50 protein-coding genes and 3 tRNA genes (1 of these 53 running past the window's edge) are annotated in these 57,671 nt (G+C 56.4%); 13 read left to right on the top strand and 40 right to left on the bottom strand.

Going from position 1 to position 57,671, the window contains the following annotated elements; translation table 11 throughout:
* The 3 genes from guaA to INT33_RS01135 form a co-directional block, all read right to left on the bottom strand.
* Positions 1–1,190 carry the 5' portion of a glutamine-hydrolyzing GMP synthase gene (gene guaA / locus INT33_RS01145; protein WP_192537357.1) on the bottom strand. The gene continues 388 nt to the left of window position 1, outside the view, so 1,190 of the gene's 1,578 nt are visible here — the first part of the coding sequence; its start codon is at positions 1,188–1,190; the stop codon falls past the left edge of the window.
* Between the two features lie 94 nt (positions 1,191–1,284).
* Positions 1,285–2,754, bottom strand: a complete 1,470-nt coding sequence (guaB, locus tag INT33_RS01140; protein ID WP_192537359.1) for an IMP dehydrogenase — start codon at positions 2,752–2,754, stop codon at positions 1,285–1,287.
* A 204-nt stretch (positions 2,755–2,958) separates the two neighbouring features.
* Positions 2,959–3,468, bottom strand: a complete 510-nt coding sequence (locus INT33_RS01135) for an opioid growth factor receptor-related protein (protein ID WP_192537360.1) — start codon at positions 3,466–3,468, stop codon at positions 2,959–2,961.
* Between the two features lie 108 nt (positions 3,469–3,576).
* Here INT33_RS01135 and xseA point away from each other — a divergent pair, with 108 nt between their 5' ends.
* Entirely contained in the window at positions 3,577–4,917 is a 1,341-nt protein-coding gene (gene xseA / locus INT33_RS01130) for an exodeoxyribonuclease VII large subunit (protein WP_192537361.1), read from the top strand.
* Between the two features lie 21 nt (positions 4,918–4,938).
* On the opposite strand, the gene INT33_RS01125 is transcribed toward xseA, so the two are convergent.
* A complete protein-coding gene (locus INT33_RS01125; RefSeq protein ID WP_192537362.1) occupies positions 4,939–5,511 on the bottom strand; it encodes a carboxymuconolactone decarboxylase family protein in 573 nt (190 codons plus the stop codon).
* Between the two features lie 40 nt (positions 5,512–5,551).
* The gene (locus INT33_RS01120) at positions 5,552–6,877 is read right to left on the bottom strand and encodes an aspartate aminotransferase family protein (protein WP_192537363.1); all 1,326 of its coding nucleotides are present in this window, start codon (positions 6,875–6,877) and stop codon (positions 5,552–5,554) included.
* Between the two features lie 183 nt (positions 6,878–7,060).
* On the opposite strand from INT33_RS01120, the gene INT33_RS01115 reads away from it, so the two are divergent.
* Positions 7,061–7,963 (top strand): MurR/RpiR family transcriptional regulator, encoded by a 903-nt coding sequence (locus INT33_RS01115; protein ID WP_192537364.1) that lies wholly within the window; start codon positions 7,061–7,063, stop codon positions 7,961–7,963.
* A gap of 128 nt (positions 7,964–8,091) precedes the next feature.
* Here INT33_RS01115 and INT33_RS01110 read toward each other — a convergent pair whose 3' ends face one another.
* The 3 genes from INT33_RS01110 to INT33_RS01100 form a co-directional block, all read right to left on the bottom strand.
* A complete protein-coding gene (locus INT33_RS01110; RefSeq protein ID WP_192537365.1) occupies positions 8,092–9,285 on the bottom strand; it encodes a DUF3618 domain-containing protein in 1,194 nt (397 codons plus the stop codon).
* Positions 9,282–9,719 (bottom strand): phage holin family protein, encoded by a 438-nt coding sequence (locus INT33_RS01105; protein ID WP_192537366.1) that lies wholly within the window; start codon positions 9,717–9,719, stop codon positions 9,282–9,284. The genes INT33_RS01110 and INT33_RS01105 overlap by 4 nt, the downstream gene beginning before the upstream one ends.
* Positions 9,720–9,873: 154 nt before the next feature.
* On the bottom strand, positions 9,874–10,662 hold the full coding sequence (locus INT33_RS01100; protein WP_192537367.1) for a hypothetical protein: 789 nt from the start codon (positions 10,660–10,662) through the stop codon (positions 9,874–9,876).
* 720 nt (positions 10,663–11,382) lie between these two features.
* On the opposite strand from INT33_RS01100, the gene INT33_RS01095 reads away from it, so the two are divergent.
* Positions 11,383–12,237: an SDR family oxidoreductase gene (locus INT33_RS01095; protein ID WP_192537368.1), complete on the top strand. Its 855-nt coding sequence runs from the start codon at positions 11,383–11,385 to the stop codon at positions 12,235–12,237.
* Between the two features lie 94 nt (positions 12,238–12,331).
* Here the strand turns inward: INT33_RS01095 and argA are convergent, their stop codons facing one another.
* The 3 genes from argA to INT33_RS01080 form a co-directional block, all read right to left on the bottom strand.
* A complete protein-coding gene (argA, locus tag INT33_RS01090) occupies positions 12,332–13,648 on the bottom strand; it encodes an amino-acid N-acetyltransferase (protein ID WP_192537369.1) in 1,317 nt (438 codons plus the stop codon).
* Between the two features lie 150 nt (positions 13,649–13,798).
* Positions 13,799–15,064 carry an inorganic phosphate transporter gene (locus tag INT33_RS01085; protein WP_192537370.1) on the bottom strand — a complete coding sequence of 422 codons (1,266 nt, stop codon included), beginning with the start codon at positions 15,062–15,064 and terminating at the stop codon, positions 13,799–13,801.
* Positions 15,065–15,073: 9 nt separating this feature from the next.
* A complete protein-coding gene (locus INT33_RS01080) occupies positions 15,074–15,754 on the bottom strand; it encodes a TIGR00153 family protein (protein ID WP_018918008.1) in 681 nt (226 codons plus the stop codon).
* 136 nt (positions 15,755–15,890) lie between these two features.
* On the opposite strand from INT33_RS01080, the gene INT33_RS01075 reads away from it, so the two are divergent.
* Positions 15,891–16,778, top strand: a complete 888-nt coding sequence (locus INT33_RS01075; RefSeq protein ID WP_192537371.1) for a CYTH domain-containing protein — start codon at positions 15,891–15,893, stop codon at positions 16,776–16,778.
* 126 nt (positions 16,779–16,904) lie between these two features.
* Entirely contained in the window at positions 16,905–17,780 is an 876-nt protein-coding gene (locus tag INT33_RS01070; protein WP_192537372.1) for an ion transporter, read from the top strand.
* A gap of 116 nt (positions 17,781–17,896) precedes the next feature.
* On the opposite strand, the gene INT33_RS01065 is transcribed toward INT33_RS01070, so the two are convergent.
* Positions 17,897–18,520 (bottom strand): L-threonylcarbamoyladenylate synthase, encoded by a 624-nt coding sequence (locus INT33_RS01065; protein ID WP_192537373.1) that lies wholly within the window; start codon positions 18,518–18,520, stop codon positions 17,897–17,899.
* A 67-nt stretch (positions 18,521–18,587) separates the two neighbouring features.
* The gene (locus INT33_RS01060) at positions 18,588–19,526 is read right to left on the bottom strand and encodes a PHP domain-containing protein (protein ID WP_192537429.1); all 939 of its coding nucleotides are present in this window, start codon (positions 19,524–19,526) and stop codon (positions 18,588–18,590) included.
* Between the two features lie 183 nt (positions 19,527–19,709).
* On the opposite strand from INT33_RS01060, the gene INT33_RS01055 reads away from it, so the two are divergent.
* Together INT33_RS01055 and mnmC are read left to right on the top strand one after the other, a co-directional pair.
* The gene (locus INT33_RS01055; RefSeq protein ID WP_018918013.1) at positions 19,710–20,009 is read left to right on the top strand and encodes a YciI family protein; all 300 of its coding nucleotides are present in this window, start codon (positions 19,710–19,712) and stop codon (positions 20,007–20,009) included.
* A 156-nt stretch (positions 20,010–20,165) separates the two neighbouring features.
* The gene (gene mnmC, locus INT33_RS01050) at positions 20,166–22,178 is read left to right on the top strand and encodes a bifunctional tRNA (5-methylaminomethyl-2-thiouridine)(34)-methyltransferase MnmD/FAD-dependent 5-carboxymethylaminomethyl-2-thiouridine(34) oxidoreductase MnmC (protein WP_192537374.1); all 2,013 of its coding nucleotides are present in this window, start codon (positions 20,166–20,168) and stop codon (positions 22,176–22,178) included.
* Here the strand turns inward: mnmC and INT33_RS01045 are convergent.
* The 4 genes from INT33_RS01045 to INT33_RS01030 form a co-directional block, all read right to left on the bottom strand.
* A complete protein-coding gene (locus INT33_RS01045; protein ID WP_192537375.1) occupies positions 22,172–22,444 on the bottom strand; it encodes a YheU family protein in 273 nt (90 codons plus the stop codon). The two genes, mnmC and INT33_RS01045, sit on opposite strands and share 7 nt — an antisense overlap.
* Positions 22,441–24,477 (bottom strand): NAD-dependent DNA ligase LigA, encoded by a 2,037-nt coding sequence (gene ligA, locus INT33_RS01040; protein ID WP_192537376.1) that lies wholly within the window; start codon positions 24,475–24,477, stop codon positions 22,441–22,443. The genes INT33_RS01045 and ligA overlap by 4 nt, the downstream gene beginning before the upstream one ends.
* 109 nt (positions 24,478–24,586) lie before the next feature.
* Positions 24,587–26,434 carry a cell division protein ZipA gene (gene zipA / locus INT33_RS01035; protein ID WP_192537377.1) on the bottom strand — a complete coding sequence of 616 codons (1,848 nt, stop codon included), beginning with the start codon at positions 26,432–26,434 and terminating at the stop codon, positions 24,587–24,589.
* A 495-nt stretch (positions 26,435–26,929) separates the two neighbouring features.
* On the bottom strand, positions 26,930–27,808 hold the full coding sequence (locus INT33_RS01030; protein ID WP_192537378.1) for a LysR family transcriptional regulator: 879 nt from the start codon (positions 27,806–27,808) through the stop codon (positions 26,930–26,932).
* Positions 27,809–27,908: 100 nt separating this feature from the next.
* Here INT33_RS01030 and INT33_RS01025 point away from each other — a divergent pair, with 100 nt between their 5' ends.
* The gene (locus tag INT33_RS01025; protein ID WP_192537379.1) at positions 27,909–29,078 is read left to right on the top strand and encodes a mandelate racemase/muconate lactonizing enzyme family protein; all 1,170 of its coding nucleotides are present in this window, start codon (positions 27,909–27,911) and stop codon (positions 29,076–29,078) included.
* 18 nt (positions 29,079–29,096) lie between these two features.
* On the opposite strand, the gene smc is transcribed toward INT33_RS01025, so the two are convergent.
* The 10 genes from smc to ccmA all read right to left on the bottom strand — a co-directional run bounded on the left by smc (position 29,097) and on the right by ccmA (position 39,479).
* The gene (gene smc, locus INT33_RS01020) at positions 29,097–32,591 is read right to left on the bottom strand and encodes a chromosome segregation protein SMC (protein ID WP_192537380.1); all 3,495 of its coding nucleotides are present in this window, start codon (positions 32,589–32,591) and stop codon (positions 29,097–29,099) included.
* 97 nt (positions 32,592–32,688) lie between these two features.
* Complete coding sequence (ccmI, locus tag INT33_RS01015) at positions 32,689–33,576, bottom strand: c-type cytochrome biogenesis protein CcmI (protein WP_192537381.1); 888 nt, start codon at positions 33,574–33,576, stop codon at positions 32,689–32,691.
* Positions 33,573–34,043, bottom strand: coding sequence for a cytochrome c-type biogenesis protein (locus tag INT33_RS01010; RefSeq protein ID WP_192537382.1), 471 nt, complete (start codon positions 34,041–34,043; stop codon positions 33,573–33,575). Before INT33_RS01010 ends, ccmI begins: the two co-directional genes overlap by 4 nt.
* A complete protein-coding gene (locus INT33_RS01005; RefSeq protein ID WP_192537383.1) occupies positions 34,034–34,561 on the bottom strand; it encodes a DsbE family thiol:disulfide interchange protein in 528 nt (175 codons plus the stop codon). The genes INT33_RS01010 and INT33_RS01005 overlap by 10 nt, the downstream gene beginning before the upstream one ends.
* Positions 34,558–36,567, bottom strand: a complete 2,010-nt coding sequence (locus INT33_RS01000; RefSeq protein WP_193090937.1) for a heme lyase CcmF/NrfE family subunit — start codon at positions 36,565–36,567, stop codon at positions 34,558–34,560. Before INT33_RS01000 ends, INT33_RS01005 begins: the two co-directional genes overlap by 4 nt.
* 76 nt (positions 36,568–36,643) lie before the next feature.
* On the bottom strand, positions 36,644–37,138 hold the full coding sequence (gene ccmE / locus INT33_RS00995; RefSeq protein WP_192537385.1) for a cytochrome c maturation protein CcmE: 495 nt from the start codon (positions 37,136–37,138) through the stop codon (positions 36,644–36,646).
* On the bottom strand, positions 37,128–37,364 hold the full coding sequence (gene ccmD / locus INT33_RS00990) for a heme exporter protein CcmD (protein ID WP_192537386.1): 237 nt from the start codon (positions 37,362–37,364) through the stop codon (positions 37,128–37,130). The genes ccmE and ccmD overlap by 11 nt, the downstream gene beginning before the upstream one ends.
* Entirely contained in the window at positions 37,364–38,104 is a 741-nt protein-coding gene (locus tag INT33_RS00985; RefSeq protein WP_192537387.1) for a heme ABC transporter permease, read from the bottom strand. Before INT33_RS00985 ends, ccmD begins: the two co-directional genes overlap by 1 nt.
* 13 nt (positions 38,105–38,117) lie before the next feature.
* The gene (gene ccmB / locus INT33_RS00980; protein WP_192537388.1) at positions 38,118–38,855 is read right to left on the bottom strand and encodes a heme exporter protein CcmB; all 738 of its coding nucleotides are present in this window, start codon (positions 38,853–38,855) and stop codon (positions 38,118–38,120) included.
* A 3-nt stretch (positions 38,856–38,858) separates the two neighbouring features.
* Positions 38,859–39,479 carry a cytochrome c biogenesis heme-transporting ATPase CcmA gene (gene ccmA / locus INT33_RS00975; RefSeq protein WP_192537389.1) on the bottom strand — a complete coding sequence of 207 codons (621 nt, stop codon included), beginning with the start codon at positions 39,477–39,479 and terminating at the stop codon, positions 38,859–38,861.
* Between the two features lie 268 nt (positions 39,480–39,747).
* On the opposite strand from ccmA, the gene INT33_RS00970 reads away from it, so the two are divergent.
* Together INT33_RS00970 and INT33_RS00965 are read left to right on the top strand one after the other, a co-directional pair.
* Positions 39,748–40,185 (top strand): LexA family protein, encoded by a 438-nt coding sequence (locus INT33_RS00970; RefSeq protein WP_018918031.1) that lies wholly within the window; start codon positions 39,748–39,750, stop codon positions 40,183–40,185.
* Positions 40,186–40,818 (top strand): IMPACT family protein, encoded by a 633-nt coding sequence (locus tag INT33_RS00965; protein WP_192537390.1) that lies wholly within the window; start codon positions 40,186–40,188, stop codon positions 40,816–40,818.
* Between the two features lie 135 nt (positions 40,819–40,953).
* Here the strand turns inward: INT33_RS00965 and INT33_RS00960 are convergent, their stop codons facing one another.
* From INT33_RS00960 to INT33_RS00950, 3 genes are all read right to left on the bottom strand, one after another.
* Complete coding sequence (locus INT33_RS00960) at positions 40,954–42,276, bottom strand: sodium ion-translocating decarboxylase subunit beta (RefSeq protein WP_192537391.1); 1,323 nt, start codon at positions 42,274–42,276, stop codon at positions 40,954–40,956.
* 13 nt (positions 42,277–42,289) lie between these two features.
* Complete coding sequence (gene oadA / locus INT33_RS00955; RefSeq protein WP_192537392.1) at positions 42,290–44,104, bottom strand: sodium-extruding oxaloacetate decarboxylase subunit alpha; 1,815 nt, start codon at positions 44,102–44,104, stop codon at positions 42,290–42,292.
* 91 nt (positions 44,105–44,195) lie between these two features.
* Positions 44,196–44,453 carry an OadG family protein gene (locus INT33_RS00950; RefSeq protein WP_192537393.1) on the bottom strand — a complete coding sequence of 86 codons (258 nt, stop codon included), beginning with the start codon at positions 44,451–44,453 and terminating at the stop codon, positions 44,196–44,198.
* A 126-nt stretch (positions 44,454–44,579) separates the two neighbouring features.
* Here INT33_RS00950 and INT33_RS00945 point away from each other — a divergent pair, with 126 nt between their 5' ends.
* On the top strand, positions 44,580–45,587 hold the full coding sequence (locus INT33_RS00945) for a tRNA dihydrouridine synthase (protein WP_225736080.1): 1,008 nt from the start codon (positions 44,580–44,582) through the stop codon (positions 45,585–45,587).
* 131 nt (positions 45,588–45,718) lie between these two features.
* Here INT33_RS00945 and INT33_RS00940 read toward each other — a convergent pair.
* From INT33_RS00940 to INT33_RS00900, 9 genes are all read right to left on the bottom strand, one after another.
* Positions 45,719–45,795: transfer RNA gene (locus INT33_RS00940), tRNA-Arg, on the bottom strand.
* A 63-nt stretch (positions 45,796–45,858) separates the two neighbouring features.
* Positions 45,859–45,935, bottom strand: a tRNA-Arg gene (locus INT33_RS00935).
* A gap of 17 nt (positions 45,936–45,952) precedes the next feature.
* Positions 45,953–46,045 (bottom strand) — tRNA-Ser (locus tag INT33_RS00930).
* Between the two features lie 125 nt (positions 46,046–46,170).
* Positions 46,171–46,359, bottom strand: coding sequence for a carbon storage regulator CsrA (gene csrA, locus INT33_RS00925; RefSeq protein ID WP_018918037.1), 189 nt, complete (start codon positions 46,357–46,359; stop codon positions 46,171–46,173).
* A gap of 192 nt (positions 46,360–46,551) precedes the next feature.
* Complete coding sequence (locus INT33_RS00920) at positions 46,552–47,802, bottom strand: aspartate kinase (protein WP_018918038.1); 1,251 nt, start codon at positions 47,800–47,802, stop codon at positions 46,552–46,554.
* Between the two features lie 91 nt (positions 47,803–47,893).
* Entirely contained in the window at positions 47,894–50,503 is a 2,610-nt protein-coding gene (gene alaS / locus INT33_RS00915; protein WP_192537394.1) for an alanine--tRNA ligase, read from the bottom strand.
* Between the two features lie 170 nt (positions 50,504–50,673).
* The gene (locus tag INT33_RS00910) at positions 50,674–51,135 is read right to left on the bottom strand and encodes a regulatory protein RecX (protein WP_192537395.1); all 462 of its coding nucleotides are present in this window, start codon (positions 51,133–51,135) and stop codon (positions 50,674–50,676) included.
* Positions 51,136–51,140: 5 nt separating this feature from the next.
* Positions 51,141–52,202: a recombinase RecA gene (recA, locus tag INT33_RS00905; RefSeq protein ID WP_192537396.1), complete on the bottom strand. Its 1,062-nt coding sequence runs from the start codon at positions 52,200–52,202 to the stop codon at positions 51,141–51,143.
* 88 nt (positions 52,203–52,290) lie between these two features.
* Entirely contained in the window at positions 52,291–52,824 is a 534-nt protein-coding gene (locus tag INT33_RS00900; protein ID WP_192537397.1) for a CinA family protein, read from the bottom strand.
* 201 nt (positions 52,825–53,025) lie between these two features.
* On the opposite strand from INT33_RS00900, the gene mutS reads away from it, so the two are divergent.
* Positions 53,026–55,617, top strand: coding sequence for a DNA mismatch repair protein MutS (mutS, locus tag INT33_RS00895; protein WP_192537398.1), 2,592 nt, complete (start codon positions 53,026–53,028; stop codon positions 55,615–55,617).
* Positions 55,618–55,773: 156 nt separating this feature from the next.
* Positions 55,774–56,097: a ferredoxin FdxA gene (gene fdxA / locus INT33_RS00890; protein ID WP_192537399.1), complete on the top strand. Its 324-nt coding sequence runs from the start codon at positions 55,774–55,776 to the stop codon at positions 56,095–56,097.
* Positions 56,098–56,241: 144 nt separating this feature from the next.
* Here the strand turns inward: fdxA and INT33_RS00885 are convergent, their stop codons facing one another.
* Positions 56,242–57,633 (bottom strand): L-cystine transporter, encoded by a 1,392-nt coding sequence (locus tag INT33_RS00885; RefSeq protein WP_192537400.1) that lies wholly within the window; start codon positions 57,631–57,633, stop codon positions 56,242–56,244.
* Positions 57,634–57,671: the final 38 nt, after the last annotated feature.

Genomic DNA, 57,671 nt, shown 5'->3' with positions numbered 1-57,671 from the left:
ATGTCGTAGGGCAGGCCGAGTTCCAGGCCGAGTTTGCGCACTTCATCCTTGAACAGCTCGCGCAGCGGCTCGACCAGCTTAAGTTTCATGGTTTCCGGCAGGCCACCCACGTTGTGGTGGGATTTGATCACATGCGCCTTGCCGGTTTTGGAGGCAGCGGATTCGATCACGTCCGGGTAGATGGTGCCCTGGGCCAGGAACTCGACGCCTTCAATCTTGCTGGCTTCTTCATCGAACACATCGATGAACGTGTTGCCAATGATCTTGCGCTTGGCTTCCGGGTCTTTCTCGCCTTTTAGCTTGCCCAGGAACAGGTCTTCAGCGTCTACACGGATGACCTTCACGCCCATGTGCTTGGCGAAGGTTTCCATTACCTGGTCGCCCTCTTGCTTACGCAGCAGGCCGTTATCGACGAATACGCAGGTCAGCTGGTCGCCAATCGCTTTGTGTAGAAGTGCTGCTACTACAGAAGAGTCCACGCCGCCGGAGAGGCCGAGCAGTACGTGACGGTCGCCTACCTGCTCGCGTACGCGCTGTACCTGATCTTCGATGATCTGGGCAGGCGTCCACAGCTTTTCGGCTTTACAGATATCCAGCACGAAGTGCTCAAGAATCCGCTGGCCTTGCAGCGTGTGAGTCACTTCCGGGTGGAACTGTACGCCGTAGAACTGCTTCTCTTCCCAGACCATCGCCGCAATCGGGCAGCTGGGTGTGGAGGCAGTGATGGTGAACTCGGCAGGCGCCTTGGCTACCTTGTCGCCGTGGCTCATCCATACGTCCAGCAGGGCTTTGCCGGTGGCGGCGTCTACGTGGTCTTTGATGTCTTTGAACAGCACGTTTTCAGCGTCAATGCTGATTTGCGCGTAGCCAAACTCGCTCTTGTTGGAGCCTTCCACCTTACCGCCCAACTGCTCGGCCATGGTCTGCATGCCGTAGCAAACGCCAAACACGGGCAGGCCCATTTCGAACACGCACTGCGGCGCACGCGGGGAATCCAGCTCGGTCACGGACTCGGGGCCACCGGCCAGGATGATGCCGTTGGGGTTGTACTCGCGGATCTCTTCTTCGGTAATATCGAAGGCGCGAACCTCAGAAAATACGCCGATTTCGCGTACCCGGCGGGCGATCAGCTGGGTGTACTGTGAGCCGAAGTCGAGAATCAGGATCTTGTGAGCGTGGATATCATTCATGGCGGTGTCTCGAGTAAGCAGTGGAGGTGCTGCTGGTAAGGCTAAAAAGCAAGCGGCGGGGCAAAGCCCGCCGCCATTCAACTAAAAGCGCTGGTTAGCTCACCCGGTAGTTGGGAGCTTCTTTAGTGATCTGCACGTCGTGAACGTGGGATTCGTTAAAGCCAGCACCGGTAATCTGGACAAATTCCGGCTTGGTGCGCATTTCCTGAATATCGCGGCAGCCGGTGTAGCCCATGGAGGCGCGCAGCCCGCCCATCATCTGGTGAACGATGGCGCTCATCATGCCTTTATAAGGTACGCGGCCTTCGATGCCTTCGGGCACCAGCTTCTCGGCACCGGCATCCTTATCCTGGAAGTAGCGGTCGGCGCTGCCCTGGTTCTGCGCCATGGCGCCCATGGAACCCATGCCACGGTAGGCTTTATAAGTACGCCCCTGGAACAGCTCGACTTCGCCCGGCGCTTCTTCGGTACCGGCCAGCAGGCCGCCGACCATTACGGCACTGGCGCCAGCGGCAATTGCCTTGGCCAAGTCGCCAGAGAAGCGTACGCCACCGTCGGCAATCAACGGAATGTCGTACTCTTTAAGCGCAGCGGCCACGTTGGAAACCGCGGTGATCTGCGGCACGCCCACACCTGCCACAATACGCGTGGTGCAGATGGAACCCGGGCCGATGCCTACTTTCACGCCGTCAGCACCGGCTTCGGCCAGTGCTTTAGCAGCGGCGGCGGTAGCGATGTTGCCACCGATCACCTGAATGTCCGGAAAGTGTTCTTTGATCCAGCTAACGCGGTCGATAACGCCTTGGGAATGGCCGTGAGCGGTATCGACGATGATGACGTCAACGCCAGCTTCGGCAAGCGCAGCAACGCGGTCCGGGGTTTCCGGGCCGGTACCTACGGCAGCGCCTACTAATAGGCGGCCATCGCTGTCTTTAGCGGCCATCGGGTAGGTGCGGGCTTTTTCGATATCCTGGAAAGTCACCAGGCCACGCAGATGGAAGGCGTCATCGACAATCAGCATTTTCTCAATGCGGTGTTCGCGCATTTTGGCTTTGCTGGTTTCAAGGTCGGTGCCTTCCTTAACGGTAATCAGCCGCTCACGCGGGGTCATGATATCGGCCACGCTGTCGCCGACGTTCGGCTGAAAGCGCATATCACGCTCGGTCACGATACCCACCAGCGTTTCGCCTTCCACCACCGGGAAGCCTGAGAAGCCGTACTCTTTCGCCATCGCGAGAAGGTCTTCAAGCTTGGCCTTGGGGCTAACGGTGACCGGGTCTTTAACAATGACGCTTTCGTGCTTTTTGACCTTGCGGACTTCGGTAGCCTGCTGGGTCATGGTCATGTTCTTGTGGATGATGCCGATGCCGCCTTCCTGAGCCATCGCAATCGCCAGACGCGCTTCGGTCACGGTGTCCATTGCAGCAGAAACGAGCGGGATATTAAGCGAGAGATTGCGGGTCAGGCGGGTTTTGAGACTGACATCCTTGGGGAGGATATCGGAGAAGCCAGGAACGAGAAGTACGTCATCGAACGTAAGCGCTTCTTGGGCCATACGTAGCATAGCGGCAACACCCAATGTGATGTGGGAAGAAGGGGCGTGAAAAGTTAATCCCCCATTATAGCGTTTTGAGGGGCGCCCCAGCAATGTCGTCACGCTGCTGAATTTATACCTATGGCTAATAAGCCATGTGCGTTTGCTGTTAAGTCACTGCCTTACGCCTGACGGGAAAACGCGTGATGATCCGTGTTTTATGTCATGCGCCGACTACTGATGCGCGCTAAGCCAGTATTGAATAGACGCATCCGAGACGATGCCTTGCTCAGAACCAATGCGCACTACGGCTTCCTGCAGGGCAAGTGCTAGCGCCTGTTGATGGCAATGTGCCAAAGAGCGAATCATGCGCGAAATACGCAGGTGATTATGCCCTCCCGCCTTGAGCCAAATATGTTCGCGCATATTAAGTCCCGGCTGGGCGGTGATCGTAAACCCATCTCGCGCCAGGCCTAAAAAGCTCAGCATCACATCCAGCGACGTTCGCTGGCGTTCACGTAACGCGCTATCGTCTTTAAAGGCATCCCTTTCAATAACCGTTAGCGGGGGCGCAAAACCATTAAAACGGCCAACCTCGGGAATCGGAAAAAGCCACTGAATATAGTCGTGGGTATGCTCCAGCCAGAAAGGCGATAAGGCCCAGATAGCATCGATGTAGCGCCCCTGATGATCCGTTGCCTCGCCACGGTAAAAATCGATAAGCGGTGTGGTGTGGTGGCTCATGGCATTTCCTCGTGCTCGCCTTGGGTAATACAATGATATTGTGTAATAACATCGCCATGTTACGCGGTTAGCCGCAAAGATACCTGAACCCCAGTGCAAGGGACGACCATGAACCCAGCAACATCCACCGCCCTTTCTGTCAGCGAGCTAAACAAGCAGGCCCGCCAGGCGCTTGAGCGCGATGTGGGCGAGGTGTGGGTGGAAGGCGAGCTTTCTAACGTTTCGCGCCCGGCCTCGGGGCATATCTACTTCACGCTTAAAGATGACCGCGCCCAGGTGCGCTGCGCGCTGTTTCGTCAGCGGGCGCGCTTTGTGTCGGCGCCCATGCGCGATGGTGACCAGGTAAAACTGCGCGGGCGGGTGTCGCTGTTTGAGCCACGCGGTGACTACCAACTGATTGCCGAAGCCGTGCAGGCGGCAGGGCTTGGCGAGCTGCTGGCCGCGTTTGAGCGCCTCAAAGCCCAGCTGGACGGTGAAGGCGTGTTTGCCAATACGCGCACCCTGCCCTTTCCGCCGCGCAAGATTCTGATTTTAAGCTCGGCCACCGGCGCGGCCATTCGCGATGTGCTGGCCGTTTTGGCGGCTCGTTGGCCCTTGGCGGATGTCACACTAATCCCGGTGCCAGTGCAGGGTGTGGAAGCGGCACCGGCAATGATCGCAGCACTTGGGCTACTCAACCGCCAGGCACGGCTGGACCCTGAGCGCGATGTGGTACTCATCACCCGGGGCGGCGGCAGCCTGGAAGATTTATGGGCGTTTAATAACGAACATTTGGCCCGGGCGATTTTTCATTCACGCCTGCCAGTGATGTCGGCGGTAGGCCACGAGGTGGATGTCACGCTCGCGGATTTTGCCGCCGATGTTCGCGCCCCAACCCCTTCGGCCGCCGCCGAGCGCCTGGTGCCGGATCAACACGCTTTGAAGCGCCAGTTGGCTGACCAGCAAAGCCGCCTGCACCGCGCCATGCAGCGCCGCTTGGAGCGCGATAGCCAACAGCTGGATAGCCTGCGTGCCCGGCTCAGGCACCCCGGCGAGCAGTTAAACCGCCAGCGCCAGCACGTGGCAACGCTTGCTCAGCGTTTAACTCGCGCCATGCAGCAAACCCTTGCCCAGCAGCAGGCACGGGTAACGCAACTGGGCAAGCGCTTGGCGAGCCAGGACATGGCGCGCCTGCACCGCGCCGAAAGCGAACGGGTGAGTCAACTGAACCGCCGTCTGGAAAACGCCATGCAGCGCCAGCTTCAACGCCAGCAGGCGCGTTTAACCAGTGCGGCGCGGGAGCTTAATGCCATCAGCCCGCTGGCGGTGCTGGGCCGGGGCTATGCGATTGCTCAGGATGACAAGGGCCAGGTCGTGCGCCGTGCCGAGGAGACCCAGCCAGGTCAGAAGCTCTCGCTACGCTTGGGTGAAGGCAGGCTGAGTGTTGAGGTAAAGCGGCGGTTTAAGTAAGCAGCCCGAGACCTTAGCTTGCTATACAGGCGGCGGTGTTAGTGAAAACAGCCCTGGATTCGACCGGGCCTCGGCTTGAATAGCCTCATCAATCGGCGTGTCGTAGGTCTTGAGTAGATATCCCAGCACCGAGTAGAAGCCGACCATGGCCATCAGGTCGATCACGGCCTTACGCCCTATCGCCTCAGCCAACGCTTCTTCCTGGTGGCTTGCCAGCATACGCTCGTCGAGTAGCGCATCCACTGCGTTAACAATCAGGCCATCAACGCCATCAATCGCTTCCGGCACGCCACGAATAGCGTCAATCCGCGCCTCGGAAAACCCTAGCGCCAGCGCACGGCTGATATGGTGCGCCCACTCATAGGCAGACCCCAGGCGAAAGCCTGCACGCAGAATCACCACCTCGGTTAACTCGGGGCCCAGGGCATTGTCCTTCACCACGTGCTGCCGCAACGGCGCCCAGGCATTTAGCAGGGCCGGATGGTGCGCCATGGTGCGGTAAACGTTCAAGCGCCCGGCAAAACCTTCGCGTAATTCCGCAGACTCTTCTGGCCAGTCGGCATCGGTCATCGGCGGGCAGGGTGACTGCTTCATCGTGGTATTTCCTCTTGGATTATTTGGCTATCGCGCCAGGTTATTCGGCTATTGCGGCGTCAACCGCTTGAGTGATCCGCTCAATGAGTAGATCGATCTCGTCCGCCTGGATGGTATATGGGGGTGCAAGCAGCACATGATCGCCATACACGCCATCAATGGTGCCGCCCATGGGATAGCTGATCAGGCCGCGTGCCATGGCCTGGCGTTTAATTTTGGCGTGAATCTTTCGAGCGGGGTCAAACGGGGTCTTTAGCTCGCGGTCGGCCACCAGCTCAATGCCCCGAAACAATCCCCTACCCCGAATATCGCCTACGTAAGGTGATGCACCCAGCGCCGCTTCAAGACCGCTTTGCAAGCGCGCGCCCATGGCGTTTACATTCGCCAGCGTTTCAGGCCGCGCGATGATCTCGACAACCTTATTCGCCGCAGCCGCCGCGACCGGGTGGCCAAGGTACGTATGCCCATGCTGGAAAAGGCCGGAGCCGTTGGCGAAGCTATCATAAATAGCGGAGGACAATAGCACAGCCCCAATCGGCTGGTAGCCGCCGCCCAGGCCTTTGGCCACGGTGAGAATATCGGGCGTGATGCCGTCCTGCTCGCAGGCGAACATGGTGCCCGTGCGCCCCATTCCGCACATGACTTCATCGAGAATCAGCAACACGCCGTACTGATCGCAGATTTTCCGCACCCGCTTGAAGTAATCCGCCTCAGAGGCCACGGCGCCAAGCGTAGCCCCCACCACGGGTTCGGCCACAAACGCCATCACGCTTTCAGGGCCCAGCTCGAGAATCCTGGCTTCAAGCTCATCGGCAAGCCTTGCGGCATACGCCTCAAAAGATTCGTCGCTTGCCTTGTCACGATAGGCATAACAGGGCGAGACATGATGGGTTTGGGGCAAAAGCGGCTGGAACTGCTGCCTACGCATGGCGTTGCCGCCGGTGGCAAGCGCGCCCAGGGTATTGCCGTGATAGCTCTGGCGCCGGGCGATAATATGCCGCCGCTCTGGCCTGCCGGTTTCAACGAAATACTGGCGGGCCATTTTTAACGCGGCCTCTACCGCTTCTGAACCGCCGGAGACTAGGTAAACGTAATCCAGGCCATCTGGGGCCAGGTTCACCAGCTTCTCGGCCAGTTCCTCGGCGGCGTCCGTAGTGAAAAATCCGGTATGGGCGTAGCAGAGGTTATCAATCTGGGCGCGCATGGCCGCCAGCACTTCCGGGTGGCCGTGCCCCACACTCGTCACCGCCGCCCCGCCCGAACCATCCAGGTAGCGGCGCCCTTGGGTATCAGTGATATAGACGCCTTGCGCTGACGCCGCGTGCGGCAACGCCTGGCCAATACTGCGATGAAGAATACGCGCCATTATTATCGTTCCTTTTCAAACGCTACGTTCAGCGCAAGAGTGGCACGTTCCAACCCATTAATGCAACAATACAATCATTATATAATTTATTAAAACAAACGGATCATTGTTTTCGTTGAAAAGCCGCGTTTACACTCGTGCGCAATCATCTCAAGCCCTAGGCGTGTTAAGAGGCACCTTCCTATGCCACAAAGCCCTGTTTCACAGAGCGATCCGCTAAGAGAGCAGATCATTGCTCAGTTCGATGGTATGTCAGCCCAGCTGCAACAGGCAGCGCGCTACGTGCTTGAGCATCCGGAAGAAGTGGCCTTGGTGTCCATGCGCGAATTGGCGCGTTTGGCGGCGGTTCAGCCAGCCACCATGACGCGGCTTGCCAAAGTGCTGGGCTTTCAGGGCTATAACGAAATTCGCGCCCACTACGCACAAACGGTGCGTCAGCGAAACGATGGCTTTGCGGCGAAGGTACGCCAACGCGATGCTCAGGCGGCGAGCCCCCCAGGCAGTGATATCGCCTATCACATGTTGCACGGGTTAAGCGCCCAGATGGCAGCGCTCTGCGAGCCCGAGCAGCTCAAGCGCTTAACCGCCATGGCCGAAAGGCTCGCGGCGGCCAAAAAAGTCTATGTGTTGGGGTTACGCTCAAGTCATGTGGTGGCCTGGCATTTTCATTACGTGATGTCACTCTTAGGCGAGCGCTCGGTTCATCTTGATGGCCCTGCCGGAACGGGCGGCGACGCCTTGATTCGTGCAAAACCGGATGAGGTGGTGCTGGTCGTATCCATAAAACCCTACGCGCTGGATACGCTGACGCTTGCGCAGCTGGCAAAAGAGAAAGGCCTGTCTATTCTCTCGATTACCGATAGTGAGGTATCACCGCTGGCGGGAATTTCCGAGCATACGATTTACTGCGCCACGGAGAGCTACAGTTTCTTTCACACACTGGCCCCTGCCCTGGCCGTATCGGAAGTGCTCTGTACGCTGCTGGCCGAGCTCGATCGCCCTTCGGCATTGAAAGCCCTGCAGGACGCTGATGATCACCTGGCTCGTTTTAATACCTACTCAAATACGCTCCCTAGGCGGGAATGAGCAGTATCGCTTTAGCCAGCGTTGGCGCTGCGAAAGTACCTGCGAAAGTACCTGCGAAAGTACCGCACATAAAAAAGTGCCCGGCCTGGGCCGGGCACTACTTTTCATAAGAGGATAACGCTTACCGCTTACGGGGCTTTATTGGTACCTGAGCCCTGGGTGTTGCCGGAAGGCGTGTTCGAGCCCGCCAAGCCTGGTTCTCTAACGCCCTTTGAGGTGTCCGGCGTGGTGCCGGTAGTGCTTGAGCTAATGCCTGAGGCCGAGTTATGGCCTGGAGCCTGGCTGCTGGACGAAGGGCTTCCCGGCGTGGTGGAGCGAGACATTGACTGATCGTTATCGCTGGACGATGAATGCTGATTACCATGCGTATCGTCTTTCATATGCTCCGCCTTTTCATGGATCTTATCCTGGGCTCTATCTACCTGCTCCTGCCCCGCTTCCGCCGCTCTGTGCAGGGCGCGATCACGGTATTCGCCCATGTATTCATCCTCTTTGCGCGTGGTCGGAAACAGGCTTGCCAAGGCAGCGCCCAGAGCAACGCCTAAGGCGCCTACCACTAGCGGATGCTCCTGAACAAAATCAGATGAACTACTGCCCATGTGGCGGGCGCGTTCAGACATGTTGTGAAGATGATCCCGCGTACCGTGCTGAAGGTGGGATGTAGAATCGCGCATACTGCCTCCCATATGCTGTGCCTTTTCGCCAAGATGATGCGCTTTATCACCTATCTGATGCGCAACGTCTTTGGCTTTTTCACTGAAATGATGGGCTTTATCTTTGGCGCCCTCTTTCACGCTGCTCATCCGGCCTTTGCTATCGCCATGGGGCTCAGGGTTACCGGCGACGTAGCCTGGCGTACTGGTATAGTTCTGCGTACCGCCATGCGTATGCGTGCCTTCATGAACGGGAACACCCGGCGAGCCGTGAGAGCCGCTATATCCGGTAGACGCATGCTCATCCATATAGTGATGCGACGGTCCACGCTGATAGCGATGCCCCTGGTTCGGATTACGCTGGGCCATCATCAGCCAGCCAAGACCCGCAGTAGTCACTAAAAAAGGCACTGGGTTTTGCTTGATGGTATTACCCAGGTTGGACACAAACTCGTTGGCGCCACCTTGCCGGATATACTCATAGGACGTATTGAAAAGCTGCTGAGGAGAGAAGCGTTCCTCGATTTCGTGCAGAGTGGAGTCAAGGCGTTCACGCGAACGATGGATATCCTTTTCGATCTCTTCCGTACTTCGATGATCGGGGCGATGATCATGGCGCTCATCGTGAGTATGGTCACTGCGCTTATGATCGTGATCGTGGTCACTCATTTTAGCTCCTCCTTGACGTTGCGCTGATGCTCCTTGGCGAATTCCTTATCGTGACGCAAGCTACTGATCGTGCGATTAGGCATTAGATTGCGCGCCTGAAGCTGTTTCATACCGCCTTTAAGCATAATGAAGCCGATCAGTGTCACGACGACACCCACGATGATCGCGGATAGCCATGGCGTCATATCGGGTGGCAGCACTTCGTTTAGCACAAATACCAGCGCGGCAAGCAGCGTAAGAAAGCCGCCCAGCAGCACTGCGCCAGCAATTGCAATGGTCGCAATGCTCGCCATTACCTGATGCGTTTTTTCCGACACCTCGGCCTTGGCAAGCTCAGCTTCATTGCGCACTAGAGACGTTATTTCCTGCATGACCGTCGATAAAAGCGACCCGACAGACGATCCCTGCGATGAAGTTTTATGATCTGAATCCATTCGTAACCTCCTTTGCCCGGTAGTCAGGGCGCTTAGCTAGATGTTTAGACGCTCAACGGTTCTAAACCTGGCCTGGGTTAAGCAGTAGCTCATAAGGGGTTAATCAAAGCGCCTTAGAGCTACTATCACATTGCATAGAGGCTGTTTTAAACCGTCAGATACTTCCACCGGGACCGCTGGGTTTGTTCACTGAACCTGCACCACCCAAGGGGTCATTGGCCAAGCCTTGTGATGAGCCTGGCGACGTACTGGGAGAAGTACTGGACGAAGCCCCGGGATTTACTGTTGGACCGCGTGAAGTCCCCTGCAGCGACGAGCTTTGCTGGGTTGGGTCATGCGCCACCCCGGTAGAAGCGCCGTGCATAATGCCTGCCGAGGGATTGTCAGGCGTTGGCGACGAATGGCTGGAATATGCGCCCGAAGGCTGGTTGGAGTAACCGCTGGACGGGTGAGAATGATCATTTGATGAATGCGAATGCTGACCAGAACTGCGTAAAAAGCGTGTTAGCAAAAAGCCTGCAGCAATCGCGCCACCAAAGAAAAGAGCTGGCTCGCGACGGCTGTAGCTTTGCGCTTCCTGGCAAATACTTTTTAAGTCCTTGTCACGCAGTTTATTTGAGAGACGATCAGCGGTATCAGCAAGCTTTCTAACCTGTTGGGAGAAATAGGGCTGCTGCTGATTGTCGAACTCATCGGCCATTTTATAAAAGACGCTGGTAAATTTTTGCGTCTGCTCGGCAGCGGTATCACGCTGTTGGTTATAAAAGTGTTCAGCCTGATGCTGGGCTGCATCACTTACATCATGAACGGCATCCCGACCTTGCTGCTTTAGATGGTCGCTATTGGGAGAATGCGCTGTACCGTTATTCGATTGAGGCGAACCGGTAGCCGTATTCGGCGTAGATGAAGAACCTGGGTCAGCCTGTTTTCCATGATCAATCATTAGTCACTTCCTCCTTGTCGCTTCACTCATTAGCGACTGTATCGAACAAGTACGCTAGGTGAAACAAAACGAACTGGACCACTGCTACATTAATAAGCGCTTTATAAAGCATTCCGTTAGATATTTAATGGAACTCTTAATTTAAGCGTCTTTTCAATATAGTGCGCCTCCTTACCCTGTCAATTTATACCCCCACCCTCCTCCTAATAGCGAATAACTTTAATCATTATCAAAACAAATTTATTAACCTATATTAAAAACCTTACAACGCGCCATTTATTTTAATTTTACTTATAAATTACAAACACTTAAATAAATCCAGGCACAAGATTTAATATATGATCGATAACTTTATAAATTATTTTTCAACGCCAATGAATTCCCTTGCCCACAAGACACTGATTACTCTTTTATTGCGCCCCTACTTTATTAAGGCATCTTTATTAATAGCTTAACCGTCTCTCCGTGTAATCTTGATTTCAAGCTTGGCTAAATACCAACAACGCCATTTAGAGCCCCAGCATTAAAAAATCGATTATTTAATGCCACCACTATTAGAGTAGCGTTAACCACTAACATTAATAAAAAAGCCAGCTTAGTAAGCTTTCAATTTGGCTCTCTTTACAGGGGTGCGCTAGGGTAAATATTGACGTAACGGCCCCTGGGCGTCATCGCCTGCGGTGTTGGAAAGATTACTGTGCCAACAAGGAGTAATTGCACATGAGCGAGCAAAAACTACCGCCTCAGCATCAGGACGAACAGCCAGGCGATGAGCATGAAATGCGCCCCGAACCTGAGTTCATTCGCGATAGCTATCAAGGAACTCAAAAGCTTAAAGATAAGGTCGCTCTTATTACCGGCGGCGATAGCGGTATTGGACGTGCCGTTGCGGTGCACTACGCTCGCGAAGGCGCCGATAGCGTTATTGTTCATCTGGAGGAGGATAAAGATGCTGAGGATACTAAAGCGCTGGTAGAGGCCGAAGGCCGCAGCTGCCTGGTGCTAAAGGGCGATGTCGGTGACCCTGAGTTTTGCCGTGAGATAGTCAAGAAGACGTTGGATCACTTCGGCAAGCTCAATATTGTGGTCAATAATGCCGCCGAGCAGTACGACTGGAACGATCTGACCGAGGTGCCAGATGAGCAGATAATGCGCACCTTCCAGACCAATATCTTCAGCCACTTCTATGTGACGAAAGCCGCGCTGCCGCATCTGCAAAAAGGCGACACCATCATCGAGACCTCCTCTATCAACGCCTTTAAAGGCAACGATACGCTGATTGACTACAGTGCCACCAAAGGGGCGATTCAAGGGTTTATGCGCTCGATGGCCATGTCGTTGATGGATCGCGGCATTCGCGTTAACGCCGTGGCGCCAGGCCCAGTGTGGACCCCGCTGATTCCAGCAAGCTTCGATGATGAGAAAGTGGCCTCGTTTGGCGGCCAAGTGCCAATGAATCGCGCGGGCCAGCCCAGCGAAATGGGCCCCGCTTATGTGTATCTGGCAAGCGAAGATTCTTCGTATATGACCGGGCAGACCTTGCACCTTAACGGCGGGGTTATTCTAAACACCTGATGACCAACCGGGCGGGGCCAGCCAAAGGCCGCCCCGCCCCTAACAGCCCCCGATTTCACAACTCACTATTCCCAACTCATCATTCACCATCCCCCTATCCCGCCAACTTCTTCACCAACACTTTCGATTTACGTGCGTGGTTATAGGCTTCGCGCTTCAAGGGCGGCAAATCATCCAGGCTGGCCGTTTGAAAGCCGTGTTCCACAAACCAGTGGGCCGTGTGGGTGGTTAACACAAATATGGCGGTTAGCCCACGCTGGCGGGCGCGGCGCTCCAGGGCTTCCATCAAACGCTCTCCGCGCTCGCCCCCTCGGTAGCTGCCGTGTACCGCTACACAGGCCAGTTCGGCAATCGTGGTTTCGGGGAACAGGTGCAGCGCGGCGCAGCCAATCACCATGCCGTCACGCTCGATGACCATATAGTCATCAATTTCGTGCTCCAGGCGCTCGCGCGAGCGGGCCACCAGCATGCCGCGGCGCTCCAGAGGCTCAAGCAGCTCAAGCAGCCCGGCAATATCGTTTAGCTTGGCCGGGCGTAGCTGCTCGTAGCGGTGCTGGGTGATCATGGTGCCCACGCCGTCCCGGGTGAATAGCTCCCCCAGCAGCGCGTCGTGGTTGCGCCACGACAACAAGTGCGTGCGGGCCACACCCTCAAGTGCGGCGTTACACGCTGCCTGAAGGTGACGGGCAAGCTCGCTGCCGGGCAGCGCGCTCTCAAGTCTGGGTTCGGCATCGGCAGGGGTTAGCTGGCGCAGCAAGGCACCTTCTTCATCCTGCAGGCCTTCCGAGTCGCCCAGCAGTATCAGCTTATCGGCCTTGAGCGCCACGGCGGCGTGCTGGGCAACTTCTGCGGCATCCAGGTCAAATACTTCCCCCGTGCTTGAAAAGCCCAGCGGCGGCAGAAGCACTAACGAGCCTTTATCCAGCAGCCCTTCAATCGCGCTTGCGCGCACGCGGCGTACTTCGCCGCTATGGTCAAAATCGACCCCTTCACGCACGCCCAAGGGCTTGGCGGTGACCAGATTGCCGGAAATCACGCTGAGTTCAACGCCGTGAAGCGGCGTACTGGGTAGGCCGAGTGACAGGCGTGCTTCAAGCCAGAGCCGCTGGTGCGCGGCGACCTGCTCTACGTGAGTCATCACCGCACGGTCGGCCACCCAGCGGCCGTTAATGCGCGTAGGCTCAACGTTTGCCTGGGTAAGCGCTTCCTGTACCTGGGGGCGCGTGCCGAATACCACGACCAATCGCACGCCCAGCGTATGCAGCAGGGCTAAATCCTGAATGAGCTGTTCCCCGCGGCCAGACGCCATGGCTTCGCCTTCAATCAAGATGACAAAGGTTCGCCCCCGGTGCGCATTAATGTAGGGGGAAGCGTTACGAAACCAATCAACAAAGGGGAAGTGCTTATCCAAGGCCGCTCTCCGGCAGCAAGTGAAAGAAAAACTCTGCGTTTAAAATCTACTCGCTACTTTACCAGAGCACAAAAAACAGCGGCACCTTCTATTGCAAATTGGCTAACGCAAATCTGCATGAAGGTGCCGCTGAGAGTCAGGCGTTTACTGCTAGCCGAACATGCCTTTAAACATGAAGAAGAACACGATGGCCAGACCCGCGCCAGCCGGCAGCGTAATCAGCCACGAAATAACGATCGTGCCGATAACGCGCAGGTTAAGTGCCGCCATACCGCGTGCCAAGCCGACACCGAGTACCGCGCCGACCAAAGTGTGAGTCGTCGAAATTGGCAGGCCCGTGCCGGAGGCAACCACCACGGTGCTGGCAGCGGCAAGCGTTGCTGCAAAGCCACGGCTCGGGGTTAGCTCAGTAATCCCGGTGCCTACGGTCGCGATGACTTTATGCCCGTAAGTCACCAGGCCAAACACAATACCGCCACCGCCCAGCACTAGCACCCACCAGGGCACCAGCGCGGCGCTATCGATCATGCCTTCGCTGCGCACCACGCTAATGACGGCGGCCAGCGGGCCAACCGCGTTGGCCACATCGTTAGAACCGTGGGCGAACGCCATGGCACACGCGGTAAAGATCATCAACACACCAAACACGCGCTCTACATTGGCATAGCCAAAATGATCGTTGGCATTCTGGGTGTACTTGATACGCCGCTGCATGATGATGCCAAGGCCCATAATCAACACGCCAATCAAGATCGACAGCAACAGGCTCTGGCTAAAGGTAAGGTGTAAGCCAACATGGGAAAGCCCTTTGGTGAGCGTCACCATAGACACGATAAAGCCGACTAAAAACACATAGCCCGGCACATAGCGCTTGGCCGCCGCAAACGGGTCTGAGCTTTCAAATATCAGGTGGTGCACCGACTTAAACAGCATATAGCCGATGGTACCGGCGATCAGCGGCGAGACGACCCAGCTGGAAGCGATCTGGCCCACTTTGCCCCAGGCAACTGCATCCACGCCCAGGCCGACTGCGGCAAAACCCACGATAGCGCCGACAATCGAGTGCGTGGTGGAAACCGGCCAACCGCGGGCGGAAGCCACCATTAACCAGATACCGGCAGCCAAGAGCGCAGACAGCATGCCGTAAACCAGAAACTGTGGGTTCGCTTCAAGCAGGTTGGCGTCGATGATTCCGCCACGGATGGTGGCCGTTACCTCACCACCGGCAAGCCAGGCACCTAAAAATTCAAAAACAACCGCAATGATAATAGCTTGTTTGATGGTGATCGCTTTCGACCCCACCGAGGTTCCCATGGCGTTGGCGACATCGTTTGCACCGACCCCCCAAGCCATAAAAAAGCCAAACAAACAGGCCAGGATGATAAAAATATCACCGTGCTGGGCAATAATATGCATGAAATCCCCTTAGCGAGCGGTCAAAATCTGCAAGCGACTGCCCACACGCTCAGCGCGGTCGGACACTTCACCTACCCATTCGATGATCTTGTAAAGAAAGATCACATCGACGGGTGGCAGCTGGCTTTCAAGTTGAAAAAGCTGCCGACGAATGGCGACCTGCTGAGCGTCCGCCTGGTGTTCAAAGTTATGCAGTTCGCGAATCATGTTGTGCATAACATCGGAAACATTCCGCCCAAAGCCGGACTCAAGGAGTTCCATCAGCTCTTCAAGTGCTTGGCGCGCTTGAGCAACACATGCCACGCTAGTGATCATATAATCGCGCATCGGCTCGGCGAGCTCGTCAGGCACGCGCATTTTACGCCCCAGCATAATGCCGGTAATGTCGCGCACCTTGTTGGCGATTTTGTCCTGCACACTAATCAAATCCAGCAGATCGGACCGGGAAACCGGCAAAAACATGGTGCTGGGCAGGTTAAGCCGCAGGTCCGTTTTCAGCACATCGGCTTCGTGCTCTAAGCGGGTCACGTTTTCACGCAGCTCAGCAGCTTTATCCCAGTCGCCAGCAAGGGATGCTTCAAAAAATGGCAACAACTGATCGGCGCATTCATTGGCCTTGACGATGTGGGCCAGCAACGGCTGGAATGGCGAGCGGCCAAACATCGCAGAAAAAGGATTGGAGGTAACCATAGTGCCTTTTAGCCTGTTTTCGGGGAGCCTGGAAATGGCGACGCCAGTATAAAGAGTGCGCTCGCCGCCGTCATGAAAAGTTCATATTGGTAGCAAAAATTTCATCAGCATTTCACGTTTAAGAGTGGCTATTGTCATGAAAAATGCAACTCCTATTGAAGTAGAATTAAAGCTTGCCCTTGCGCCTGCAAGCATTGGGGCCTTGTTAAGCCACCCGTTACTCGCGTCTCAACCACCGCTCACCCAAACCCTCGCCAATACCTATTTCGATACCCCAACCAACGACTTAGCCAACGCCCGCGTGGCCGTTCGTCTGCGCCAGATAGATGAGCGCGTACTGCAAACCGTGAAAACGGCAGGCAAAGGTGGGGGCGGGTTATCCAGTCGCCAAGAGTGGGAATGGCCTGTCACTGGCAACCAGTTGGATCAGGAAGGCTTGGCCGCACTACCGCCCTTTCAAGGCGAGCTGGCCGAGCGGCTGGCAAGCCTTGCCCCCAAGCTGCGCACCGATTTTATCCGGCGTAGCTGGCAGTTGACCTGGCAAGGCAGTCATATTGAGTTGGTAATGGATGAAGGCGAGATCGAGAGCGGCGCTTATCGCACGCCTATTTGTGAGCTAGAGCTGGAGTTAAAAGCCGGTGATCCGGAAACCCTGTGGTCGTTAGCCATCGCGCTTGCCGAAAAGATCCCGCTTCGCCCGTCTGACAGCAGTAAAGCATCCCGCGGCAACGCCTTGGCTGCCCAGCAGTGGCCACTACCCGAGGCTACCACTCCCGCGCAATGGCTTCACCGGGCAACGCTTGCTCTGGATGCCTATCACGATAGCCAGCAAGGCCACTACCTTAACGTGGCCCAGGACGCGTTAGCCCAGTTGGCCGAACATCCAGGTTTGTCTGCCGACATGCAGATGCAGGCTAAAGCCTTACCGGCAGCGCTTCTGGGCGATGGCCAGCCCAGCATTGCCTATGGCGTTAATCTATTGACGCTTTCACATCGTTTAGCGCTGCAAAGCGCGCTAAGCTGACATTCATACTGTTTTAAGCGACATCGGTTCAGACCATGCGGGCTTGAAACACGTACTGTATATCAAGAATGTTTACCAATAGGCTAAATCACCAGATAAGTGATTGTTTATTTCACTGGGATTGCTATGAGCTTCAACCTGACACCTGCAGCTGAGGGCCTACGCACCCAGCTTTTTCATATTATCTTTGAATCCGATACCCCGGCTGCCAAAGGATTCGATATTGCGCTGATCGTAATGATCATGGCCAGTGTTGGGGTGATTTTGCTGGGTAGCGTTCAAGATGTCTCCCAGGAGTACGGCTGGCTGTTTTATTACCTGGAGTGGGCGTTCACGATACTGTTTACGCTGGAACTTGCCGTGCGTATTTACTGCCTTGAGCGTCCGTCTATTTACTTGAAAAGCTTTTACGGCGTGGTGGATATGATCTCTATTCTGCCCGCCTGGCTGGTATTACTAATGCCGGGTTTTCATGCGCTGGTGATTATTCGCATCCTACGGGTGCTGCGAATTTTTCGTATTCTGCGCCTGATGGAGTTTGTGGGTGAAGGACGCCTGCTGATCGATGCCTTAAAACGTAGTTTTCATCAGGTACTGCTGTTCTTCTGCAGCATCTTGATGGTCGTTACTATGTTCGCCGCGCTTATGTATACCATCGAGTCGCCGGAGACAGGCTTTACCAGCATTCCCATGTCGATTTACTGGGCAGTGGTAAGCGTTACCACGGTAGGGTATGGCGATATCGTTCCCGGTACAGCGGTGGGCAAAGCGATTACCGTGGTTCTGATGCTGATTGGTTACTCGATCATCGCGGTGCCCACGGGTATTTTTTCCGCCCAGGTAATCCGCTCTATTCGTGAAGACCGCTACTCCGATGAGGCGTGCCCGGGCTGCGGCCATGACCGTCACGAAAAGCGTGCTCGTTATTGCCTGCGCTGCGGTACCTGGTTGGATGAAACAACGGAAGACCCGCACAAAGAAGACCTGCAGAAAGAACCCTAGCTTGGCTGGCTACTCAAAATATCTGGTAGCGCCATGGCCACGCTCGCGTGGGCATGGCGCTAAGCCAGGGCTTAGCTTTCCAGGACTTAACTTTCCAGGACTTAGCTTTCCAGGACTTAGCTTTCAAACGGGGTAATATCGCCGCGTCCTTCACGCACAATTTTGGGCGGCAGTTCACGCAAATCAATTACGCTGGTGGGGTCGAGATGACAGGCGCCGCCATCAATAATTAGATCCAGATGTGCTCCAAAGCGCTCGCGAATTTCTTCGGGGTCGCTCATGGGTAGGTCATCTCCTACCGGAATCAGCGTCACGCTCATCAGCGGCTCGCCCAGGGCCTCAAGCAGCGCGTGGGTAATCCGGTGATCGGGTACGCGCACGCCAATCGAGCGGCGCTTGGGATGCAATAGCAGGCGCGGCACTTCGGTGGTGGCATCCAGGATGTAGGTATACGGCCCTGGCGTATGCGCTTTCAGCAGCCGGAAAACGGCGTTATCCACCTTGGCATAAGTGCCAATTTCTGAAAGGTCCGAACACATCAGCGTAAAGTTGTGCTTGTCATCCAGCGAGCGCAGCCACTTTATCTTTTCAATCGCTTTCTTTTCACCCAGGTGGCAGCCCAGCGCATAGCCCGAATCCGTTGGGTAAGCCACCACCCCGCCTTTGCGAATAATCTCGATAGACTGATCGATCAGACGCTTTTGCGGGTTTTCGGGGTGAATCTGAAAATACTGACTCATAGTCTGCTCCTGCCCGTGGGCTCATTTCAATCCATTGGGGTGTTCACTTACTTATTTATACGCGTACTCATACCATAGCTGACGAAGCGGCTAATGGCCCAGCGGGAGCGTCGCGCAGATGCGACAACCGGGGGTGCTGCCAGATAGGCGGGGCGGCCGTGCGCGGCACCATGCTCATGCTGCCGGGCGCGGCGTGGCTGCCGGGGAAGTGAAAGTCGCTGCCTAATGAAGCGTAAAGCCCACGCTCGACCATTTGGCGGGCCAAGTCACGCGTGACATCCGGATTCTGCTGGCCGCTGACCAACTCAGCTGCGTCTCCGCCCGCCGCCTGAAAGGTATCCATTAAAAGACCCCGTTTACGCCGGGTTAACCCATAGCGTAACGGGTGCGCGATGACCGCTACGCCGCCGGAAGCCACCACCCACTCAACGACTTCGCTAATTTCCGGCCAGTGGGCTTTAACATCGCCTTTCTTGCCGCTACCCAGGTAACGTTTGAACGCGGTAGCCCAATCGGCCACTACACCCTCGGCGACCAGCGCGCGGGCGAAATCAGGCCGCCCCAACGGGCGGTCGCTGCCCGCCTGCTCACGGGCTTTTGCCAGGGCGTTGGGCAGGCCCACCTTTTCCAAGCGCTCAGCAATCACTTCTGCGCGCTGAATACGCGCCAGACGCTGCTGTTCAAGCCCTTCCACCAACGGCCCCTGCAGGCCACCCGGCATGAGTGCGACCACGTGAATATTGATACCCTGCCAGCGGGTGGATAACTCGCAGCCGGGTACCAGACAAATCCCGGCCTGCTGGGCGGCCTGCCCGGCTTCGTCGATACCGTCCATGGTGTCGTGGTCAGTCAACGCCATGTGGGTAAGGCCGCGCTCAGCGCATAGCGCTACCAGCTCAGTGGGGGTTAACGCGCCGTCGGACGCCGTTGAGTGCATGTGCAGATCAGCCGAATAGCGCTGATCTGCATCAAACACCGCAGGAAGTAACGTGGGGATCAAGGGCATGGGCATGACGTCGTGTGGCGAGTTTGTCAGAATAGGGATGTCGTACACGAACAGGCATAATGCTGTGTGTTCATAATGCTCTGTATGGGACGGTGCACGAATGCTCGCCATGGTGCGCGCTTATACGAGTGCGGTCAATGCCGCATAGAGCGCTTTACTGCATGCTTTTAAGGAGTTATCCCCATGCTTTACGCGATTATTAGTGAAGACGTATCGAATAGCCTGGAGCGCCGTATGGCCGCCCGCCCAGATCACCTGGCCCGTATTGAAGCGCTGCGCGATGAAGGCCGCCTGGTATTGGCGGGACCGCATCCGGCGGTCGATACCGAAAACCCCGGTGATGCGGGTTTTAGCGGCAGCTTGATCGTGGCGGAATTCGACAGCCTAGAAGCCGCTCAAAGCTGGGCTGACGCTGATCCATACATCATTGCAGGTGTCTATGCCAAGGTAATTGTTAAGCCGTTCAAGAAAGTTTTGCCTTGACCGAAAGTCGCTAGTGTGGAGGGTCCGCCAGCTAATTCACAGAGCCTGTGGAAAACTCTGTGCAAACCCAGCGGACGCTTTGCGCTAAGCCAGAGATAACGCCCCGATTAACAAATTGGCTATTTTTTAACCACTTCTCTCATTACGGATACCCGCGTGCCTCAACGCCCTACTGCTTTGCCTCCTCTAACGGCGTTAAGCGCGCCTTTACTCACCTGGAGTGACACTTCACCGCACTCGGATGACTTCGATGACGTGTATTTTTCCCGTGAGGGTGGCCTTGAAGAGACCGAGCACGTTTTTTTAAATACCAACCGCTTACCTGAACGCTTTGCCGCCTGGGAAAGCACGCGGGCGTTTGTAATCGGGGAAACCGGCTTTGGGACGGGGCTCAATATGCTGTGCGCCTGGGCCTGCTTTGAACAGCACGCACCCGCCGGGGCGCGGCTGCATCTGTTATCCACAGAAAAGTATCCTCTGGATCGGACGTCACTTGAGCGCGCCCTGCGCGCCTGGCCGTCGCTTGCGGGTTATTCACAGGTGCTTTGTGAGCAGTGGCCCGCATCGGTTAGCGGCGTACACCGCCTACACCTGAGCGACCGCGTTACGCTGGACCTGCATTATGGCGATACCACCGAGCGTCTGGCGCTTTTAGACGGCCAGGTCGATGCCTGGTTTCTAGACGGCTTTGCGCCTTCCAAAAATCCTCAGATGTGGCAACCCGAGCTGTTTGAAGCCATGGCGGCGCGCTCTCGGCCAGGGGCCACCTTTGCCACATTCACCTGCGCAGGCATCGTTAAGCGGGGCTTGAAAGCGGCAGGCTTTACCTGGAAAAAAGTCCCCGGCTGCGGGCGTAAGCGCGAAATTCTCGCGGGCATGATTGAAACACCGCCTGTTGATAAACGCCGTGAAGCAACGCCTTGGTTTACACCACCGGCGCCTCTCAAAACTCAGCATGTGGCGGTAATTGGTGCAGGGATTGCCGGGTGTAGCGTGGCGGCGGCGCTTGCCAGGCGCGGCATCAAGGTTAGCGTGATTGAGCGCACGGCGCCGGGGGCAGGCGGTTCGGGTAATCGTCAGGGGGCGCTTTATGTAAAGCTTGCCGCTGATACCAACCACCAGAGCCGGTTTTATCTCTCCGGCCTGTTATACAGCCAGCGTTGGCTTAGCCAATTAAAAGCGCCTTCACTTTGGCAACCCTGCGGCGTGGTTCAGCTGGCAACAAACGCTAAAGAAGCCAAGCGCCAGCAACGCTTTAGCGAGCAGCATGCGCTGCCCGAAGCCGTGGTGGTGTCACCGCTTACCCAAGGGCTTAGCGAGGCGGCCGGCGTTACCATTGACGCCCAGCACGCGCTTTTTTATCCACAGGCGGGCTGGGTGCGGCCCAAGGCGCTATGTGAACACTTACTTCAAAGCCCCAACATTACCCTTACCCAAGGTGAGGTAACGTCGCTTAACCGTGAGCATGAACACTGGCAGCTGAAGCTTGCTGATGGGCGTACGATAAATGCTGACCACGTGGTGATTGCAAGCGCTCACTACGCCAACACGTTTACTCAGACGGCCTTTGCGCCCCTACAGCAGGTGCGCGGCCAGGTTAGTGAAGTGACACTGCCCGTCGGCGTAAAAGGCCCTGAGCGGGTCGTGTGCGCGGGTGGCTATGTATCACCGGCGTTTGAAGGCGTGCTGACCTTTGGCGCAAGCTTTGTGCCTAACAATGACTCTACCGAAGTGACCGATACCGACCATCAGCGCAATATCGAGGAGCTTCGCCAAACGCTCCCGGCACTGGTGGCAGAACTTGAGACAGCGTTGGAAAGCACAGGCGCCCAACTGACCCCACAGGCGCTTGAAGGGCGTGCGGCGGTGCGCGCTGCAAGCCCGGATAAAACGCCCTATGCGGGCCCGGTGCCCGACGCTTCTGCCTGGCAGTCAGCGTATGCCGTGCTGGGTAAAGATGCCTCGCGGGCACCGGATGTAGCTGGCGAACACTACCCCGGCTTGTGGATATCGACCGCTCACGGCTCGCGTGGGCTCTCAAGCGCGCCGCTATGCGCTGAGGTGATCGCCTCCCGACTGTGCGATGACCCCATGCCTCTGGAGGCGCCGCTGGTCGATCACCTTCACGCCGGGCGGCGTATTATCAGCGCGATCATTCGCGGTCAGTAGTCGCCCTCTTCCTCATCATCCGCCAGATCCCGACCGAAGGAACGCCACTGCGCCAGGGTCATTACTTCGGTCATTTCAAGCTTCAGGTCGTGGGCAATAATCAACTCGCTGCGCGCCAGCTGCTTTTTAAGCTCAGCCACCCAGCCTTTCATTCCCTCACCAGTATCCGTGGTGTCATAACCCTGTCGGGTAACAAAGGCCTCCAGCAGCGCATCAAGGGTTTCCGGGGGCAGCATGCGGGCGGGTACTTCAATAAAACGGCTCATTCAGGTTGCTCCCACTGCGAAAGGCGTTCGATAAAGGTCGCTTCATCGACCACTTCAACGCCTAGCTGTTCAGCTTTGGTTAACTTGCTGCCTGACGCTTCGCCAGCCACCAGCGCCGTGGTCTTTTTCGAAACGCTGCCCGCCACTTTGGCACCCAGCGCCTGCAGCCGCGCCTTGCCTTCATCGCGGGTCATGCTTTCCAGCGCGCCGGTCAGCACCCAGGTCTGGCCTTCAAGCGGCGTGGGACCTTGGGCGACTTCGGCTTCCTTCCAGGTAACGCCTGCTTCAATCAGCGCGGCAATCGTTTCCTGGTTGTGCGGCTGACGGAAAAACGTATGCACGTGGGCTGCCACAATCGGGCCCACATCATTCACCGCCTCAAGCGCTGCAAGCTCGGCCGCCTGAAGTACCTGCAGCGTACCAAAGTGGCTGGCCAGATTGGCCGCCGTGGCCTCACCCACTTCACGAATCCCCAGCGCGTAGATAAACCGGGCGAGCGTAGTGTGTTTGGCTTTATCCAGCGCGTTGACCAGATTCACCGATGACTTTTCGCCCATACGCGGCAGGCTCTGCAGCTGCTCAACGGTCAGGTGGAAAAGATCGGCGGGGGTTTTCACCCAATCAAGCTGCACCAGCTGATCGATCAGCTTCACGCCCAGGCCATCTACATCCAGAGCCTTGCGGCTGGCAAAGTGTTTAAGCGCTTCCTTACGCTGCGCGGCGCAGTACAGCCCGCCCGAACAGCGGGCAACGGCTTCACCGTCCACACGCTCGATATCCGAGCCACATACCGGGCAGTGCTCGGGGAACACAATCGGTTGCGCATCGGCCGGGCGCTTGTCCACATCCACCCGCACTACCTGAGGGATAACATCGCCTGCGCGCCGAATGGTGACCGTATCGCCGATCATGACGTCCAGCCGGGTGATTTCATCGGCGTTGTGCAGCGTGGCATTGGAAACGATAACGCCCGCCACGCTCACCGGTTCAAGCCTTGCCACCGGGGTGATGGCACCGGTACGGCCGACCTGAAATTCAACGTCGTTGAGCGTGGTGACTTCTTCCTGAGCAGGGTATTTAAACGCGGTGGCCCAGCGGGGGGCTCGGGCCACAAACCCCAGCTCGCGCTGGTAGCGCAGCGCATTGACCTTGATCACCACGCCGTCGATATCGTAGCCCAGCTGATCACGTTTCGCGCCCAGCTGCTCGCAATACTCGACCACAGCCTGCGGGCCGGTCAGCACTTTTAACTCGGCACTTGAGCGAAAACCCAGTGTGATCAGGCGGGCCATCAGTTCGCTATGTGTCGCATCGCCCATGTCGGGCTCAAGGCGTGCCGCCTGGTAGGCGTGGAACTCAAGCGGGCGGGTCGCGGTAATCTGGGGGTTTAACTGGCGCAGGCTGCCCGCTGCAGCGTTACGTGGGTTAGCAAAGACCTTGCTGCCTTCTTCCCGGGCGCGCTCGTTGAGGGCCTCAAAGCCTTTGTGGCGCATGATAACTTCACCGCGCACTTCCAAAAGCTCAGGGATTTGCTTGCCCATCAGCTTTAAAGGCACCGAGCGCAGCGTGCGCAGGTTAGAGGTAATGCCCTCCCCGGTACGGCCATCGCCACGGGTGGCGCCGCTAACCAATACGCCCTGCTCATAGACCAGCGATACCGCCGCACCATCAAGCTTAGGCTCACAGGTAAACTCGACCTCATCAGCCTCGCACTCCAGGCGCTCGGCCACGCGCTGGGCAAAGGCGATAATATCCTCTGCGTTAAACGCGTTATCCAATGAGAGCATGGGAATAGCATGGGCAACCGAGGGAAACCCATCGGCTGGGGCGGCACCTACTCGCTGAGTAGGTGAATCCGGTGAGATAAGCGAGGGGTTTTCGGCTTCCAACTGTTTTAAACGCTGCAATCTACGATCGTAGTCGGCATCCGTTAACGTTGGCTCGTCCAATACGTAGTAACGGTAGTTGGCTTCATCAAGCTCGGCGCGCAGCTGGGTGACTTCTTCCAGCAATTGGGGGTCAGGCTGACTCATTAACGTTGGTTTCCATCGTACAGGCTAAAAGCGATCACAAAAAAGACACATCTTAGAACAAAAACACCCGCCTTCTGCAAGAAGGCGGGTGTTTAATCGCAAGCGTTACTTAGTGGGCTTGCATATGGCGATGCAGACGATGGCGCCGCTCGAAATCGCGTACCCGCTGACGGGCAAACTCGATGGTTTGCGCCGTCATGACGCTGCGGTGTTCATCTTTCAGTTCACCGCCCATATGGCGTACCACTACCATGGCGGTTTCGACCATGGCTTCAAAAGCGGCTGAGCTGTCGACCGCTCCCGGCAAGGGCATCAGGAAAGTAACGCCTGGAGTCACAAACTCGCCCATTTCCTCGATCGGGAAGGTGCCAGGCTTGACCACATTGATCATCGAGAACTGCAGCTCGCTATCGGGGCTCTCGGTTTCAAAGCGGTGGAAGACACCCATCGGGCGGCTGTAACGCAGGCCGCACGCCATAATGAGATCAAGCAACTTGCTGCCATCAAAGCCTTCCGGGTCACGAGAAAGCACGCTGATTACGATGACTTCATCAGCATTGGAAAGCGTCTCTTTGGCATGCTCGCCAGACACATCATGACGTAACGCTTTTTCAAGCGTTGGGTGAGTACGTACTACCGAGTCACGCTGAGCACGAACCGGCGCGTCATCATAAGACTCGTAATTTTCGTACTCTTCGCTCGGCTCGTCATACGCATAAGCGGGCTCTGGTTCGTCATATCGAGGCGCGGCGGCTTTTTGAGCGGCAGCGGCGAGAGCAGCGGCCTCGTGTGCCTCTGCCTGCTCCTGAGCGATACGGGCTTTTTCTGCTTCGGCGGCTTCTTTCGCTTCACGGCGCTGTTCGGCTTCCAGCGCTTTACGCTCAGCCTTCTGCTTGGCCAGCGCTTCAGCACGTATGGCTTTTTCAGCTTTTTTACGCGCCTTCTCTTTACGACGGATAATCAAACGACGCTTAAAGGAGCGGCCGATACCTTCAAAATCGACCAACCGGTATTCGTCGACTTCATCATCATTAAGCTCGTCGTACTCGCCAACCGTATCTTCGCGCAGTTGGCGACGCTTGGGCGCATCCTGCTTGGCAAACACGGCGTCTTCTGGCTCGGCACGTAAAACAGGCTCAGCTGGCGTAGCGGCGGTGGACAGCGCAGGGTCTGCGACGCTCTCTTTATCTACCTCGTTAAACGCATCTACCTTATTAACCGAGGCGACTTCTGCATCGCCAGTGGTTAATTCATCAGTAACGGACAGCTCATCGGTAGTCGATTGATTGGTAGCAGATAAAGAGATAGACGGCTCATCAATGTGGCGTTCGCTTTGGGCGGGCGCAGGCGCTGAAGGGCTTTCCTGGGCAGCTGTCGGCATGGGCTGGGTGTGTTCGTGAGGCGCTTGTGCTTTAGCGGGCTTAGCGTGAGTGACGGACGGCTCGCTATTTGAAGCACTATTTGAAGTACTACTAGTAGAAGTAGAAGCACTATCTAAAGAGAAGCTGGGTTCACGACGCTCATAATCTGTTGGTGACGTAGCCGCTGGTGAAGCAGCAGACGCGGCTCTAGACGCAGTGGGTGCAGCATGCGTTGCGGCGGCTTGCGATGCGGCAGCTGTTTTACGCTTGGGCACGGCATTGGCGAAGGAGCGTCTGAACTCGGATAGTACGCGGGAAGGCCCGGGATGATCCTGACGCTCTAGCTTGGGTTTTGAACCCAGGCCAGTATAGTCAGCAGGTTTAACGACCCGCGCACCACCGTTAGGCAGTTCCCAGTTAATCTCTGCTTCTTTAGCTTCGTCATCAAGGTCGGTTAGCTTCGCTTCGGGAAGATCCTTAACCGCTTGATCTAGACGTGGGACACGCCGCTGGCGCTGGAGTCGCCTTACACCGTCGACTACGATGAGCGATACCAACGCCAAACCTAAAATAATTAGCCACTCTCTTAGTTCCATGTCGAACATTCCATGGGTCATCTTACCGGTTGCTAAAGCGCCATACCTGAAGATGCTGGCCTTCAAGGTGATTAATAATTATCACCAGCATAGCGCGGTTGCTACAAAAAGGGCCACTTATTGGGCAATCTTCACGTTATGGCACAGTTTTTAACGTTTTTGAGCAAATTTTTGACGCTGATCGCAACTAGACCCTTGCGGCGATTAATAGTGCCATAAATTTGCTGTTTAATATAAATAAGGCAGTACCTTTTACACTTAACGTTATGTTTACTTAAACTCAGAACGTTAAATCATAAACAACTTGAAAACTAACCAACCAATCACTGTATGCATAAACAGCTTATCATTATTGCTATGCTTTAGCTGTACCAGTTTCAGCTACTACACCATAGCATTAACCACAATTTTATAATGATCAATATAGATAAGTTGAGCCTTTTTACACATTTTTTTATCAATTTAACGATAAATGTTAATGCTTGTAGCGGTTTCTTAACGCTTGATGAGCCTGTGCCAAAAGGCATCGGCAAAGGTGCTTGCTAATACGCGTGGCCGAGTAAGATGAATTTCCAACGGGATATCCCAGGCTTCACCGAGTGCCCGAACCAGCGTTCCCTCCGCTATTTCCTGCTCCGCCAGGCTTTTAGGTATCCATGCCAAGCCCTTGTTTTCTATTACCATTGACATCAGTACCGCGGCTAGATGACTACTAAAGCGGGGAGTGAATATCCGGTCGCCTGCATGTTGCTTAAGCCAGTGATTTACCACGCGGCCCAGCCCCGACGCATCGGCATAGGCCAGATACGGCATCTCTTCCAGCGTCCGAGTGTTACCCATTTCTTTACCCATTAACGGAATCAGCGTGTCCTCGCCTATTTGGATACTTTCAAAATGCTCCGAAGAGAGCAAAGAAGGCACGGCGACATGGTGGTGGCTTAGTAAAAACTGGCTATCGCCACGCAGCAGCAACTGTTCACAGGCAGCCATGGTATCTGAATGCAGCCGTACCGCCTCCATGGGCGCGCCCTGCTCCAGGGTTCTTACCCAGCGCGGGAAGAACGTAAATGAAAGCGAATGCGTGGCCGCAAACTGCAGCGTCTTGGTCGCCTTGCCTTCAATTTCCTGGGCTTCAGCACGCAATCGGTAAAGCCGACCTATGGCTTCAAAGGCGCTCGCCTGAATATGCCGACCAGCAGGTGTCAGCGTAGTGCCTTGGGGGGTACGCACAAACAGGCTAACGCCCATCCACTGCTCTAGCGCGCGAATGCGTCGGCTAAACGCCGGCTGAGTGATATGACGAGCCTCGGCGGCGCGCACAAAGCTGCCGTGCTCGGCAAGGGCGGTAAAGTCTTCAAGCCAGACAAGTTCCATAGGGCAATGCCGTTTCAGCATGAGGTAACGCAGTAATAGCATTGGGCAGCGGCGCTTGTCACGCATAGGGTTAAGCTCTTAACCGTTTAAGGAGCTTGCCATGCGTATTGTGGATATTCGCGAGAAAACCGTTTCGATCGCCTCCCCGATTGCCAATGCCTATATCGATTTTTCCAAGATGACCTGTTCGGTGGTGGCCGTGGTCACCGATGTGATCCGCGATGGCAAGCCAGTGATTGGCTACGGCTTTAACTCCAACGGCCGCTACGGTCAGGGCGCGCTAATGCGTGACCGCTTTCTGGATAGAATCACCGAAGCCAACCCCGACACGCTGATCGACCAAGAGCGCGACAACCTGGACCCATTTGCCATCTGGGATACCCTGATGAAAAACGAAAAGCCCGGCGGCCACGGCGAGCGCTCGGTAGCCGTTGGCACCATCGACATGGCAGTGTGGGACGCGGTGGCCAAAATTGAAGGCAAACCGCTCTACCGGCTGCTTGCCGAGCGTTATCGCAATGGCCAAGCCGACGATAAAGTCTGGGTGTATGCCGCTGGCGGCTACTACTATCCCGGTAAAGACCACACCAAGCTGCAGGACGAAATGAAGAGCTACCTGGCGCGTGGCTACAACGTGGTAAAAATGAAGATTGGCGCCGCGCCGCTTGAGGAAGATATTCGGCGTATTGAAGCCGTGCTTGAAGTAGTCGGCGATGGCAGCCGTCTAGCGGTAGATGCCAACGGGCGCTTTGATCTAGAAACGGCCATTGCTTACGCCGAGGCGCTGAAACCGTATAACCTCTTCTGGTACGAAGAAGCCGGTGATCCGCTGGATTACGCACTTCAGGCGGAGCTTGCCAATCACTATGAGCTACCCATGGCGACCGGCGAAAACCTGTTTTCGCATCAGGATGCCCGCAACCTGCTGCGCCATGGCGGTATGCGTGCCGACCGTGACTTCGTACAGTTTGACTGCGCGCTCTCCTACGGCTTGGTGGAGTACATGCGCACGCTCAAGGTGATGGATGAACTTGGCTGGTCATCGCGCCGCGTGGTACCCCACGGTGGCCACCAGATGTCCCTTAACATCGCCGCTGGCCTGCACCTGGGCGGCAACGAATCCTACCCTGACGTATTCCAGCCGTTTGGGGGCTTTGCCGACGGCATTCAGGTTGAAAATGGCTACGTCGGCCTGCCGGACACCCCCGGCGTGGGCTTTGAAGCCAAATCCAAGCTGTATGCGGTGATGCGTGAGCTGGGCGAAGGTTAAGCTAGAATCCAAGCTCGCCTAGTCCACCAGCGCGGCCGCTTCATCAATCCCCACCGATACCAGACGCGAAACGCCGGGCTCCTGCATGGTGACCCCCATCAGACGCTCGGCGGCTTCCATGGCGATCTTGTTGTGGGTGATATAGATGAACTGGACGTTTTCCGACATCTCTTTCACGAGCTTCGCATAACGCCCCACGTTGGCATCATCCAGCGGTGCGTCGACCTCATCGAGCATACAGAACGGCGCGGGGTTGAGCTGGAAGATGGAGAACACCAATGAAAGCGCCGTGAGCGCCTTTTCACCACCGGAAAGCAGGTGAATCGTGCTGTTCTTCTTGCCCGGCGGGCGCGCCATGATCGCAACGCCGGTTTCCAACAGGTCGTCGCCGGTTAGCGTCAGCCAGGCAGCACCACCGCCAAACACGCGTGGGAAGAGTTCCTGCAAACCGCTATTCACCTGATCAAAGGTTTCCCGGAAGCGTACCCGCGTCTCCTGATCGATCCGCTTGATGGCTCGCTCCAGCGTTTCAAGCGCCTCGGTAAGCTCGGCGTGCTGGGCTTCGAGGTAGTTGCGCCGTTCGGCCTGCTGATCGTACTCCTCAATCGCTGCGAGGTTAATCGCGCCCAAACGGCGGATCTTCTCGCCGGTGCTTTCCAGTTTTTCCTGCCAGGTTTGCTCACTGGCATCGCTTTGCAGAGTCTCGGCCAAAGCTTCGGCGTCGTGGCCCAATTCAGCCAGATGCTCATCCTGGGTCGCCGCCTTCAGGGCCAGCGCCTGAACGTCCATGCGCCGCTGTTGAAGCTGCTCGCGGCTTTGTTCAAGATTGCGCTCGTGCTGCTGGCGGGCCAGTTCGTCGTTGCGCAATTGCTCCGCCAGTGACTGAGCCTGCTGACGGGTTTCGTTAAGCCTGCGCTCCTGCTGTTCGCGCTGATGGAGTAGCTCTTCAAGCTCTTCACCGGCCAGCTCATCCGGTTCAAGCAGCATTTCCCGCGACTCTTCGAGTTCTGCTATGCGTAGCGTCAAGCGCTCTTCGCTGTCGCTTGAGCGCGCCTGTTGGGAGCGCAGGCTATCGCGCTCAGCGGTTAAGCGTTCGCGCTCCAGGGCCAGCGTCTGCTGCTGAGTTTTCAGCGGCGCGTGCTCTCGGGTCAACCGTTCGCGCTGCTCGCGCTGACGGCCGCGCAGCTCGGTGGCTACTTCCCGCGCCTCTGAAGCCGCTTCCAGCGTTTCCATGGCGATATGCCAGCGGGCACGCTGCTCTTCCAAAGTAAGCGTTAACTCCGCCTCATCCTCTTGCAGTTGGCTAAGTTCGGCATCAAGTTCCGTGGCCCGGCCTTGCAGATGTTCAAGCTTCTGGGCGGCGCTGCGCTCTTTAATCGCCAGCTGTTGAAGGCTTGCCGCGTGGCTGCGTTCCTGCTCGGCCTGCTGCTCGCGGGCAAGCTCCAGCGCTTCGATCGCTTCACTGGTCGTCTCGCACTGCTCTTCAGCTAGCGCCAGGACTTCTTCATCCTGTTCGCGCTGGGCATCCAGCTCGTTAAACCGGCGGCGGGTCAGCAGCAGCCCATCGACGCCTTGACCGTTGGCCTGCTGATGCAGCCAGCCTCGCCCGTACCAGACGCCATCCCGGCTGACCACGCTTTGCCCCGGGGCGAGGCTTGGCGCAAGCTGCTCGGCTTCCGCGCCGGATTCAACGTAGTGAATACTCGCTAACCATTCACCCAGCGCACCGGCGCCGCTTACCAGTGAATCCAGATGCTGGCTGCCAGTTGAAACAGCGGGCGCTTTTTCATCGATCAGGCACCAGTCGGTCGCCAGGGCTTCCGGCAGCGCGGCAAGCTGATGGCTTGCCACAAGGCGGGCATTTAGCCAGGGGGCGAGCAACCAGGAAATGACCGTTTCCCAGCCGGGCGTGACGTTTAGCGTTTCACCCAGGCGCGGGGCATTACTCAACCCGTGGGTCGCCAGGGTTGCTTCGATATCCGGGTCATGGTCGGCCAGTGCAGCATCAATCAGCGCCTGGAGCGAGGCCAGCTCGCCCTGGCGCTGGCTCAAACTGGCGCGCTGGTCATCGCGGGTGCGTGTGGCCTGCTGATAGGCATTTTTGGCATCGCTGTACTGCTGCTGCCACTGTTCACGGGTTTTGGTGAAGGCTTCGGAGCGCTCTTCTGCTTCCGCCAGCTGGGCCTGAAACTGAGCGTGTTCTTCACGTAGCGCGCTAAGATCCGCTAAATCACCGCGCTGCTGGCGACGTCGCTGGCCTTCTGCCTGCAGGCGTTGAATGCGCTGCTCTAAATCGCGTAGCTGGTCCTGGCTGCGATCGGCCTCGCGGCTTGAGTCCCGCCAGCGGTTTTCGGCTTCAGACCACTGCTGCTCGGCGGCTTCCATGGCAGGGGTGGCATCGGCAAGCGCCTGCTCCAGGGCTTCCAGCTGCTCTTCCAGCGCTTCGTGTTCGGGCGAAAGCGCTTCAAAGCGCTCGTCGATAACGCTCAGGCGCTCGCGGTCGCCTTCGCTGACCCGGCGCTGTTCGTCCAACTCCCGCCGGGCGGTGGCGATGTCGTTAGCCAGCTGGGCCTCACGGCTACGCCGATGCGCCTGATCCTGCTCGAGTCTGGCGATGCGTGTGGTGGTTTCGAAAAACTGCTGCTGGTGGCGCTCAAGTACTTCGGCAAGCTCGTCATGCTGCTCGCGGGCCTGCTCCAGGCGGGTTTCACACTGACGTACGCCAAACACATCTTTTTCAACCGAGATTTCCAGCTCGCGAACCCGGCTCTCCTGCTGCGACTGCTCGGCGCGTAGAGTACGCCCACGCAGCAGCGCCAGCTCGCCTTTCAGCCGGTACTCCAGTTGTTTCAGCTCCTGATAGCGCTTAGCCGCCTCGGCCTGGCGCTTTAAGCGCTCAAGCTGTTTATCCAGCTCCTCGCGAATATCGTCCAAGCGCTCGAGGTTTTCTTGAGTCCGCCGCATGCGGTTTTCGGTTTCCCGGCGGCGCTCCTTGTATTTGGAAATGCCCGCGGCTTCCTCAAGTGTGGAGCGCAGGTCATCCGGGCGGGCTTCGATCAGCCTTGAAATCATGCCTTGGCCGATAATCGCGTAAGAGCGCGGGCCTAGACCGGTGCCCATAAACAGGTCGGCGATATCCCGCCGACGGCACTTCTGGCCATTGAAGAAGTAGTTGGACTGGCCGTCGCGGGTCACTAACCGTTTGACCACGATTTCCGCGTACTGGGCATACACGCCGCCCATGGTGCCGTCGCGGTTGTCGAACTTGAGCTCAATAGATGCCTGGCCCACCGGCTTGCGCCCGGTAGAGCCATTGAAGATAACGTCGGCCATGGACTCGCCACGCAGGGTTTTGGCGGAAGACTCGCCCATTACCCAGCGCACGGCATCGATGATATTGGATTTTCCGCAGCCGTTAGGGCCCACGATCGCGGTCATATTACCGTCGAAGGGCACCGTGACCGGGTCGACAAACGACTTGAACCCAACAAGGCGAATAGAGGTTAAGCGCATGCCGATCCTACAAAGAGTTTATTGATGAACATGAGGGGGTATTCAAAATACACGGTTAATCAAGACTTCGGCAGCGGTGTAGTGACTCAGGGCTTGACTACTCATCGACCGCAGCCTTCTCGGATACATCGGTCAGGCGTTCCTGGGCTGCGCGAATACCTTCACGTAGCGAGGCTGCCGTGTTGGGGTCTTCCACGGTTGCCAGCGCCCGGCGCCAGCGATCAATGGCACGGTTAAAGTCGCCGTTATCGTACGCGTGAATGCCCAATAAGCCTAATACCGTTGGTTGGCGCGGGTCCTGGGCCAGCGTTTCATCCACCAGGTACTGCACTTCTGCAGTCATTTCACGGTTCGCCATAAAAAAGCGAAGTTGCGCCAGCTGTGCCAGCAGCCCAGGGAGGCGGCCTTCAAGGGCGATCAGCCGCTCCAAAGCATCAACGGCTTTTTCCTGATGGCCCGTATCGCGATACAGCGGAAAAAGCATGGCCCACACGTTCGGGTTATTGGGCTGGAGCGACGCCTGCCCTTCTATTCGAGCGATATACGTATCCGCGGTGGCAGTAGGGTCGTTTTGGAGTGTCTGCTGAACTTCGTAGAGGGCAAGATCTCCTTCCGCGCCCTCTTCTAGATACCAAAACAGGCTTAGCACGGCAAAACCCACCGCAATCAAAGGCACCGCCAATCGACCCGCGCGGGGCGACTTTAGCGGCCGCATAGCCTGAGTATGCGTATCTTCGAGCAGGCTGCGCTCAAGCTCCAGGCGGCTCTCTTCAAACGCGGCGGTATTGATATCCCCGCGGCGATGAGCGGCTTCAAGCGATGCCAGGCGGCGCGTAAAGATCGCGACGTTTTGCTCGGCAGCCGTATCATTAGCTTCAAAGGCATGCTGTTCGGCGTAAAGCGCTCCCGCCTTACGCAGCGGAGCGAGTAAACAGACAATCGCCGGTAGCATTACCAGGGCCATGGCAATCCATAACAGTGTCATGACGACCTCCTGCGCTGAATCAAGGCGTCCAGGCGGGCACGCTCTTCAGCGCTCAGAGCCTTGGCCGAGGATTTACGCCGGGTGCGGATTATCAGCAGCAGAAGTACAAAGCCCAGGATACCCAACCCCACCGGCAGCCCCCACAGCAAATAGGTACGCTTCTCCAGGCGGGGGTTGTAAAGGATATAGTCGCCAAAGCGCTCCACCATGTGGCTTACAATTTCACTGTCCGAGCGCCCGTCTTGCAGCATTTGATACACCCGCTCACGCATATCGCCGGAAATCGGCGAGTCGGAATCGCCAATTGCCTGGTTCTCGCACAGCGGACAGCGCATGGAGGCAGTTAAGTCGTGATAGCGCTGCGCAAGCACCGGATCGTCAAACTCGCGTAGCTCGATCCCTCCGGCCGCTGCGCTTATCGAAAGAGCCAACAGAATGGCCGCTGTGACGATACGTATTAACGCCATTTGGCCACCTCCGGCAAAATGCGCTCTGAAACGTCTTGAGGCGAGATATAGCCTTTATGGTGGTAGCGGATAATCCCCTCGGCATCGACCAGGAAAGTTTCCGGGGCGCCATATACGCCCAGATCAAACCCCAGACTGCCTTCAGGGTCGAAGATATTCATCTCAAAAGGGTCGCCGTATTGGTTGAGAAAGCTCATGCCTTTCTCACGCGTATCGCGGTAGTTGACCCCGACCATACGGATACCCTGATCGGCGAGCTCCAATAGCTGCGGCATTTCCTGCTTGCACGCCGGGCACCACTCGCCCCACACGTTGACCAGCGTGACCTCACCTTTCAAGAGTGATTGATCGACCATTTGCTGCTCGTCACGCAGAGTAGTAGCTTCAAACGCTGGGAATTCCCGCGCCATCAACGCTGAGTCGCGCTGTGCCGGATCATGCTGCAGTCGCTGATACAGAAACAGCGCCACCAGTAGAAAACTCACGGGCAAGAGTAGTAGCAATAGCCGGCGGCTCATAGCGTGGCCTCCTGCGGCTCAGACTGACTAGGCGTAGCGGCTGAGGCTTTATTCGTCGCTTTTACACGGCGATAACGCTTATCCACAATCGCCAGCACACCGCCGAGCGCCATCAACAGGCCACCCAACCACAGCCAGCGTACAAAGGGTTTATATTGAATGCGCATGGCCCAGCTGCCGTCGTTCAGATCCTCACCCATGGCCACGTAAAGATCGCGAAACAGGCCAGCTCGCAGCGCCACCTGCGTCATGGGCATGCCGGTGGCTAGATAAAAGCGTTTTTCCGGGCGCATTAAAAAGCCGCGCTCAGAGTCGATATTTTGCACTTCAAGCACCGCCGTGTCGGCCAGAAAGTTGGCGCCCCGACGGCTGGTCAGTTCGGTCATGGTGAACTGATACCCGGCGACCTCGACTGTTGTGCCGGGTGCCATACGTATGGTGCGTTCACTGGCATAGTTGGAAACGACCGCCACCCCGACAATCGTTACGGCGATGCCCATATGGCCAAGCACCATGCCCCAGTAGGCCAGCGACAGCTTGCGTAATCCGGCCAACCGGCTGCGGGCGTGGCGGGTTTTATCGATTAAATCACGCCCCATCGGCAGCACAATCCAGAGTGCTGTCACAATGCCGAGCGACGCCCATAGGTTCCACTCACCGGTGTATATAAATGGCAGTAACACACCCAATACCAGCGCCACTGCCCCTGCAAGCCACAGTTTGCGCTTAAGCTCGCGGGCCTCCATGCTTTTCCAGCGGGCCATCGGCCCCAGGCCCATGAAGATGCACATCACCACGGTCAGCGGTACAAACAGGGCGTTAAAGTAAGGCGGCCCCACGCTGATTTTACCCAGGTTGAGCGAATCCAGAATCAGCGGGTAGAGGGTGCCCAGCAATATAGTCACGGTCATGATGACCAGCACGATATTGTTGATCAGCAGCAGCGCATCCCGTGAAAGCCAGCTGAAGCTAACCTGGTGGCTGACCCTGGGCGCGCGCAGAGCAAACACCAGCAGTGAAAGCGTCACCGTGACCGCCAGCAACACCAGGATAAACAAGCCGCGCGAGGGGTCATTGGCAAACGCGTGTACCGAGGTAAGTACGCCAGAGCGCACCAGAAAAGTACCCAGCAGTGACAGCGAAAAGGTAAAGATGGCCAGCAACACGGTCCAGCTTTTAAACGAGCCGCGCTTTTCAGTGACCGCCAGAGAGTGAATCAGCGCCGTGCCGGTCAGCCAGGGCAAAAGCGAAGCGTTCTCTACCGGGTCCCAAAACCACCAGCCGCCCCAGCCAAGTTCGTAGTAAGCCCACCAGCTGCCCAGCGCGATCCCTACGGTTAAAAAAGCCCAGGCAATATTGGACCAGGGGCGCGCCCAGCGGGTCCAGGCGGCGTCCAACCGTCCGCCCAAAAGCGCGGCAATCGCAAAGGCAAACACCACTGAAAATCCGACATAGCCCATATACAGCATCGGCGGATGAACAATCAGGCCAATATCTTGAAGCAGCGGGTTAAGATCCGCGCCATCGTGAGGCACGTTGGGTAAAAGCCGTTCAAAGGGATTGGAGGTCAGCAGGATAAAGAGTAAGAAGCCCAGGCTAACCAAACCCATGACGCCCTGCACTCGAGCCACCATATCGCGGGGCAGGCCACCGGAAAAGCGTGAGGCAGCATAGCCCCAGCCCGCCAGCATAAAGCTCCACAAAAGCACCGAGCCTTCGTGGTTGCCCCACACGGCGCTCATCTTGTAGTACCAGGGCAGCAGCGAGTTTGAGTTGTTGGCCACGTTGGTCACGCTGAAGTCATCCAGCAGGTAGCTTGTGGTCAGGCACACATACGCCAGCGCGATAAACAGAAACTGCCCCACCGCCATGGGGTGGCCATAAGCCATCCATAAAGGCCTTCGCGTCGTGGCCCCGGCTAATGGCATTACCGCCTGTACCGCAGCCATTAGCACGGCAATAATCAATGCGAAATGGCCAAGTTCAGGGATCATTTTTACCAACATCGGCGCTCCAACCTAGCACTGGCCCTAAGGCTTACGGCATTCATCAAGCATTTCCATTATGCATTCAGGCGCTTACTCATTCAGACGCTTGCTTATTCAGGCGCTTGCCCACTTCGGCGGCCTTCTCTTGATAATCGGCGGGTGAATAACCAGCGTCTTCCAAGGCCTGCGCCACCTCGGGTGGCATATAGTTTTCATCGTGGCGGGCAAGCACCTTATCCGCCACAAACCGCCCGTCGGCTTGAAGCTTGCCGACCACCACCACGCCCTGCCCCTCTCGAAATAAATCCGGCAGGATACCGTTGTAAGAGACGCCCAGCTCATCGACGTAGTCGGTAATCCGAAACTCGACATCCAGGCTTTGCGGGTCGCGAAATACCGAGCCCTCTTTGACCAGGCCCCCCGCGCGTATGGAGCGCTCAATAGGCGCATCGCCCTGGGCGATCTGCACCGGGCTGAAAAACAGATTGATGTTGGCACGTAACGCATAGAGCGTCAGCCCAATGGCAAGCCCGGCTAACACGATGCCGCCGAGGATGATCAACAGCTTTTGGCGACGTTTAGGTGTCATCGCTATGGCTCGCTTGAAGTGAGTTCGGCGCGGTACTGGTGCTTGGGAGCGGACGCGTTGTTTCACGCCGGGCCCGGCGCTTTAAATCACGGATCAGCAGGCGGCGCTCCATGCGTGCATGCCCAACGCTGGCAATCATTAATAGCGCCGTGACGCCCCAGGCGGCCCATACATAAGGCGCATGCCCTCCCATGGCCAAAAACGCCGAGAACGAGGAAAACGCCATCAGTGCGCCTCCTTGATCAAATCCATGACCCAGCGCTTATTGGCCTCACGGCGCAGGATTTCACTGCGCGTGCGCATCAGCGTCAGGGCGATAAAGAAGCAGTAGAAGCCTAGCACCATGATCAACAACGGCAACCACATTTCAGCGGGCATGGTCGGGCTTGAGGTTACCCTAAAGGTTGCAGGCTGATGCAGGGTAAACCACCAATCAACCGAATATTTGATAATCGGGATATTAATCACCCCGACCATGGCAAGCACCGAGGCGGCCCGCGAGCCGCTGTCACGGCTTGTAAAAGCACCGCGCAAGGCAATGACGCCCAAAAATAAAAACAGCAGAATCAACATCGAGGTAAGTCGCGCGTCCCACATCCACCAGGTGCCCCAGGTAGGTACGCCCCACACCGCGCCGGAGAATAGGGCGACAAACGTCATCACTGCCCCCAAAGGCGCCATAACGGTCGCTGCCATGTCGGCAATCTTGATCTTCCAGACCATAAACACCAGCGCCGCCGCGGCCATGGAGACAAAAATCGACTGCGCTAAAAAGGCTGCGGGCACGTGCACGTAAATGATTCGAAAACTATTGCCCTGCTGGTAATCCGCCGGCGCGAAGGCCAGCCCCCATAGCGTGCCGACAGCGATCAAAAGCAGCGAGACCGTCCAGAACCAGGGCTGTAATTTTCCACTCATTGAGTAGAACCATTTGGGGGAGCCCCACTTATGGATAAAGGTCCACATGGCGTGTCTTTCCTTAACCGTTAATGCTGATGCGTAGCGAAGCGGCTATCGCCCAGGGTGCCAGTAACAGGGACGCGGCTAAAAGTGCTCCCAACATCGCCAGATGGGCGGCAACGCCTTCACCAAGAAGGGCGGCCTGCACCGCGCCTACGCCAAAAATAAGCACCGGGATATACAGCGGCAGTATCAACAGCGACAGCAGCACGCCACCGCGGGCGATCCCCACCGTTAGCGCGGCCCCAATGGCACCAATCAAACTCAAACTGGCGCTGCCTATCGCCAGTGAAAGCGAAAGAACCGCGTAACTTCCGGCCGGTAGTGCCAGCATGATGCCGAGCAGCGGTGCCATCAGCGCAAGCGGTAGCCCGGTGAATAGCCAATGCGCGGCCACTTTGGCCAAGCTCAATATGGCCAGTGGTTGAGGCGCTAACAGCAGTTGCTCCAGGCTGCCATCGTCATAATCGGTGCGAAACAGGCTATCCAGAGACAGCAGCGCGGCTAAAAGCGCGGCCACCCATAAAAGCCCAGGGGCAATAAGCGCCAACATGTCGGGGTCGGGTGAAATACCGATAGGAAACAGCGTCACCACCAGTGCAAAAAATACCAGCGGATTGAGTAGCTCGCCGCGCCGCCGCAGCATCAGCGTTAAATCGCGCTCAAGCGTAGCTTTAAAGGCGATCCAAAGGCTGCCTTGAGCAGGCGCTTCGACAATCACGACGGCTGGCGCAGCGTTGGTGCGTTGCAACGACATCTTCTACCCCAACTGAACGCATCTGACGGTGGACGTTACCGCAAGCGCATGGTGCGTGGTCAATAAAACGCAGCCCCCCGCCTGAACGTGGGCCGCCAGCTGGGCTTCCAACGCCGTCACACCCTGGCGGTCAATGGCCGTAAATGGTTCATCCAGCACCCAGAGCGCACGCCGAGTAAGCGTTAAGCGAGCCAGGGCGACACGGCGTTGCTGACCCGCCGACAGCTGCCCAGCAACGACATCTTCAAAGCCGTTGAGACCCACCTTGGCTAACGCTTCCAAGCGCTGCTCTTCACTGCCTTTATCGCCATTGAGCGCTTGATACCAAGCTAAGTTTTCCAATGGCGAAAGCCCGGCCTTAACGCCGGGGGAATGACCTAGATAAAGCAGATTGGCAAGAAACTGCTCACGGGCTTTACGCAGTGGTGTGCTGTTCCAGTAAAGCTCGCCTTCATACTCGCCTAGTTGACCCGCCAAAATTTTAAGCAGCGTGGTTTTGCCACTGCCGTTGGGGCCTTCAATTCGCAGGATTTCTCCACTGCGAATCTTTAGATCGAGCCCTTCAAATAACCAGCGCCCATCGCGCTCGCAGGCTAATTGTCGTGCTTCCAGGCACAGGCTCAAACGTCTCTCCCAGCGCATTAATAATGGCCAAAACTCTACACGCAAAGCCGCTTTATCGCCAGCCAGGTACCGATTGCTTCAGCAATTAATCAAGCACGCTAACAATGTGAGCAAACCACACGGTTCATGATGAATTGACAAAAACAGCACTACCACTGTATGCAAAAACAGCTGTATACTGAAACCACTGTATGAAAACACATATTAATAAAGTCTGATTTACTACGACTCATGCCTAGGGAAAGGGCGCTGCATTGGAGAACCCAATATGAATATATCGATGTCAGCACCAACACCTGCTTGCCGTTCAGTATTAGGCGCGGGGCTTGGCGCTTCAAAAAGCACGTCCTCTGCACGTGCCGTGTCCGCTTCAGGCCGTATGAAAAGGCACAATACTTACGCGCTTAAAATACGCGGCAACCGACTGCGCGATTGCAACTTATTCGATGGGGATGTCATTATTATTCGGCGTTTTCAACGCGATGCCCATGAAGAAACCGCCGTTGCGCAGATCAACCAGCAGCAAGTCGCTTTAAAGCAGCTCTCTATCAGCCGCTTTGGAGTACATTTATGGCCTGCTGACGCCCAGGCGCCGGATCTCTTTTTGCACAATCGCGATATTCAAGTGTTAGGAATGGTAATGGGGGTGGCTCAGGATAACGCCCACCACCTGGCTACCGATTCTTATGGTCCCATGGAGCATTGATTGCGTTACCGAGTCCCGGATTTACCTGCCGCGCAGTGGCACACCGCTGAAATCGACGTCGAAAAGAGCCAGTTTCTGGCGTGGCTATGCCATGCGCCCGACGTTGGCGCTTTCGGTGCGCTGCTTGAGGCCGCCAGAGCCGCCCATCCCAATGCCAGCCACCACTGCACTGCCTATATAGCCGGGCCTCCCGGCGAGCAAACGTTGATTGGATTTTCGGATGATGGTGAGCCGGGCGGCACGGCGGGCAGGCCGATGTATCAGGTACTTCAGGGCAGCCAGCTGGGTGAAATTGGCTGCGTGGTAATTCGCTACTTTGGGGGCACCAAACTCGGCACCGGCGGCTTGGCTCGCGCCTATGCTCAAGCGGTCAGCCATGCGCTGGAAAGCCTGCCAACCCGTGAAGTGATCGAGCGAGACGCCTACGCGCTGCGCCTTACCTTTGCCAGCGAAGCCATTGCCCGCGCTTGGTGCGATGAGCAGATGATCCCCATTGAGCAGGTCGACTATGATGGCGAAGGCGTCAAGCTAACCATCGGCTGGCCTCGCGATCACACGTTCGACCTATCCCCGCTGGAAAACCGCTTAAAGTGCACCCTGGACGTTAGCCCGGTCACTACCCCCACTTTTTGATTCTATTCCAAGCCCACTATCCCCCAAATCTCCTCCAAAAAAAACGGCTTACGGAGTCAACCGTAAGCCGCGTAGCGAGTAATTACGTTTACACCCGCTGATCTATTTCCGATATGTCCCGGGCCTAGCTCCGCCCTATCCCAAATATTTAATCATGACCCCGGCAGCCACGGCAGAACCGATCACACCAGCCACGTTCGGGCCCATGGCATGCATCAGCAAGAAGTTATGCGGATTCGCTTCAAGCCCGACTTTATTGGCTACCCGCGCAGCCATGGGTACTGCCGATACGCCGGCGGCACCAATCAGTGGGTTAATCGGCATACGGCTCATCAGGTTCATTAGCTTCGCCATTAATACCCCGGCGGCCGTGCCAATTCCGAAGGCCACGATGCCCAACCCCAGAATACCCAAGGTTTCAACCGACAGAAAACTCTCGGCCATCAGCTTTGAGCCCACCGAAAGCCCCAGGATGATTGTTACGATATTGATCAACGCATTCTGAGCGGTATCGGAAAGCCGCTCGACCACGCCACACTCACGCATCAGGTTACCAAAGCAGAACATGCCGAGAAGCGGTGCGGCGTCGGGCAGGAACAGCGCCACAAGAATCAACAGCATCAGCGGGAAAACAATCTTTTCCAGCTTGGACACCGGACGCAGCTGCGTCATCTTGATCTGACGCTCTTTTTCGGTGGTCAACAGCCGCATGATGGGCGGCTGAATCAGCGGCACCAGCGCCATATACGCATAGGCCGCCACCGCGATCGCTCCCAACAGCTCAGGGGCAAGCATGCTTGCGACATAGATCGACGTTGGACCATCTGCCCCGCCGATAATCCCGATCGCGGCTGCCTGATTAAGCGAGAAATCCATTACGCCCATGGAGGTCAGCACAACGGCGCCAAACAGCGTGGCGAAAATACCAAACTGAGCAGCCGCGCCTAAAAACAGCGTGCGCGGATTGGCAAGGAGCGGCCCAAAATCGGTCATCGCGCCGACGCCCATAAAGATCAGCAGCGGCGCAATGCCCGAGGCAATGGCAACCGTATAGAAGTTATACAGCATGCCATTACTGTAACCGACGCTCGCGGCAACATCTTTGGCGGCACGCAATTGGTCCGGCGCTACGTCGCTATGAGCCAGCGCCTTGAGCGCTTCACGCCAGCCTTCAATACCGGCCAAAGGATCTAGCGCGACCCCGAGCGCTGCGCCAATCTGCTGAAGCACGGCAGGCTTGGCCACTTCAATGGCCTGATCCAGCGCTGAAATCGCAAGGCCGGCTTCGGGGATATTGGCAAGAATGCCCCCAAAGCCAATAGGCACCAGCAGCAGCGGCTCAAATTTCTTATGGATCGCCAAATAAAGCAGCAGTAGCCCGACCCCGATCATGACCGCCTGACCAAGCTCAAGATTATAAAGCCCAGAGCCTTCCCATAAGGTGATTAATTTTTCCATTCCCGATATGCCCTTAAAGCTCAATCAGTGCGTCACCAACAGCTACGCTGTCACCTTCGCTAACGTTAACTTTCGATACCGTGCCGGCACTGCTGGCGCGGATTTCGGTTTCCATTTTCATTGCTTCAAGGATGATCACCACATCCCCTTCCGCCACCTGATCGCCTGGGCGTACGTTCACTTTGAAAATATTGCCGGCAAGCGGTGCCTCGATACGCTCACCGCTACTTTCAACCGCCGGTGCTGGCGCTGCACTTGCCGCAGGAGCGGCTTGCTCTTGCACCTGACCAATATCGCCGCCTTCAGAAACTTCCACCACAAACGCTTTGCCGTTGAGCTTTACGGTGTAGGTTTCAGGGCCGCGCGCCGCCACTTGCGTACTGGCTTGGGGGGCTACCGGGGCCTTGGTGGGCTGGTTTTCTGCCGCCTGAGGCGCGGGCTCGAAGGCCTCGGGGTTATCGCGGTTTTTAAGAAATTTCAGGCCAATTTGCGGGAACAGCGCGTAGGTTAAAACATCGTCAATCTCGCGTTCCCCTTCTGCCAAACGCACGTTGTCGGCACTGGCTTTCTGCTTAAGCTCCGCCGCCAACTTGTCCATCTCAGGCGTAAGATTATCCGCCGGACGGCAGGTGATTGGCTGACCGCCTTCCAGTACGCGGGCCTGAAGTTCGGTATCAAACGGTGCGGGCGCCGCGCCATACTCGCCTTTAAGCAGCGCCTGAACTTCTTTAGAAATTGATTTGTAACGCTCGCCCATCATGACATTCATGACCGCCTGGGTGCCGACAATCTGCGACGTCGGCGTCACCAGAGGAATAAACCCCAGGTCTTCGCGCACACGCGGAATCTCGCTGAGCACATCATCCAGCTTATCACCGGCGCCCTGCTCTTTGAGCTGGCCTTCCATATTGGTCAGCATGCCACCGGGCACCTGAGCCACGAGAATGCGCGAATCAATGCCGCGTAGCGAGCCTTCAAAAGCCGCGTACTTTTTGCGCACCTCACGGAAGTAACCGGCAATATCTTCCAGCAGCTCAAGATCCAGCCCGGTATCGCGGCCGGTGTCTTTGAGCATCGCCACAACGGACTCAGTGGGGCTATGGCCATAGGTCATCGACATGGAGGAAATAGCGGTATCCACGTTATCAATACCGGCTTCTACCGCCTTAAGAATGGTCGAGGTAGAAAGCCCGGTAGTAGCGTGGCAGTGTAGATGGACTGGAATAGACAGGTTTTTCTTCAGACGGGTTACCAGCTCAAACGCCGTGTAGGGCGTTAACAGTCCCGCCATATCCTTGATAGCCAACGAGTCTGCGCCCATTGCCGCAATAGTATTTGCAAGATCGACCCAGCTATCCAGGGTATGTACCGGACTGACCGTATAGGAAATGGTCCCTTGGGCATGCCCACCCACCTGACGCACCGCTTTAATGGCACGCTCCAGATTTCGGGGGTCATTCATGGCGTCAAACACACGAAAAACGTCCACGCCGTTAGTCTTGGCACGTTCGACAAATTTGTCGACTACATCGTCAGCGTAGTGGCGATAGCCAAGCAGATTCTGGCCGCGTAACAGCATCGCCTGCGGCGTGTTAGGCATGGCTTCTTTTAGCGCCCGGATACGCTCCCATGGGTCTTCGCCCAGATAACGAATACACGCGTCGAAGGTAGCGCCGCCCCAGGTTTCAAGCGACCAATAGCCGACACGGTCCAGTTTTTCGGCAATAGGCAGCATGTCTTCAAGACGCAGTCGGGTTGCAAACAGCGACTGATGGGCGTCACGCAGCACAACATCGGTAATCCCCAGCGGGCGTTTTGTCTCGTTCATGGCGATAGCTCACACGTTAAAATTATAGATATGTAGTAAAACTAACAAAAAAAGCCGATTTAATTGTCGCAGCGAACAAAATGCGTGTCGCTTATTTCGACGGCGAAGAACGGTAACGATGCACTGCAGCACTGATCGCTGCCTTCACTTCGGCATCCGTATCGGCCTGTGCAGGCGTGCGTACACTCTGCGGCGCCGGCATGACCGGTGTGGGCAGCGGCTGAAAACGCCCCATCAGTTTTGACAACAGCGTGACACTGATGACTAAAACCGTAAGGAAAACAAAAACAAACCCCATCCCCAAGCCCATAATGGCAAGGCCTTCCTGGAGCAGCTCTGAATCCTGCATAACCCCTCTCCTGTTATTAGGCGCTAATCATGTGCCAAAGTCCTATAAAAGCTCCTTGGCGTAATGTAAGTAATACTCTAACCTGCCACACTCAGCATAGATTGCAATCGCGCCATAGTGGAAGTCATGGTTGTTAATTTACTACAAAGTGGAAAGATAGGTCTCGCTCCGATGGAGGGCGTTATTGATGCCCTTACCCGCGATTTATTAACGCGTCGGGCTGGCTTTGATTGGACCGTCACAGAATTTGTGCGCGTCGTTGATACGCGCCTTCCGCCCCGGGTGTTCTATAAACACTGCCCTGAGCTTGAAAAACGCCCGGTAGCCACCCCTAGCGGCATTCCTGTGCATTTACAGCTACTTGGCTCTGACCCAACCGCTCTTGCCGAAAACGCGCGTCAGGCGTTAGCGTTGGGCGCTTTAAGCGTGGATTTGAATTTTGGCTGCCCTGCCAAGCTGGTTAACCGTCACGATGGCGGCGCATCCCTTCTGCGCCGACCTGAACGCGTCTATCAGGCAGTCAAGGCGGTAGCGGATGCTCTTGAAGGCCAGATACCGGTCACCGCCAAGATTCGTCTGGGCTTTTCCAACCGTCAGCTGGCGGTCGCCTGTGCCCAGGCGACTCAGGCGGGCGGCGCCTCCCGGCTGGTAGTGCATGGGCGTACACGCGATGAAGGCTATCGCCCGCCAGCGCATTGGGAGTGGATTGGCCGGGTGCGTCAGCAAGTGTCGATACCGGTGGTCGCCAATGGGGATATCTGGACGCTGGAGGCGTACTGGAAAGCGCGTACGCTGTCAGGCTGCTCTGATGTGATGCTAGGGCGTAGCGCGCTAGCCGACCCCTGGCTTGCGCCACGCATTCGGCATTGGCAGCAAACCGGCGAGCGGTTGCCTGAAACGACATGGCCGATGCGCGCCAGCGTGATCAAAGAGTACGCTCGCCTACAGCGCCAACATTTGCCTGACCGCATCGTGGTGTCACTGGTGAAACAGTGGCTTGCCCAAATGCGTCAAGGCAATGAAGAGGCCAACCAGCATTTTCAGCGCGTTAAACGCCTAACCGACCTGGACACCCTGCTTCAAAGCTTGGTGCCTGATACAACGCCTGCTGAGCGGCTCGCTGTCAGCATCTAACCCTCTGGACAAAAAAAAGCGCCCTCGCAATACGCGGGGCGCTCTAAACGATCCAAGAACGTGGCGCGAGCCGCCACGATCAGGCTAGAAACAGAAAACCCGCTCTCATTGAAGAGAACGGGTTTGAAATCTGGCGCGCCCGGGAGGATTCGAACCTCCGACCCCCTGATTCGTAGTCAGGTACTCTATCCAGCTGAGCTACGGGCGCTTTAGGTGATGCAAGTGCTTACAAAGTACATAGTGACTTAATGCTTTACATCAAGTTAGAAGATGGCGCGCCCGGGAGGATTCGAACCTCCGACCCCCTGATTCGTAGTCAGGTACTCTATCCAGCTGAGCTACGGGCGCATCTTCTATTGTGCTATTGGCGGAGAGAGAGGGATTCGAACCCTCGATAGGGCTATAAACCCTATACTCCCTTAGCAGGGGAGCGCCTTCAGCCACTCGGCCACCTCTCCTCAACGGCACGGCGCGAATATTACCGATTTCAGCAGCTGCTGTCCATACTTATGTCGATTTTTTTTCGCACCGGCTTTAGTTTGCCGTTTAGACGCCCTGTAGTAGGCGTAATAAAGGCGGCCATTTACTCTGTTTCGCTTTCACTATTGCGCTCACGCTGAATGCGCTGATAAATCTCTTCACGGTGTACAGCAACGTCTTTCGGCGCGTTAACGCCAATACGTACCTGGTTACCTTTCACACCTAGCACTGTGACGGTGATTTCATCACCGATCATCAGCGTTTCGCCAACACGGCGGGTTAGGATGAGCATGGCTGATCTCCTTCTCAGACGTTTTTATACAACGGGTTGTGTCCGCCAGAAGCGCCACTACGCCATTATGCGGCATAGCAGCGCCTTCACCAATGGCTCTGGCTCCATGACACCTAAACCTCCCGTTGAAAGAAAGCTCACCACCAACGGTAGCGAGTACCTCTTCAGCGTAGAAGGTTTAAGGCATAAATGTTATTCAGATTCTATATTTGCTTTATCCAAACCAAATGCTTTGTGTAAGGCATTAACTGCTAATTCCATATGCTTTTCATCAATCACGACTGAAATTTTAATCTCAGAGGTGGAAACCATACGAATATTGACGTTTTCGTCGGCCAATACACGGAACATTTTCGAGGCAACGCCTGCATGCGAGCGCATGCCGACACCGACCAGGGATACTTTAGCGATATTATCATCGCCACGCAGCTCACCACCGCCCAAATCGGGAATGACGGTTTCTTCGATCAGCTTCTTGGTGGCTTTGTAATCGCCTTTGGCAACCGTAAAGGTGAAATCGGTGTAATCACCTGCCGGCGCCACGTTCTGCACGATCATATCGACTTCGATATTGGCATCGGCGATAGGACCCAGAATACGTGAGGCAACACCCGGAACATCAGGGGTATGGAGCAGGGTCAGTTTGGCTTCGTTTTTGGTAAACGCGATTCCTGAGATCAGCGGTTCTTCCATGGAGTCCTCGTCTTGGTCAGAATCTGCAACAATTAAGGTACCGGGGCCATCTTCAAAGCTCGACAGTACCCGCAGGGGAACGTTGTATTTGCCGGCAAACTCTACGGCACGGATTTGCAGTACTTTAGAGCCCAGGCTTGCAAGCTCGAGCATTTCTTCAACCGTAATGCTTTCCAGACGCTGCGCTTTAGTGCACACGCGGGGATCAGTGGTGTAAACCCCATCGACATCAGTATAAATCTGACACTCGTCCGCATTAAGCGCAGCGGCTAGTGCAACACCGGTAGTATCGGAGCCACCACGGCCAAGCGTTGTGATATTGCCTTCTTCATCAACGCCTTGAAAACCCGCGACGACCACTACCTGTCCAGCATCAAGATCGGCTTTAAGATCATCGGTTTCAATGCGTTGGATACGCGCCTTGGTATGCGCGCTGTCGGTATGAATACCGATCTGGGCCCCCGTGTGCGAGGTCGCCGGCACGCCGATCTGCTGAAGCGCCATGGCAAGAAGCGAAATCGTTACCTGCTCACCGGTTGAGAGCAGCATATCCATCTCACGCGGGGCGGGGTCCTCATTTAACGCATGGGCCATATCGGTTAGTCGGTTAGTCTCTCCGCTCATTGCAGAGACCACCACGACGATCTGGTGTCCCTGATCACGAAAGCCTTTAACCTTTTCCGCTACGGCCTTAATACGGTCGACAGAGCCCACCGAGGTGCCGCCGAACTTCTGTACGTATAGTGCCATATGCCGTTTTTCCTATTCGTTCGGGAATGGAGGATGAAACGTAATTTAAATGAACAAAAGGCCGGTCGCTATAATGCCACCGGCCTTGGGTTTAGCTAAGTATATTTTCAAGCCACGCCGGGACACTGCTCAAGGCGTCGGGTAAGCCATCTGGCTGGCTGCCCCCTGCCTGCGCCATGTCGGCACGGCCACCACCTTTACCTCCTACCTGCGAGGCAACATGGTTAACCAGCTCACCCGCCTTCACACGTTGGGTAAGATCCTGCGTCACGCCTGCAATTAGGCTGACTTTACCGGCAGCCTTATCAGCCACACCCAGGATAATCACGCCTGAGCCGATTTTATTTTTCAGCTGATCGAGCACGCCGCGCAGATCTTTACCGGAAACGCCTTCCAGCTGGGTCGCCAGCAGCTTAACGCCGTGGATCTCTTGCGCCTGGCTCAACATATCGCTGCCTGCGGCGCTGGCAAGCTTGGCTTTTAACTGTTCAAGCTCTTTTTCCAGGCTGCGGTTACGCTCAACTAGCGACTCGACGCGGCCTTCGACCTGCTCAGGCTTGGTTTTCAAACGCTCGCCCAGACGCTGCACGCGGGCTTCCTGCTCACGGAAGTAGGCCAGTGCATTCTCGCCGGTAATAGCTTCAATCCGGCGAACGCCGGATGCGATACCGACTTCGCTGATAATGTGGCAACAGCCGATATCACCACTTCGGCTTACGTGGGTACCGCCACACAGCTCAATAGAGAAGCCGTCTGCACCAATGGTCAACACGCGTACGTTTTCCGCGTATTTGGCTTCAAACAGCGCGGCCGCGCCTTTAGCCTTGGCTTGATCCAGGCTCATCTGCTCGGTTTTCGTTGGCGCATTGGCAAGAATCTGCTCATTTACCAGGCGCTCAACTTCCGCTAACTGCTCGGCGGTCATTGGCTCAAAATGGCTAAAGTCAAAGCGCAGACGCTCAGCATTGACCAGCGAGCCTTTCTGCTGAACGTGATCACCCAGCACCATACGCAGGGCTTTATGCAGCAGGTGGGTGGCTGAGTGGTTGCGGATCGTTGCCGAGCGCAGGCTGGCATCGACCTGCCCTTTCACGCTTGCGCCAACGTTAAGCGCGCCCTCCACCATGACACCCTGATGCAGGTGATGACCGCTCTGCTTTTGCGTGTCGGTGACCTGAAAGCGGCCGCCTTCCACATATAAGTAGCCGGTATCGCCTACCTGGCCGCCGGACTCACCGTAAAACGGCGTACGATCCAGCACCACGGTGCCCTTCTGGCCGGCTTCCAGCGCCGCCAGGGCATTGCCTTCGCTATCCACAATGGCGGTTACGGTGGACTGGTCTTCCAGACGGTCATAGCCGGTAAAGCTGGTTTCGCCGTCAAGCTCGATAGAGGCACTGTAGTCGGCACCGAACTGGCTGGCAGCACGAGCACGCTCACGCTGCGCTTCAAGCTCACGCTGGAAACCTTCTTCATCCAGCGTGACGTTACGCTCGCGGCAAACATCGGCAGTGAGATCAAACGGGAAGCCGTAGGTATCGTAAAGCTTAAATACCGTTTCACCGGAGAGCATATTGCCCTCAAGCTCTTCAAGCGCCGCGTTCAGCAATCCCATTCCGTGGTCAAGGGTACGGGCAAACTGCTCTTCTTCTTTCAATAGAACGCGGGCAATCTGCGCACGCGCCTCACGAAGCTCAGGGTAGGCTTTGCCCATCTCGGCATCCAGCGCATCCACAAGCATATGGAAGAACGGCTTGGTCGCGCCCAGCTTGTGGCCATGGCGAATTGCCCGACGGATAATACGCCGCAGCACGTAGCCACGGCCTTCGTTAGACGGCAGTACACCGTCGGCAATCAGGAAAGCACACGAACGAATGTGGTCTGCAATAACGCGCAGCGAAGGTGTCGCGGTATCCGCATGTCCGGTCGCTTTGGCGGCCGCCTGAAGCAGGTTCTGGAACAGGTCGATCTCGTAGTTGGAGTGAACGCCCTGCATTACCGCGGCGACCCGCTCAAGGCCCATGCCGGTATCGATAGACGGCTTAGGCAGCGGGTTCAGCGTACCCTGGGCGTCGCGGTCAAACTGCATGAAGACCAGGTTCCAGATCTCGATATAGCGGTCGCCATCTTCATCGGCACTGCCGGGAGGTCCGCCCCATACGTCAGGACCATGATCAAAGAAGATTTCCGAGCTGGGGCCGCAAGGGCCGGTATCGCCCATCTGCCAGAAATTATCTTCATCCAGCCTGGAGAAGCGTTCCGGATCAATACCGATTTCGTCTTTCCAGATCCGCTCGGCTTCGTCGTCGCTAATGTGTACCGTCACCCAAAGCTTCTCTTTGGGAAGTCCTAAAGTTTCGGTTAAAAATGTCCACGCGAAGCGAATGGCATCATGCTTGAAGTAATCGCCAAAGCTGAAGTTACCCAGCATTTCGAAAAACGTATGGTGGCGCGCCGTGTAGCCGACGTTGTCCAGATCATTATGCTTCCCCCCCGCGCGCACACAGCGCTGGGCAGAAGTTGCACGCACATAGGGGCGTGGATCGCGGCCAAGGAAGACATCCTTGAACGGCACCATGCCTGCATTGGTAAACAGCAGTGTGGGGTCGTTACCCGGCACCAGCGAGCCTGTGGGGACGATAGTATGTCCCTGCTCTTCAAAAAAGGATAAAAAAGCCTGTCTAATCTCTGCGCTTCTCATAGGGTATCCGTAACATTAAAGCATGATGCCCCAGGGCGCTGTCGCCGCTACCCGCTGGGGTCGCAAAAGCGCCATTATAGCGCAGTTGTCAAACGACTAAAGCGGCAGTTAGTGGCTAATAGCTAAAGACGTAAGAAAACGATCAGGCACAATAGTGATAAAAGAAGGCTTTACAAGCAAGAGAGCGCGTAACGAATTTGTTCAAAATCGAAACCACGCGAGGCAAGAAAGCGCTCACGTTTGGCGCGTTCTTTTGGGGTATCACCGGGGGAGGAGAAGCGCCGCGCCAGGGTGGCACTGGCAAGCTCAAACCAGTCAACGCCTTCGTTTTCTTCCACGGCGACGAGCGCGTTGCTTAAAATTTCCTGATCAATGCCACGCTGGCGGAGTTCACCTTTAATGCGTATGACGCCTTGACCACGAATAATACGTGAACGAATAAAACTTTCGGCAAAGCGCACATCCGACTGAAGCCCCTGTTCTTCCAGGGTATCCAGGCACGCCTCAATGTCTGCGTTCTCGAAAGCTTTCTTGGTTAGTCTTTGCGCTATCTCAGCGCGAGAATACTCGCGCCGAGATAGCAGCTGAAGTGCTATGTCGCGTGGGGTTGCATCACGTGACGAAGCAAACATACGATTTACAGCAGGTCGTCGTCAGCATCAGCGGCGACATCAGCCGCTGGCGCTTCTTCTTTTTTCGGGTCAGGCTTGGCAAGCAACTGCTCCCGGATCTGGCTTTCGATCTCTTGCATGATTTCCGGATGCTCTTCAAGGTACTGGGCGGCGTTTGCCTTACCCTGACCAATCTTGTTGCCTTTATAGCTGTACCAGGCGCCTGCCTTGTCGACCAGGTTGCACTGCACGCCCAGATCAACTACCTCACCAGCATGGTAAATACCCTTGCCGTACAGGATCTGGAACTCGGCCTGACGGAACGGCGGTGCTACCTTGTTTTTAACCACTTTAACGCGGGTTTCGTTACCGGTGACTTCATCACCCGATTTTACGGAACCGGTACGGCGAATATCGAGCCGCACGCTGGAGTAAAACTTCAGCGCGTTACCGCCCGTCGTGGTTTCCGGGCTACCAAACATCACGCCGATCTTCATGCGGATCTGGTTGATAAACACCACGAGGCAGTTGGCGTTTTTGATATTACCGGTGATTTTACGCAGCGCCTGAGACATCAAACGCGCCTGCAGACCTACATGGGTATCACCCATTTCGCCTTCGATTTCAGCACGCGGCGTCAGCGCGGCAACGGAGTCGATAATGATCACGTCAACGCCGCCCGAGCGGACCAGCATATCGGTGATTTCAAGCGCCTGCTCACCGGTGTCCGGCTGAGATACCAGCAGGTCATCCAGGTTAACACCCAGTTTTTCTGCATAGCTTGGATCAAGGGCGTGCTCGGCATCAACGAACGCACATACCTTGCCCTGCTTCTGTGCTTGAGCAATGACCGACAGGGTCAGCGTGGTCTTACCCGACGATTCCGGTCCAAAAATCTCTACAACCCGGCCAAAGGGCAAACCACCAATGCCAAGAGCGATGTCCAAGCCTAGCGAGCCAGTAGACACTGACGGCATGACGACACGCGGAGCGTCGCCCAAGCGCATCACAGTGCCTTTACCAAACTGGCGATCGATCTGACTAAGTGCGGCGTTTAGCGCTTTCGTACGGTTGTCATCCTGAGCCATGCAAACACCCTCATCACAAACTGTATAATTACACAGTATTATGCCAAAAATTTGCTGGTAAACAAATCCTCAACGTCGTTTTTAACGATTATTTCTCAACCTCGCCTTCCCCAGAAGCATCCAGGCGCGCTACCAGGCCTGCCAACGCCTCGCGTACCGCCTGCTCGCGTACTGCCTGACGGTCTCCGGGAAAATGAAAACATTCCGCCTGCTGATGGGCCATATCTCCCCAGGCAAGCCAAACGGTGCCCACTGGTTTTTCTGGACTGCCCCCATCAGGCCCCGCCACACCGCTTACTGCAACACCTAGCTGAGCACCGCTTTCCTGGCAGGCGCCTACTACCATAGCTTTTACCACCGCCTCACTGACAGCACCTTCAGCTTCCAGTGTAGCGGCTGACACACCCAGCAGGCGTGTTTTTGCCGTATTCGCATAGGTAATATAGCCCGTTGTAAAATAAGCCGAGCTTCCCGCCGCCGAGGTAATGGCACTGGCGATGCCACCGCCCGTACATGACTCCGCCGCGGTTATTTCTATCTGACGCTGCTGACAGACCCGCCCAAGCCGCTGCGCCAGAAGTGACAAATCAAGATTTTTAAGGCTGGATACGCTAGGGGGCATGGTCGCTCCTTCATGTAGGACATCAGTTCAGCGTAGAATACTGCGTTTAGCTTTCTCAAAGAAATCGCTCAAAGAAATCGCTCAAAAGTACGTAACCCAAGAATGTAGTTAAAAAGGTAGTAAAGAGCGTATTTCAAAGCACATATTTCAAGAACATGCCGCAAGCCACGCTGGCCTGCGCCACGCTCAATCAGGACGCCCATGTCACAGGCCATTCCCCCCAACACGCCAATGATCACGCAGTATTTAAAGATCAAACGTGAACACCCCGAGGTACTACTGTTCTACCGCATGGGGGATTTTTACGAGCTGTTTTTCGACGACGCCAAACGCGCTTCAGCCCTGCTGGACATTACGCTCACCCAGCGCGGCCAGTCAGGCGGCAAACCGATCCCCATGGCTGGCATCCCCTATCATAGCGCCGAGGGCTATCTCGCCCGCCTGGTAGCTACCGGTGAGTCGGTCGCCATTTGTGAGCAGATTGGCGACCCAGCTACCAGCAAAGGCCCCGTCGAGCGCCAGGTAGTGCGTATTGTGACACCCGGCACCCTGCACGATGAGGCCCTGCTCGATGCCCGACGTGACAACGTGCTGGTGGCCCTGGCACCTGGCAGCGATCGCTGGGGACTTGCCTGGCTTGAGCTTTCCAGCGGACGTTTTAGCGTGCTGGAAGTAGACAGCGAAGCTGAAATGCTCGCCGAGCTGACCCGCCTCTCTCCCGCTGAACTACTGATCCCCGAGAGCTTAACGCTTCCCGACATTTGGTCACAAAAGCGTAGCTTACGCCGACAGGGCGAGTGGCTTTTTGATCTGGAAAGCGCCAATCGCAGCCTGTGCGATCAGTTTGAAGTGCAGGATTTGCGCGGGTTTGGCTGCGCTCACCTGACCACTGCCCTTGTCGCCGCTGGCGTACTGATCGATTACGCGCGTGACACACAGCGCTCGCGCCTGCCCCACGTCACCGCGCTGAGCGTCGAAAACCGCGATGACGCAGTAGTGATCGATGGCGCCAGTCGGCGCAATCTGGAGATTGATATCAACCTGGGCGGCAGCGCCGACAATACGCTGGCAAGCGTGCTGGACACCTGCACCACCGCAATGGGCTCAAGGCTACTGAAGCGCTGGCTGAATCGCCCGCTGCGCCAGCGCGAGACGGTACAGGGCCGCCAGGCCGGCGTTGCGCTATTAAGCCTGGACGCCGCCTATATGACGCTGCGCGACACGCTCAATGATGTTGGTGATGTCGAGCGTATTCTGTCGCGCGTTGCGCTGTATAGCGCCCGGCCACGCGATTTGGCGCGCCTGAGAGACGCCCTCAATACCCTACCCATGCTTGAGCAGCAGCTAAGTGACGTTGAAAGTGGCAGCGCTCTGGACAACCTGCGCCCGCATATCCGCCCCTATCCCGACATCGCCGACACGCTCAACCGGGCGCTGATTGAGAACCCCCCCGTAGTTATCCGCGATGGCGGCGTGATTGCCGACGGCTTTGACGCTGAGCTTGACGAGCACCGCGGCATGGCCGAAAACGCCGGCAGCTACCTGGTCAAGCTTGAACTGCGTGAACGTGAACGTACCGGACTTGCCAACCTGAAGGTCGGCTACAACCGCGTACACGGCTACTTTATCGAGCTGCCCCGCTCTCAGGCCCAGCAGGCCCCGGCTGACTATATTCGCCGCCAAACGCTGAAAAACGCCGAGCGGTTTATCATCCCGGAGCTTAAAGAGTTCGAAGATAAGGCGCTATCGGCCAAGTCGCGCGCCTTGACCCGTGAAAAGTGGCTGTACGATCGCCTATTGGGCGAGCTCAACGAGAACCTGACCGCTTTGCAGGGCACCTCCCGAGCGCTTGCCGAACTGGACGTACTGTGCGCTTTTGCCGAGCGCGCCGAGGCGCTCAACTGGGTGCGTCCAACGTTAAGCGATGCCACCGGCATTACGATTACCGCAGGCCGTCATCCGGTCGTGGAGCAGGTAAGCGATAAGCCATTTGTGCCCAACGATGTGGTGCTCACACCCGAGCGGCATATGTTGATTATCACCGGCCCCAATATGGGCGGTAAATCTACCTATATGCGCCAGACGGCACTAATTGCACTGCTGGCCCATAGCGGTAGCTTTGTGCCCGCGGATGCGGCTGAAATAGGCCCTATCGACCGGATCTTTACCCGCATTGGTTCATCGGATGATTTAGCGGGTGGTCGCTCGACGTTTATGGTCGAGATGACCGAAACTGCGAATATTTTACATAATGCGACCGAACAAAGCCTGGTACTCATGGATGAAATTGGCCGGGGCACGAGTACCTTTGATGGTCTTTCGCTTGCCTGGGCAAGTGCCGAGCACCTCGCCCAGGCGCACGCGCTTACACTTTTTGCCACTCACTACTTTGAAATGACAGCGCTGCCTGACCAGGCCGAAGGCGTGGCCAATATTCATTTAACCGCCACCGAACATGGCGACAGCATTGTGTTTATGCATCGCATCGAGGCGGGCCCGGCAAGCCAAAGCTATGGCTTGCAGGTAGCCCAGCTGGCGGGTGTGCCCACGCATGTCATCAAACGTGCCAGGGAAAAATTGATTGCGCTTGAACAGCGCGATGTGAACACGCATCAGGCACGCTCTGCTGGCGTATCGGAACATTACCCTCAGGCAACACCCGCGCCTCAGCAGAACGATTTGTTTGCCAGCACGCCGCACCCGGTTGTCGAAGCGCTTGAGCGCGCGGATGTAGACGATTTATCGCCCCGTGAAGCGCTGGCGCTGATTTATCAATGGCGGGATCTGCTGTAATTGGCGCAAGAGAAGACGCTCAGAGCTTGCCGTTAGGTATAGGCACCACTAGAATGTCGCCCATACTTTTTAGCTTATAAAAAACGGCTGTTTTATAACCATTCACGATTGACCATGACCGGACTGTACCTCCGGTCCCGCAAGAGGGATAGCGCGATGACGTTTGTCGTTACCGAAAACTGCATCCAATGCAAATACACCGACTGTGTCGAAGTTTGCCCGGTCGACTGCTTTTACGAAGGCCCCAACTTCCTGGTGATTCACCCGGATGAGTGCATTGATTGCGCCCTATGCGAGCCGGAGTGCCCTGCAGAGGCCATCTTCTCTGAGGATGAGCTGCCGGATGGGCAGGAACAGTTTATCGAGATCAATGCTGAACTGGCCGAAGTATGGCCCAACATAGCTGAAAAGAAAGATGCCTTGCCGGATGCCGAAGAGTGGGATGGCAAGAGCGGCAAGATCGAGAAGCTTGAGCGCTAATAAAAACGGCGCAACAGCATTTCCTAAGAACCAGCGTCCGCGCTGGTTTTTTTGTTTCTGTCTGACCATCTAGCGAATGCTTGCTTACAACGCAAAAGAGCCACCCTGGGGCGGCTCTTTGCGTTACATGATGCACCTGCTGGCTTACACGGGCTTCGGCTCGCCCAGCTCGTTATCATTAGAGTCAAAGACCGCGCTATCGTGCTGCTTGAGCAGGCGGCTGGTCACCGTGCCCGCGGTCATTGAGCCGTTGACGTTGATCGCCGTGCGGCCCATATCGATGAGCGGCTCGATGGAGATTAATAGTCCTGCCAGCGCAATCGGCAGATCAAGCGTCGAAAGCACAATGATGGCCGCAAAGGTTGCCCCACCACCGACGCCTGCAATCCCGAAAGATGCCAGAGTGACGACCAGCACCAGCGTTGCCAGAAACTCCAGCGAAAATGGATCGATCCCTACCGTAGGCGCAATCATCATGGCCAGCATGGCCGGATAAAGCCCGGCACAGCCGTTTTGGCCGATGGTTGCCCCGAAGGAAGCAGAGAAGTTGGCAATGGCGGGCGGCACGCCAATGCGGTCCACCTGGGCTTCGATGTTCAGAGGAATCGTGGCCGCGCTTGAGCGCGAGGTAAACGCAAAGGTGAGCACCGGCCAGACTTTTTGAAAATAGCGTTTGGGATTGACTCCAGCGCCCATCAGAAACAGCGTATGCATGACCAGTATCAGCGCCAACCCCACGTAGGAGGCGATGACGAAACCAAGCAGATTAAGAATATCGTTAAGATTGGATGTGGAAACCACCTTGGTCATCAACGCCATCACCCCGTAAGGCGTCAGGCGAATCACCATTCGCACCAGGCGCATGATCCACTTCTGTACGATATCAATACCTTCGATTAGCTTATCGCCAAGTGCTGCATTTTCACGCTTGATGCCCAGTGCCGCCATGCCCAAAAACGTGGCAAAAATTACCACGCTGATAATCGACGTCGGACGCGACCCAGCCAAATCTTGAAAAGGATTGCTGGGAATAAAAGATAGCAGCAATTGCGGTATGGTCAGGTCAGCCACTTGAGCACTGCGTTCAATAATGGCCTGGCCCCGCTCAAGCTCGCGGGCGCCCTGCACCAGCCCCTCGGCAGACAACCCAAACAGCTGCGTCATGCTGATGCCGATAACCGCCGAGATCGCCGTAGTAAGCATCAACATGGCGAGCACGCCCAGGCTGATTTTACCCAGCGCACTGGCATCATGCAGACGCGTTACGGCGGACAGAATAGTGACCAGCACCAGAGGCATGATGATCATTTTCAACAGTTGGACATAACCGCCGCCGACCAGATTGACCCAGTCGATAGTACCGTCAAGTACCACCGAATCCGCAAACAACCACTGTAGCAGCGTCCCCAACCCAACACCGATGACAAGACCGGCTAACACCACCTTTGAAAGGCTTGCGCCGTTTCGCTGCCAGCGTGCCAGCAGTGCGATCGCAAGCGCAAAGACCAATACGTTGATCGCAATCAACCCATGCATGTAATGCCTCTCCTAAAAAATAAAAAAACGGCACATCA

This window comes from Halomonas colorata (genome assembly GCF_014897985.1).
Lineage (GTDB): Bacteria > Pseudomonadota > Gammaproteobacteria > Pseudomonadales > Halomonadaceae > Vreelandella > Vreelandella colorata.
Note: the sequence above shows the minus strand (reverse complement) of the source record. Positions and strands in the feature narration are given on the sequence as shown.

Coding starts and splice junctions, on each gene's coding strand:
- INT33_RS00900 (WP_192537397.1), bottom strand. CDS start 52,824: ATGCCCCCTAGCGTATCCAGCCTTAAAAATCTTGATTTGTCACTTCTG.
- alaS (WP_192537394.1), bottom strand. CDS start 50,503: ATGAGAAGCGCAGAGATTAGACAGGCTTTTTTATCCTTTTTTGAAGAG.
- INT33_RS01055 (WP_018918013.1), top strand. CDS start 19,710: ATGCTTTACGCGATTATTAGTGAAGACGTATCGAATAGCCTGGAGCGC.
- INT33_RS01065 (WP_192537373.1), bottom strand. CDS start 18,520: ATGAGTCAGTATTTTCAGATTCACCCCGAAAACCCGCAAAAGCGTCTG.
- INT33_RS01115 (WP_192537364.1), top strand. CDS start 7,061: ATGCCACAAAGCCCTGTTTCACAGAGCGATCCGCTAAGAGAGCAGATC.
- INT33_RS01085 (WP_192537370.1), bottom strand. CDS start 15,064: ATGCATATTATTGCCCAGCACGGTGATATTTTTATCATCCTGGCCTGT.
- INT33_RS00950 (WP_192537393.1), bottom strand. CDS start 44,453: ATGCAGGATTCAGAGCTGCTCCAGGAAGGCCTTGCCATTATGGGCTTG.
- INT33_RS00885 (WP_192537400.1), bottom strand. CDS start 57,633: ATGCATGGGTTGATTGCGATCAACGTATTGGTCTTTGCGCTTGCGATC.
- fdxA (WP_192537399.1), top strand. CDS start 55,774: ATGACGTTTGTCGTTACCGAAAACTGCATCCAATGCAAATACACCGAC.
- oadA (WP_192537392.1), bottom strand. CDS start 44,104: ATGAACGAGACAAAACGCCCGCTGGGGATTACCGATGTTGTGCTGCGT.
- INT33_RS01070 (WP_192537372.1), top strand. CDS start 16,905: ATGAGCTTCAACCTGACACCTGCAGCTGAGGGCCTACGCACCCAGCTT.
- INT33_RS01060 (WP_192537429.1), bottom strand. CDS start 19,526: ATGCCCTTGATCCCCACGTTACTTCCTGCGGTGTTTGATGCAGATCAG.
- ccmB (WP_192537388.1), bottom strand. CDS start 38,855: ATGTCGTTGCAACGCACCAACGCTGCGCCAGCCGTCGTGATTGTCGAA.
- INT33_RS01135 (WP_192537360.1), bottom strand. CDS start 3,468: ATGAGCCACCACACCACACCGCTTATCGATTTTTACCGTGGCGAGGCA.
- xseA (WP_192537361.1), top strand. CDS start 3,577: ATGAACCCAGCAACATCCACCGCCCTTTCTGTCAGCGAGCTAAACAAG.
- INT33_RS01075 (WP_192537371.1), top strand. CDS start 15,891: ATGAAAAATGCAACTCCTATTGAAGTAGAATTAAAGCTTGCCCTTGCG.
- INT33_RS00960 (WP_192537391.1), bottom strand. CDS start 42,276: ATGGAAAAATTAATCACCTTATGGGAAGGCTCTGGGCTTTATAATCTT.
- smc (WP_192537380.1), bottom strand. CDS start 32,591: ATGCGCTTAACCTCTATTCGCCTTGTTGGGTTCAAGTCGTTTGTCGAC.
- INT33_RS00945 (WP_225736080.1), top strand. CDS start 44,580: ATGGTTGTTAATTTACTACAAAGTGGAAAGATAGGTCTCGCTCCGATG.
- guaB (WP_192537359.1), bottom strand. CDS start 2,754: ATGCTACGTATGGCCCAAGAAGCGCTTACGTTCGATGACGTACTTCTC.
- INT33_RS01045 (WP_192537375.1), bottom strand. CDS start 22,444: ATGAGCCGTTTTATTGAAGTACCCGCCCGCATGCTGCCCCCGGAAACC.
- INT33_RS01030 (WP_192537378.1), bottom strand. CDS start 27,808: ATGGAACTTGTCTGGCTTGAAGACTTTACCGCCCTTGCCGAGCACGGC.
- INT33_RS01010 (WP_192537382.1), bottom strand. CDS start 34,043: ATGGCGTTAATACGTATCGTCACAGCGGCCATTCTGTTGGCTCTTTCG.
- INT33_RS00985 (WP_192537387.1), bottom strand. CDS start 38,104: ATGTGGACCTTTATCCATAAGTGGGGCTCCCCCAAATGGTTCTACTCA.
- zipA (WP_192537377.1), bottom strand. CDS start 26,434: ATGGAACTAAGAGAGTGGCTAATTATTTTAGGTTTGGCGTTGGTATCG.
- mutS (WP_192537398.1), top strand. CDS start 53,026: ATGTCACAGGCCATTCCCCCCAACACGCCAATGATCACGCAGTATTTA.
- INT33_RS01105 (WP_192537366.1), bottom strand. CDS start 9,719: ATGGATTCAGATCATAAAACTTCATCGCAGGGATCGTCTGTCGGGTCG.
- ccmE (WP_192537385.1), bottom strand. CDS start 37,138: ATGACACCTAAACGTCGCCAAAAGCTGTTGATCATCCTCGGCGGCATC.
- ligA (WP_192537376.1), bottom strand. CDS start 24,477: ATGAGTCAGCCTGACCCCCAATTGCTGGAAGAAGTCACCCAGCTGCGC.
- INT33_RS00920 (WP_018918038.1), bottom strand. CDS start 47,802: ATGGCACTATACGTACAGAAGTTCGGCGGCACCTCGGTGGGCTCTGTC.
- INT33_RS01095 (WP_192537368.1), top strand. CDS start 11,383: ATGAGCGAGCAAAAACTACCGCCTCAGCATCAGGACGAACAGCCAGGC.
- ccmI (WP_192537381.1), bottom strand. CDS start 33,576: ATGACACTGTTATGGATTGCCATGGCCCTGGTAATGCTACCGGCGATT.
- INT33_RS00910 (WP_192537395.1), bottom strand. CDS start 51,135: ATGTTTGCTTCGTCACGTGATGCAACCCCACGCGACATAGCACTTCAG.
- INT33_RS01120 (WP_192537363.1), bottom strand. CDS start 6,877: ATGGCGCGTATTCTTCATCGCAGTATTGGCCAGGCGTTGCCGCACGCG.
- csrA (WP_018918037.1), bottom strand. CDS start 46,359: ATGCTCATCCTAACCCGCCGTGTTGGCGAAACGCTGATGATCGGTGAT.
- ccmD (WP_192537386.1), bottom strand. CDS start 37,364: ATGGCGTTTTCCTCGTTCTCGGCGTTTTTGGCCATGGGAGGGCATGCG.
- INT33_RS01080 (WP_018918008.1), bottom strand. CDS start 15,754: ATGGTTACCTCCAATCCTTTTTCTGCGATGTTTGGCCGCTCGCCATTC.
- recA (WP_192537396.1), bottom strand. CDS start 52,202: ATGGCTCAGGATGACAACCGTACGAAAGCGCTAAACGCCGCACTTAGT.
- INT33_RS01110 (WP_192537365.1), bottom strand. CDS start 9,285: ATGAGTGACCACGATCACGATCATAAGCGCAGTGACCATACTCACGAT.
- INT33_RS01005 (WP_192537383.1), bottom strand. CDS start 34,561: ATGAGCCGCCGGCTATTGCTACTACTCTTGCCCGTGAGTTTTCTACTG.
- INT33_RS01000 (WP_193090937.1), bottom strand. CDS start 36,567: ATGTTGGTAAAAATGATCCCTGAACTTGGCCATTTCGCATTGATTATT.
- INT33_RS01025 (WP_192537379.1), top strand. CDS start 27,909: ATGCGTATTGTGGATATTCGCGAGAAAACCGTTTCGATCGCCTCCCCG.
- INT33_RS01125 (WP_192537362.1), bottom strand. CDS start 5,511: ATGAAGCAGTCACCCTGCCCGCCGATGACCGATGCCGACTGGCCAGAA.
- INT33_RS00970 (WP_018918031.1), top strand. CDS start 39,748: ATGAATATATCGATGTCAGCACCAACACCTGCTTGCCGTTCAGTATTA.
- INT33_RS01100 (WP_192537367.1), bottom strand. CDS start 10,662: ATGATTGATCATGGAAAACAGGCTGACCCAGGTTCTTCATCTACGCCG.